This window comes from Enhygromyxa salina, from assembly GCF_002994635.1.
GTDB classification, from domain to species: Bacteria; Myxococcota_A; Polyangia; order Nannocystales; family Nannocystaceae; genus Plesiocystis; species Plesiocystis salina_B.
The window spans coordinates 1-56745 of sequence record NZ_PVNL01000092.1; the positions used below are offsets into that span (position 1 = coordinate 1).

48 protein-coding genes are annotated in these 56745 nt (G+C 68.1%); 27 read left to right on the forward strand and 21 right to left on the reverse strand.

What is annotated here, in order from left to right:
* From ENSA7_RS22430 to ENSA7_RS22445, 4 genes are all read left to right on the forward strand, one after another.
* Positions 1 to 1091: FG-GAP repeat domain-containing protein (locus ENSA7_RS22430; RefSeq protein WP_146158006.1), on the forward strand; the 1091-nt coding region annotated here is incomplete at its 5' end.
* A gap of 32 nt (positions 1092 to 1123) precedes the next feature.
* Positions 1124 to 1708 (forward strand): hypothetical protein, encoded by a 585-nt coding sequence (locus ENSA7_RS22435; protein ID WP_106091372.1) that lies wholly within the window; start codon positions 1124 to 1126, stop codon positions 1706 to 1708.
* A gap of 55 nt (positions 1709 to 1763) precedes the next feature.
* Positions 1764 to 2984 (forward strand): TRM11 family SAM-dependent methyltransferase, encoded by a 1221-nt coding sequence (locus ENSA7_RS22440; RefSeq protein WP_106091373.1) that lies wholly within the window; start codon positions 1764 to 1766, stop codon positions 2982 to 2984.
* Positions 2985 to 3205: 221 nt separating this feature from the next.
* Positions 3206 to 5998, forward strand: coding sequence for a serine/threonine-protein kinase (locus ENSA7_RS22445; RefSeq protein WP_106091374.1), 2793 nt, complete (start codon positions 3206 to 3208; stop codon positions 5996 to 5998).
* Between the two features lie 157 nt (positions 5999 to 6155).
* On the opposite strand, the gene ENSA7_RS22450 is transcribed toward ENSA7_RS22445, so the two are convergent.
* Entirely contained in the window at positions 6156 to 6347 is a 192-nt protein-coding gene (locus tag ENSA7_RS22450; RefSeq protein ID WP_106091375.1) for a hypothetical protein, read from the reverse strand.
* A 50-nt stretch (positions 6348 to 6397) separates the two neighbouring features.
* Here ENSA7_RS22450 and ENSA7_RS22455 point away from each other — a divergent pair, with 50 nt between their 5' ends.
* From ENSA7_RS22455 to ENSA7_RS22470, 3 genes are all read left to right on the forward strand, one after another.
* Entirely contained in the window at positions 6398 to 6745 is a 348-nt protein-coding gene (locus tag ENSA7_RS22455; RefSeq protein ID WP_244923880.1) for a protein kinase domain-containing protein, read from the forward strand.
* A 187-nt stretch (positions 6746 to 6932) separates the two neighbouring features.
* On the forward strand, positions 6933 to 7277 hold the full coding sequence (locus ENSA7_RS22460) for a DnaJ domain-containing protein (RefSeq protein ID WP_106091377.1): 345 nt from the start codon (positions 6933 to 6935) through the stop codon (positions 7275 to 7277).
* Between the two features lie 1788 nt (positions 7278 to 9065).
* Positions 9066 to 10250 carry a Tc toxin subunit A-related protein gene (locus ENSA7_RS22470; protein WP_106091379.1) on the forward strand — a complete coding sequence of 395 codons (1185 nt, stop codon included), beginning with the start codon at positions 9066 to 9068 and terminating at the stop codon, positions 10248 to 10250.
* Here the strand turns inward: ENSA7_RS22470 and ENSA7_RS42445 are convergent.
* The 3 genes from ENSA7_RS42445 to ENSA7_RS22485 all read right to left on the reverse strand — a co-directional run bounded on the left by ENSA7_RS42445 (position 10178) and on the right by ENSA7_RS22485 (position 13490).
* Positions 10178 to 10396: a hypothetical protein gene (locus ENSA7_RS42445; RefSeq protein ID WP_146158007.1), complete on the reverse strand. Its 219-nt coding sequence runs from the start codon at positions 10394 to 10396 to the stop codon at positions 10178 to 10180. The genes ENSA7_RS22470 and ENSA7_RS42445 overlap by 73 nt on opposite strands.
* Before the next feature lie 291 nt (positions 10397 to 10687).
* Entirely contained in the window at positions 10688 to 11692 is a 1005-nt protein-coding gene (gene istA / locus ENSA7_RS22480) for an IS21 family transposase (protein WP_106091381.1), read from the reverse strand.
* 256 nt (positions 11693 to 11948) lie between these two features.
* Positions 11949 to 13490 carry a Y-family DNA polymerase gene (locus ENSA7_RS22485; RefSeq protein WP_106091382.1) on the reverse strand — a complete coding sequence of 514 codons (1542 nt, stop codon included), beginning with the start codon at positions 13488 to 13490 and terminating at the stop codon, positions 11949 to 11951.
* A gap of 229 nt (positions 13491 to 13719) precedes the next feature.
* Here ENSA7_RS22485 and ENSA7_RS22490 point away from each other — a divergent pair, with 229 nt between their 5' ends.
* The 3 genes from ENSA7_RS22490 (at position 13720) to ENSA7_RS22500 (ending at position 17737) form a co-directional block, all read left to right on the forward strand.
* Entirely contained in the window at positions 13720 to 16032 is a 2313-nt protein-coding gene (locus ENSA7_RS22490) for an FG-GAP repeat domain-containing protein (RefSeq protein ID WP_106091383.1), read from the forward strand.
* Between the two features lie 161 nt (positions 16033 to 16193).
* Positions 16194 to 17069, forward strand: a complete 876-nt coding sequence (locus ENSA7_RS22495) for a Cys-rich lipoprotein (RefSeq protein ID WP_504823001.1) — start codon at positions 16194 to 16196, stop codon at positions 17067 to 17069.
* Between the two features lie 32 nt (positions 17070 to 17101).
* Positions 17102 to 17737, forward strand: coding sequence for a glutathione S-transferase family protein (locus ENSA7_RS22500; RefSeq protein WP_106091384.1), 636 nt, complete (start codon positions 17102 to 17104; stop codon positions 17735 to 17737).
* A 51-nt stretch (positions 17738 to 17788) separates the two neighbouring features.
* Here the strand turns inward: ENSA7_RS22500 and ENSA7_RS22505 are convergent, their stop codons facing one another.
* From ENSA7_RS22505 to ENSA7_RS22530, 6 genes are all read right to left on the reverse strand, one after another.
* Positions 17789 to 18688 (reverse strand): hypothetical protein, encoded by a 900-nt coding sequence (locus tag ENSA7_RS22505; RefSeq protein ID WP_146158008.1) that lies wholly within the window; start codon positions 18686 to 18688, stop codon positions 17789 to 17791.
* Positions 18689 to 19235: 547 nt separating this feature from the next.
* Positions 19236 to 19970 (reverse strand): hypothetical protein, encoded by a 735-nt coding sequence (locus ENSA7_RS22510; RefSeq protein ID WP_106091386.1) that lies wholly within the window; start codon positions 19968 to 19970, stop codon positions 19236 to 19238.
* Positions 19967 to 21112 carry a hypothetical protein gene (locus ENSA7_RS22515; RefSeq protein ID WP_146158009.1) on the reverse strand — a complete coding sequence of 382 codons (1146 nt, stop codon included), beginning with the start codon at positions 21110 to 21112 and terminating at the stop codon, positions 19967 to 19969. Before ENSA7_RS22515 ends, ENSA7_RS22510 begins: the two co-directional genes overlap by 4 nt.
* A 112-nt stretch (positions 21113 to 21224) precedes the next feature.
* Positions 21225 to 22376, reverse strand: coding sequence for a hypothetical protein (locus tag ENSA7_RS22520; RefSeq protein WP_146158010.1), 1152 nt, complete (start codon positions 22374 to 22376; stop codon positions 21225 to 21227).
* A gap of 119 nt (positions 22377 to 22495) precedes the next feature.
* Entirely contained in the window at positions 22496 to 23089 is a 594-nt protein-coding gene (locus tag ENSA7_RS22525; RefSeq protein ID WP_106091389.1) for a hypothetical protein, read from the reverse strand.
* A gap of 69 nt (positions 23090 to 23158) precedes the next feature.
* Positions 23159 to 24376: a trans-sulfuration enzyme family protein gene (locus tag ENSA7_RS22530; protein ID WP_146158011.1), complete on the reverse strand. Its 1218-nt coding sequence runs from the start codon at positions 24374 to 24376 to the stop codon at positions 23159 to 23161.
* A 215-nt stretch (positions 24377 to 24591) separates the two neighbouring features.
* Here ENSA7_RS22530 and mdh point away from each other — a divergent pair, with 215 nt between their 5' ends.
* The 8 genes from mdh to ENSA7_RS22570 all read left to right on the forward strand — a co-directional run bounded on the left by mdh (position 24592) and on the right by ENSA7_RS22570 (position 32675).
* Positions 24592 to 25539, forward strand: coding sequence for a malate dehydrogenase (gene mdh / locus ENSA7_RS22535; RefSeq protein WP_106091391.1), 948 nt, complete (start codon positions 24592 to 24594; stop codon positions 25537 to 25539).
* A 148-nt stretch (positions 25540 to 25687) separates the two neighbouring features.
* Complete coding sequence (gene sucC / locus ENSA7_RS22540) at positions 25688 to 26884, forward strand: ADP-forming succinate--CoA ligase subunit beta (protein ID WP_106091392.1); 1197 nt, start codon at positions 25688 to 25690, stop codon at positions 26882 to 26884.
* Positions 26881 to 27756, forward strand: coding sequence for a succinate--CoA ligase subunit alpha (gene sucD / locus ENSA7_RS22545; protein WP_106091393.1), 876 nt, complete (start codon positions 26881 to 26883; stop codon positions 27754 to 27756). The genes sucC and sucD overlap by 4 nt, the downstream gene beginning before the upstream one ends.
* A 208-nt stretch (positions 27757 to 27964) precedes the next feature.
* On the forward strand, positions 27965 to 28471 hold the full coding sequence (locus ENSA7_RS22550) for a PepSY domain-containing protein (protein WP_106091394.1): 507 nt from the start codon (positions 27965 to 27967) through the stop codon (positions 28469 to 28471).
* A gap of 186 nt (positions 28472 to 28657) precedes the next feature.
* Positions 28658 to 29488, forward strand: coding sequence for a succinate dehydrogenase subunit SdhC (gene sdhC / locus ENSA7_RS22555; RefSeq protein ID WP_106091395.1), 831 nt, complete (start codon positions 28658 to 28660; stop codon positions 29486 to 29488).
* A 4-nt stretch (positions 29489 to 29492) separates the two neighbouring features.
* Positions 29493 to 31358, forward strand: coding sequence for a fumarate reductase/succinate dehydrogenase flavoprotein subunit (locus tag ENSA7_RS22560; protein ID WP_106091396.1), 1866 nt, complete (start codon positions 29493 to 29495; stop codon positions 31356 to 31358).
* Positions 31359 to 31360: 2 nt separating this feature from the next.
* Positions 31361 to 32173 carry a succinate dehydrogenase/fumarate reductase iron-sulfur subunit gene (locus ENSA7_RS22565; protein WP_106091397.1) on the forward strand — a complete coding sequence of 271 codons (813 nt, stop codon included), beginning with the start codon at positions 31361 to 31363 and terminating at the stop codon, positions 32171 to 32173.
* A complete protein-coding gene (locus ENSA7_RS22570; protein ID WP_106091398.1) occupies positions 32166 to 32675 on the forward strand; it encodes a hypothetical protein in 510 nt (169 codons plus the stop codon). The genes ENSA7_RS22565 and ENSA7_RS22570 overlap by 8 nt, the downstream gene beginning before the upstream one ends.
* 26 nt (positions 32676 to 32701) lie before the next feature.
* On the opposite strand, the gene ENSA7_RS22575 is transcribed toward ENSA7_RS22570, so the two are convergent.
* Entirely contained in the window at positions 32702 to 34090 is a 1389-nt protein-coding gene (locus ENSA7_RS22575) for a saccharopine dehydrogenase NADP-binding domain-containing protein (protein ID WP_146158012.1), read from the reverse strand.
* Between ENSA7_RS22575 and ENSA7_RS22580 the strand changes: the two genes are divergently transcribed.
* The 4 genes from ENSA7_RS22580 (at position 34044) to ENSA7_RS22600 (ending at position 38420) form a co-directional block, all read left to right on the forward strand.
* Positions 34044 to 34982 carry a spermine/spermidine synthase domain-containing protein gene (locus ENSA7_RS22580; RefSeq protein WP_106091400.1) on the forward strand — a complete coding sequence of 313 codons (939 nt, stop codon included), beginning with the start codon at positions 34044 to 34046 and terminating at the stop codon, positions 34980 to 34982. The genes ENSA7_RS22575 and ENSA7_RS22580 overlap by 47 nt on opposite strands.
* Positions 34983 to 34986: 4 nt before the next feature.
* Positions 34987 to 36069 carry a hypothetical protein gene (locus ENSA7_RS22585; protein ID WP_106091401.1) on the forward strand — a complete coding sequence of 361 codons (1083 nt, stop codon included), beginning with the start codon at positions 34987 to 34989 and terminating at the stop codon, positions 36067 to 36069.
* The gene (locus tag ENSA7_RS22590) at positions 36066 to 37241 is read left to right on the forward strand and encodes an MBL fold metallo-hydrolase (protein ID WP_181234007.1); all 1176 of its coding nucleotides are present in this window, start codon (positions 36066 to 36068) and stop codon (positions 37239 to 37241) included. The genes ENSA7_RS22585 and ENSA7_RS22590 overlap by 4 nt, the downstream gene beginning before the upstream one ends.
* 255 nt (positions 37242 to 37496) lie before the next feature.
* A complete protein-coding gene (locus tag ENSA7_RS22600; RefSeq protein ID WP_181234008.1) occupies positions 37497 to 38420 on the forward strand; it encodes a hypothetical protein in 924 nt (307 codons plus the stop codon).
* Between the two features lie 16 nt (positions 38421 to 38436).
* Here the strand turns inward: ENSA7_RS22600 and ENSA7_RS22605 are convergent, their stop codons facing one another.
* The 4 genes from ENSA7_RS22605 to ENSA7_RS22620 all read right to left on the reverse strand — a co-directional run bounded on the left by ENSA7_RS22605 (position 38437) and on the right by ENSA7_RS22620 (position 43727).
* Complete coding sequence (locus tag ENSA7_RS22605) at positions 38437 to 39750, reverse strand: hypothetical protein (protein WP_106091404.1); 1314 nt, start codon at positions 39748 to 39750, stop codon at positions 38437 to 38439.
* 47 nt (positions 39751 to 39797) lie between these two features.
* A complete protein-coding gene (locus ENSA7_RS22610; protein ID WP_106091405.1) occupies positions 39798 to 41159 on the reverse strand; it encodes a hypothetical protein in 1362 nt (453 codons plus the stop codon).
* A gap of 5 nt (positions 41160 to 41164) precedes the next feature.
* Positions 41165 to 42736: an alginate O-acetyltransferase AlgX-related protein gene (locus tag ENSA7_RS22615; RefSeq protein ID WP_181234009.1), complete on the reverse strand. Its 1572-nt coding sequence runs from the start codon at positions 42734 to 42736 to the stop codon at positions 41165 to 41167.
* Positions 42737 to 42884: 148 nt separating this feature from the next.
* Entirely contained in the window at positions 42885 to 43727 is an 843-nt protein-coding gene (locus ENSA7_RS22620) for a sterol desaturase family protein (protein WP_106091407.1), read from the reverse strand.
* A gap of 79 nt (positions 43728 to 43806) precedes the next feature.
* Between ENSA7_RS22620 and ENSA7_RS22625 the strand changes: the two genes are divergently transcribed.
* Both ENSA7_RS22625 and ENSA7_RS22630 read left to right on the forward strand, forming a co-directional pair.
* A complete protein-coding gene (locus ENSA7_RS22625; RefSeq protein WP_106091408.1) occupies positions 43807 to 45483 on the forward strand; it encodes an acyl-CoA synthetase in 1677 nt (558 codons plus the stop codon).
* A gap of 110 nt (positions 45484 to 45593) precedes the next feature.
* Complete coding sequence (locus tag ENSA7_RS22630) at positions 45594 to 46922, forward strand: hypothetical protein (protein ID WP_106091409.1); 1329 nt, start codon at positions 45594 to 45596, stop codon at positions 46920 to 46922.
* Here ENSA7_RS22630 and ENSA7_RS22635 read toward each other — a convergent pair.
* The 3 genes from ENSA7_RS22635 to ENSA7_RS22650 form a co-directional block, all read right to left on the reverse strand.
* Entirely contained in the window at positions 46909 to 47763 is an 855-nt protein-coding gene (locus tag ENSA7_RS22635) for a HEAT repeat domain-containing protein (RefSeq protein WP_106091410.1), read from the reverse strand. The two genes, ENSA7_RS22630 and ENSA7_RS22635, sit on opposite strands and share 14 nt — an antisense overlap.
* A 27-nt stretch (positions 47764 to 47790) precedes the next feature.
* Positions 47791 to 49491 carry a protein-arginine deiminase family protein gene (locus ENSA7_RS22640; RefSeq protein WP_181234010.1) on the reverse strand — a complete coding sequence of 567 codons (1701 nt, stop codon included), beginning with the start codon at positions 49489 to 49491 and terminating at the stop codon, positions 47791 to 47793.
* A gap of 134 nt (positions 49492 to 49625) precedes the next feature.
* On the reverse strand, positions 49626 to 50960 hold the full coding sequence (locus tag ENSA7_RS22650; protein ID WP_146158017.1) for a hypothetical protein: 1335 nt from the start codon (positions 50958 to 50960) through the stop codon (positions 49626 to 49628).
* 53 nt (positions 50961 to 51013) lie between these two features.
* Here ENSA7_RS22650 and ENSA7_RS22655 point away from each other — a divergent pair, with 53 nt between their 5' ends.
* A complete protein-coding gene (locus ENSA7_RS22655; protein ID WP_181234011.1) occupies positions 51014 to 51715 on the forward strand; it encodes a class I SAM-dependent methyltransferase in 702 nt (233 codons plus the stop codon).
* Here ENSA7_RS22655 and ENSA7_RS22660 read toward each other — a convergent pair.
* On the reverse strand, positions 51687 to 53315 hold the full coding sequence (locus tag ENSA7_RS22660; RefSeq protein ID WP_106091415.1) for a long-chain fatty acid--CoA ligase: 1629 nt from the start codon (positions 53313 to 53315) through the stop codon (positions 51687 to 51689). The two genes, ENSA7_RS22655 and ENSA7_RS22660, sit on opposite strands and share 29 nt — an antisense overlap.
* A 34-nt stretch (positions 53316 to 53349) precedes the next feature.
* Positions 53350 to 54267: a ribulose phosphate epimerase gene (locus ENSA7_RS22665; protein WP_146158018.1), complete on the reverse strand. Its 918-nt coding sequence runs from the start codon at positions 54265 to 54267 to the stop codon at positions 53350 to 53352.
* A gap of 183 nt (positions 54268 to 54450) precedes the next feature.
* Here ENSA7_RS22665 and ENSA7_RS22670 point away from each other — a divergent pair, with 183 nt between their 5' ends.
* Entirely contained in the window at positions 54451 to 54942 is a 492-nt protein-coding gene (locus ENSA7_RS22670) for a hypothetical protein (protein WP_106091417.1), read from the forward strand.
* Positions 54943 to 54995: 53 nt separating this feature from the next.
* Positions 54996 to 55538 (forward strand): DUF4136 domain-containing protein, encoded by a 543-nt coding sequence (locus ENSA7_RS22675; RefSeq protein ID WP_106091418.1) that lies wholly within the window; start codon positions 54996 to 54998, stop codon positions 55536 to 55538.
* A gap of 97 nt (positions 55539 to 55635) precedes the next feature.
* On the opposite strand, the gene ENSA7_RS22680 is transcribed toward ENSA7_RS22675, so the two are convergent.
* Entirely contained in the window at positions 55636 to 56673 is a 1038-nt protein-coding gene (locus ENSA7_RS22680) for a DsbA family protein (protein WP_106091419.1), read from the reverse strand.
* Positions 56674 to 56745 lie beyond the last annotated feature (72 nt).

Sequence of the window (56745 nt, forward strand, 5' to 3'; positions counted from 1 at the left end):
GTGATGGAGACGGTGATGGCGACGCCGACCCATGCGACGCGCCGCGAGCTGGCGACGTGTGCTTCAACAGCGGTGGCTTCCTGCAGCTGGGCGCGCCGCCAACGACGGTGCTGATCGACTACATCGACGCCGATCTCGAGCTCGACCTGGTGGTGTCGAGCGTCTCGGCGTCGGGCGTGCGCGTGGTCCTGGGGCTCGGCGGCGGCGAGTTCGTCGGCGATCCCGTGATCAGCGGCGTGGGCCTGGGGGTTCGCGGCGTCGCGGCGGGCGACATCGACATGGACGGCTTCAGCGATCTCGCGTTCGCCAACGTGTTCACGCCAGCGGGCACCGGCGTCAGCTACGGCGACGGAACCGGCAGCTTTGGACCGACCCCCTTCGCAACCACCGGCGCGACCCCGCGCTCGGTCGCGGTCGGGCTGATCGACGCCGACGAGTGGCCCGACGTCGCCGTCGTCGACGAGTCTGGCGACGCCGTCTACGTGCTGCTCAACGACGGCCTGGGGGCGGTGCCCGTGAGCTCGAGCGTGACCGTTGGCGCCGAGCCCTACGACCTCGCCCTCGCCGATCTCGACGCTGACGGCGCCGTGGATCTGGTCACGGCCAACCGCACGGACTCGACCGTGAGCGTGGCCTGGGGGGACGGCGCGGGCGGGTTTGCGCCGGTCCAGGCCGAGGCCGTGGGCGCCGGCCCGCGCGGCCTCGCGGTCGCGGATCTCGACGGTGATCGGCTGCCGGATCTGCTCACCGCCGATCACGACAGCGACACGATTTCGACGCTGCGCAATCTTGGCGACCGCGGCTTCGCGCCCGCGCAGGCGTGGGCGGTGGGGCCGAGCCCCTACGCGGTGCTCGCCGTCGACGTGAGCGGCGACGGCCGGCCTGACCTGATCAGCGCGGACTCGGGCGCCGACACGATCACCATCTACCCCTCGATCGACGGCGGGTTCGGCTCACCGACGCAATTCTTCGTCGGCGACTCGCCCTTTGATCTCGCGGCTGCAGACCTCGACGGCGACGATCGCAGCGATCTGGCGGTGGCCGTGTTTGGCGCAGGGACGCTGGCGGTGATGTTGACCGGCGCAGGTTGAGCCGCGGTCGGCTCTCGCGGTACATTCCGCGCATGCGAGCCCGGTCGATCGCTGGATCCGTACTGCTGTGTTGCCTCACTTGGCCGTTCCTGACCGCCTGCGACGAGGGCAAGCAGGCCAAGCGCGATGACCTCGAGGCCGCGGGCGCGGCGATGCTCGGCGCGGGCAACGACGACAAGAACAAAGAGGCCGACGCCAAGGCCGCCGAGGCGCGGCGCAAGGCGTTCCAGGAGAAGGCCGAGAAAGAGGCCGCCGAGAAGGCCAAGCTCGACGCGATCGCGGCCCGGCTGGTCAAGGCCGGCGAGAAGCCCTCGAAGAACCTCGAGGCCGCCTGCGACTCGCTGATCGTGATCTACGAGGAGTGGATCAAGGTCGTCTACTTCGACGACGACGGCGCGCAGCTCGACTTCTTCGATCACAAGAAGCAAAACCTCGGCGTACAGATGGCCAAGTGCGCCAAGCTGCAGAGCGTCCCCGCGACCGACTGCATGGTCGAGGTCATCGAGGGCGTGATGCCCGAGGACTTCTCGGAGGAAGACGCCAAGCTGCTGCAGGCCCACCCGGACTACATGTTCGACAAGTGCATCGCCCAGTTCGCGCCCGAGAAGCTCGAGTAGCGCTCGTCGTCGCCGGGGTTGCGCGGGCGAGGTCGGTCGCGCACAGTCGCGCCGCATGACGGGTGATCGACAGGCGCTGTCCAACGTCGGGGGTCCGGTCGAGGCCCGCGGCGACATGGCGTTCCGGTTTCCCCTGGTCGAGGCACTGCGGGCCCAGGACGGCGACGAGCGCTCGCAGCTGATCCACGGATTCCACGCCTATCCGGCCCGCATGCACCCCGCGGTCGCGCGGGTGCTGTTGCGGGAGTTCAGCGTCGGGCCGGGGTCCGAGGTGCTCGACCCGTTCTGCGGCAGCGGGACGGTCGCGGTCGAAGCCCTGATCAGCGGCTGGGGGGCGCTGGGTAGCGATCTCGATCCGCTGGCGCTGCGGCTCGCCCGGGTCAAGACGGAGCGGCGCGGGCCCAAGACGCGGACCCGATTCTTGGACCGGCTCGCCGCGATCGGGGCCGCGTCAGCGGCGAGGGTCCGCGACCGCGACGACGTCCAGGCCAAGATCTCGGCGGACGAGCGGCGCTGGTATGACGTCCACGTGCTCAAGGAGCTCGCGGGTCTGCTCGAAGAGATCCGCAAGGTCGACGACGAGCGCGACCGCCTCGCGCTGGAGATGGTGTTCTCCGCGATCGTCGTGAAGTTCTCGCGGCAGCGATCCGAGACCGCGGCCCGAACCGCTGACAAGCGCCTGCGCAAGGGCCTGGTCACCGAGTTCTTCGTCCGCAAGGGTGAGGAGCTGGCCGCCGCGTGGGCCGAGCTGTCCGCCGCGATCCCTCGTCCGCACCACCTCCCGCGGTTCCTGCTGTCGGACGCTCGCTCGCTGCCGCATACCCTGGCCGGCGAGTACCGCTGCGACCTGGTCCTGACCTCGCCCCCGTACGGCGGGACCTACGACTACTTGCACCACCACGCGCGCCGCCACGCGTGGCTGGGGATCAACCCCAAGAAGCTGCGAGAGAAAGAGATCGGCGCGCGCCGCTACCTCTCGCGCGGCAAGGACAGCGGCGACTCACGCACACGTTGGGACGACGAAATGAATGCGGTGCTGGGATCGATCGCGGAGCTATTGCGACCCGACGCCGTGGCCGTGCTGTTGGTGGGCGACGCCGAGCTCGGCGGCCAGCGGGTCGCCGCGGACCAGCAACTCGAGCGACTCGCGCCCGGGTCGGAGCTCGAGTTCGTGGCGGCTGCGTCGCAACCGCGACCCGATTGGCGCGGGGGCCCGCCTCGCCGCGAGCACCTGGTGGCGCTGCGACGGGCGGGGGTCGCTGGTTCGCGCGGCTGATCCCCGCGGCTGCTCCCCGACTCGGCGACTGATCTCCCGCGCCGTTCCTCGAGCGGTCCAGCCGCAGGGTCCTCGAAGCAGGGCAGCCCTTCGCAGGTTCGATGCGGACGGCTCGTGCGGCGCGGTGCGTTTTGCCCCAAACATGATCACCCGCAAATGCGCGCTGCGGTCGCCAATTCGGTCGCGCGATGTGATAGCTCAGAGGAAGTCCCGGAGGCCCGTTGGACAGCGAAGAACTCAGGTGGACCGAGCCGAACGAGAAAGAGCCCGACAGTGGCACGCTCGTTGGCGGCCAAATTTCACCGGGCGAGGCTGACTTCGAACCCGGGGCCAAGCTCGGTCGCTACGTGGTCCTGGCCCACATGGGCGCCGGTGGGATGGGAGTCGTCTATGGCGCCTACGATCCGCACCTCGATCGGCGCATCGCGCTCAAGCTGATGCACCAGCGCGGCGACGATCCGGCCCAGGCCGAGCGAGCGTCGCAGCGGATGTTGGCCGAGGCCAAGGCCATGGCCCAGCTCAACCACCCCAACGTCATCAGCGTGCACGACGTCGGCACGATCGATGGCCGCGTGTTCATTGCGATGGAGTTCGTCGAGGGCGTGCCGCTGTCCAAGTGGATGCGCGAGCCAGGGCGGACGTGGCAGGAGCTGCTGGGGGCCTTCACCAAGGCGGGCCGGGGCCTCGAGGCCGCCCACGCTGCCGGCTTGGTCCACCGCGACTTCAAGCCCGACAACGTGCTGGTTGGCGCGGACGGTCGCGTGCGGGTGCTGGACTTCGGGCTCGCCCGGCGGATCGACGGGAGCCGTGATCCGAGCGAGCGGCGCGAGCGCGAGGCGGGCACGCCTGCGTACATGTCCCCCGAGCAGCACCTGGGCAAGCCCCTGGATCACCGCGCCGATCAGTTCTCGTTTTGTGTGGCGCTCTACGAAGCGCTGTACGGCGAGATGCCGTTCGCCGCCAAGACCCGGCTGGAGCTGGCACTCGCTGTCACTGATGGTCGGGTCGGGCCGGCGCCCAAGCGCGCCTCGGTGCCCAACTGGCTGCGCTGGGCGCTGCTGCGCGGGCTCGATCCCGATCCCGACGGACGCTGGGAAAACATGGCGCAGCTGCTCGCCGAGCTCGGTCGGGATCCCAGCCACAGGCTCCGCACGATCGTGCAGTGGTCGGTGGCGTCGGTGGCTCTGGTCGCGCTCATGGTCACCGGGGTGATGATCGCCAACGGCCAGCGGATCGAGCCCGCCGACCCCGCCTCACGCTGCACCAGCGGCGCCGACGAGATCGCCAAGGTCTGGAACGACGAGCGGGTCGACGCCGTGCGGGCGGCGTTCGCCAAGGTCGACGCGCCGTGGGCCCGCGAGCTCGGACCCGAGGTCGAGGCCAAGCTCGGCGCGTGGGCCCACGACTGGGCGGCGATGCATCGCGAGTCGTGCGAGGCGACCGACAACGGCTCGCAGTCGGCGTGGATGCTCGACCGCCGGGTCCTGTGCCTGAACCGCAAGCGGGCCGAGTTCGACGAGCTGGTCGAGGTCATCAGCACCAAGGCCGAGACCCTGGCCCGGGCCCGCGAGGCCGTGATCGAGCTGCCGCCGCTGAGCAGCTGCGAGGCGGCCGCGATCGAGCTGGATGGGGCGGGCCTCGAGGCAGGACTCGAGGGCGCAGCGCCCAGCGCCAACGTCGAGCAGCAGGTCGTCCTGCAGCTGCTCGATCGGGATCTGTATCGCGCGCACAGCCTCGAGATGACCGGCGGGTTCGAGGAGGCGCTGCGTCTGGCTATGGGTTGCGTCGAAAAGGCGCGTGAGCTCGAAGATCAGACCCGCTTGGCCACCGCGCTGCTGACCCAGGCCCAGATCGTGATGGCGACGGGTGGCCACGACGCAGTGACGCCGCTGCTCGAAGAGGCCGAATTCGCAGCCGAGCGGGCTGGGGCCGATCGTCTGCGCGGCAGCATCCTGATCGCGCTGGCCCGGGTCGACGCCAAGGCGCGCGACGGTCGAGCCGCGAGCCGTCACGTGCGAGAGGCCCGGGCCGTGCTCGACCGGGTGCAGGCCAGCGCGACCGAGTACGCCGAGCTCGACGGTGTCGCGGCGCTGGCCTCGGTCGCCCACGGTCAGCCCGAGCAAGCCGAGCAGCAGGTTCGCGCCGCGATCGCCAGCATCTCCGGGATCACCGACGCCGGCTCGCTGCCGCCGATCGAGCTCGCCCAGCTCCACGCCACGCTCGGCGCGATCTTGCGGGACCTCGGCCGCTACTCGGAGGCCCGGTCCGCGCTCGAGCAGGCCCAGCAGCTGTGGATCGGGCGCTACGGCGAGCAGCACCCCAAGGTCGCGGCGGTCCGCGTCGAGCTGGCGACCCTCGACGATCGTCAGGGGCGCCACGCCGACGCGGTCGCCGGCTACGAGGCGGCGCTGGCCGTGCTCGAGCAGGTGTTCGGCAGCAATTCACTCGACGTCGGTTACGCGAGCGCGGCATTGGCCGTGAGCCTCGGTGAGCTCGGGCGCTACGACGAGTCGCTGCGCCAACACCAGCGCGCGCGGGCGATCTTTCGCGCCCACGGTGACCCAGCGATGGTCAGCCTGGCCAAGACGCTCGACGCCGAGGGGGTGGTTCAGCTGCGCCGCGAGCAGTTCGAAGAGGCCCTCAAGCTGCACCAGCAGGCCCTCAAGATCCTCGAGCGCGCGCGCGGGGGTCGAGGCTTCGATCTCGCTGACCTCGCGCCGACGCAGGTCCACCTCGCCGAGGCCCTGCTCGCGCTCGAGCGGCCCGAGGACGCCCGGCCGCAGCTCGACGGCGCGCTCGAGTTGATGCTCTCGCTGCAGGCGACTCCCAGCATCGAGCGGGAGCGCGAGCAGCTCGCTGCGGTCCGGCTGCTGGCCGCCAGGGCGTGGGCGAGCGGGACCGCGGCCAACCTCGAGCGCGCGCGCGAGCTGGCCGACGCCGCGCGAGCGGACTTCGTCGCGCTGCAGCGCGCCGACTCGGTCGCCGAGATCGACACCTGGCTGGGCTCGTTATGATGACCCCACATAGACCTTCGAGCCCGTCGACGTCCGCGTCGCGGCGGGGAGGTTGGTGTGCAGCCAGGGCAGACCGCGCTCGATCAGCGCGAAGCTGCAACGGTTGCAGCGACAAGGGGTCTCCGGCGTGCGCAAGCGGGCGAGGTCCTGAACGAACTCATTCGTCCTCTAGACTCTCGAGCAGGACCACCAGCACGCGCTCCACCAATTGCAACTCCGCGTGGGAGCGCCCGACGATCAAGCCGTGAATACGAGCAACCTCCTCGGGGACGCCGTCGAGCTCTAAAGCGTTGAACATCGCCGCGACCGAGAGCTCCAGACCCGTACAGTCCTTGCGGAGCGTCCGCAATGACGCTCGATCAGCAGGACCTCCCGCGGGCGTGGGAGCCGAGGTTGGAGATGATCGTCCAGTTCGGTCGGGGGCTCGCGGCGATCCACGCCGCCGGGATCCTGCACCGCGACCTCAACCCCAACAACATCATCTTTGGTAGCGATGGCCGACCGCGTATCGCCGATCTCGGGCCCGCACCTCCCCGAACTCGCAGTAGAAGGGCTCACCCGTGGCACCCGAACCACCCCGAGCAGGCGAACAGCTGCGACCCTCACAGCACACGGTGTCGTCGTAGATCGGCGCACCGTCGCGGTGGGGCTCGCAGAGGATCGGCTTGCCCGTGTCCGTGTAGACGAGGTCACACAGATCAGGGGCCCCCCGCTGGTGGCAGTGAGCGTCGCGAAGAACGTGAGTAGTACCTGTAGCTTGATGGACATGATGCTTTCCTTCCGCCAGCTGTTGACTGGCAACGAAAGCGTCGCACCGCCGACGCGCGCGGCTCGACCGCTGGGTTTTCTGCCGTCCGGCCGGTCGGCACGATGAGCAATGCTGCCCCGCGCAACGCCGTTGCAACCCAAACGGCTCGCTGTCCTGCGCGGGTCGATGACTCGTCTGGCGCCGCGGGTTGCGAGCGCGTCGCTGCCGCGAGACGATGGCGGCGACAGCATGAGTGACCTCGACTACTACGCGATCCTCGGAGTAGGCCCGGAGGCGGAGCGCGACGAGATCGAGGACGCCTACCAGCGAGAACTGCGGCGGGCCGAACCAGGCCGAGTTCGGGTGCTCGAGAAGGCCCGCGCGGTGCTGGTCGATCCCGCCGCCCGGGCGGAATACGACGCTCGCACTGTCGGGTCGGCGTTGATCGAAGAGACCGTGACCGCGATCTTGGAAGCCCATCTCTACCCCGGGCGGAAGCGCGCCGCTCCCTTCGGGCGCAGCGAAAGTTGATCGTCGCAACCTCGAGTTAGCGCCGCGGGAGTCGGGGCAGCGCTCGCACACCCTGACTCGCGGGCGGCAAGCGTTTCATTCTGGGCCCACGCGGGGTACGAAGCCGCGTGCGTGTCCGTCGACGGTGATTCCGTCACGGTTTCTTCGTTGTGATTTCTCATGGTCGATCTTCGCGAAGGGTGATCATTTTGCTCGCCCCAGCGATAGACCCTGATAGCGTTGGCTTCCGTAACGTCGTCTCCCGTCGGTGAACCGGCCGACCGGCCGCCTCACCAAAAGCCACATTAGCGGCCCGAATCACAATCATGTCCAATTACACCGTTTCCGGCCGGGTGGCCGACGACGACGGTGCGCCCGTCGTCAATGCCACCATTACGATTCACGAGGTCACCAGTCTCACTGGCGATTCGCCGCAAAAGGGCCCGTCGGCCAGCACCGATACCAACGGCATCTACACAATCTCGTGGGCCGAGACGGCCGCGCCCACACGGCTTTGGGACGTATTCGTTCGCGCCCAATTCGGGGCGGATATTGTCGAGTCCGGGCTGATCAGTGACCTCGAGGCGACCACGATCGTGGATCTCGTGCTCAACACGGACATGTACCAGGCCCGCACCGAGTGGGGCCAGCTCGAGTCCAAGGTCGCGCCGCTGCTGGGCAACACCGAAGCCAAGGATGTCCCGGTGGATCGGCTCGAGTGGCTCGCGCGGCGGGCCGACGTGCCCTCCACACACCTCGCGGCCTATGTGCAGCCGCACCGGCTCGCGGACGATCGCATGATCAAGCCGCAGAGCTTCTATGCGTTCTTGCGCGCGGGCCTGCCGGCTGATCTGCTCGGTCTGCTCCGGGCTGGCGAGCGCGCGTGGACGAGCGCCATGCGTGGCGCGTGGGCCGAGCGGCGGCTTCCTCTGCCCGCCGATGGCTCCGCAACGGCACAGGAGGCTGAGCTTGCTGAAACGCTCGCGGCGATGCGTGAGCTCGTGATCGACGCTGAGCTCGTTCGGCTGGTCGCAGGCGTCAGTCAGCGGGCGCTGCTCGACACCGCAGGCTTGTCGGAGTCACACCAGCGAACCTTTGCGCAGCTCTGGCTCACACACGACGGCCCGATCGACGAATTTTGGACGGTCGCCGCGACATCGAGCCTCGCCTCTGAGGTTCCGCAGCTGAAGTTCACGGTCCAAGCCGGGACCTTGGTCGGCGCCCACCTGCCGACCCTCGCCGCACTTCAGGCGGAGCGCAACGACGCCACGATCACCGAGCTCGCCGACACGGCTGCGTGGAGCATCGCTCAGTGGGACGCGATGCTCGTCAACCGCCGCGTCACACCGCCCGATGACATCCCGGGCGCGGACGCGGAGACGGTCCGGCAGACCTACGCGCGCACCTTGTTCAACGTGCTGGAGAGCGCGTATCCGTCCGCGTCACTTCGCGCCGCGCTCACGCGTGACCAACCACCGCAGGCCGAGTGGGTCGCCACCTTCTTCAGCAACAATCCTGCGTTCGACATCGTCGACAGCACGATCGGCCACTACCTCCACGGCGCGACGTCACCATGGGCCGGCATCGCCCCCGCGGATCAGCCCCAGGCCCGCGCCAACCTCGAGCGGGTTCAGCGGGTCTACCGATTGAGCCCGCCGATCGGCCGCTACGCGACCGCCAAGGCGCTGCTCGAGCAGGGGATCACCTCGGCCACGCAGATCGTCGCCAGCACCCGCAGCGAGTTCGCGTCACGGTTTGGCGCGTTGCTCCCGAGCGACGACCACGGCCGCGGGGCTGGATCTACGGTCCGTGCTGGGGCACCTCGACTCGGGCCTGCCGCCCTATCGCTTTCGCTCCGTCCACGCGCGTGCGTCCGCGTTCGCTGGCTCCCTGCGGGCGCTTGGAGCCAGCTTGTTGTCGGCGATCGAGAAGCGCGACGCCGAGCAGCTCAGCCGGATCCGCTCGAGTCAGGAGCTCGAGATGCTCGCGCGGATCCGCGAGGTGCGGGTCAAGCAGCGCGACGAGGCCGCCAGCGCGATCGTGTCGCTCGGGGCGGCGCAGGCGGCAGCCGTCCAACGCAACACCCACTATTTCCAGCTGTTCCAAACCAACCTGACCGCGGAGGAGCAACAGCAATTCGACGCTGGAGCGAAGGCGCACGAGCAGCGGTCTGCCGCACAGGGCCTACAGCTCGCCGCCTCGATCTCGAGCGCGCTCCCACAGATCAATGTGTTCCCGCCCAGCGTCTCATTTGGTGGTCTGCAGCTCGCCAACGTCATGAACATGATCTCGTCCGGGTTCAGCTACGCGGCCGCCGAGCAAGACTACAAAGCCGGTCGGGCTGGCCTCAACAGCAGCTTCTACCGGCGGGCACAGGACTGGGATCTACAATGCAGGCAGGCCGAGTTCGAGGCGGAGCGGCTCGCGCAGGACATTGTGGCGGCGACGATCCGGCTCGAGATCGCCGAGCGCGAGCTCGACAACCACGCAAAACAAGTCGAGCACGCCCAGGCGGTCGACGCGTACATGCGCACGAAATTCAGTAATCGTGAGCTCTACGATTGGATGAGCAGTCAGCTGGCGACGCTGTACTTCCAGACCAATCAGCTCGCGTTCGACCTGGCCAAGCGGGCCGAGCGGGCGTACCGGCATGAGCTTGCGATCGATCCGGCCGAGCCGCCGATCATCAAATTCGGGTACTGGGATAGCCTGCACAAGGGTCTGCTCGCCGGCGAGCGGCTCGGGCATGACCTCGAGCGGCTCGATCTTGCGTACATGGATCGGGACGTCCGCGAGCTCGAGCTGCGCAAGAGCGTGTCGCTGGCGGAGGTCGACGCGGAGCAGCTGCGATCGCTCCGCGAGACGGGGCGCTGCGACTTTGGGATCCCGGAGGTGCTGTTTGACCTCGACCACCCTGGGCACTACATGCGACGGATCCGAGCCGTGAGGCTGACGATCCCCGCCGTCAGCTTCATGTCGATCATTTTTTGGTAGGTCTGTTCGTCGAGCATGGTCTTGTTCTTGGGGTTCGGGTTGGGGTTCGGGTTGGGGTTCGGGTTGAAGTTGAAGTCGAAGTTGAGGCTCGAGGTTGTCGTCGTCGGGATCTGTCGGCACGTCGGAGCCGGTCGCGTAGTAGTCACCGCCGCGTACGTTGTCGTGGGAGATCGGCTCGGGAGTTTGGACAGGGTCCTCGTCCTCGAGGGCGACGCGGTCGAGTCCGTTGCGCAGGATCGCCAGGACGCTGCGTCGCGTCGGCGCGTTGATCTTCAGCGCCCGCGCGCACGCGGCCTCGACCCTCTCGGTCGAGTAGGTCTTGACGTCGCGGATCAGCGCCAGGCACGAGCGGTAGCCCTGCTCGGGGTGCGGCTTGTCGGCGATGATCCGCTCGACGACCTTGCCCGTGTTGACGCCGAGCTCGGAGGCCCAGGCGATCACTCGCTGAGGTGGCCACGCGCCGTACTCACGATGCGACTTGGGACGATGGGCCTCATCGGTGACAAGGTGCCCTTGCGGCCATAGGAGCGCTTGTGGCTGGCGATGCGTCGACCGTCGAGCAGCAGCTCCACGCTGTTGACGGTCGCGCGGACCCAGACCTTTGTGCCGATCAAGTGGTGCGGCGCGCTGTAGTAGCGGTGATCGAATTCGACGTGGTGGTCGATGTGGACCTTGGCCGTCTTCCAGTTCGATGGCTCGAAGCGACGCGGGGGCAGCGGTCGTAGGGCCGGCTTGTCGAGCTCTTCGTAGGCGCTGCGTCGGCAGCCCTCGAGCTTCTGAAACGGCTTGTCGTTCAGAGCCTCGAGCAGCTTGTCGATCGCGACGTTGAGGTCGTCGAGGGAGAAAAAGGTGATGTTGCGAAGCCGCGCCAGGATCCAGCTCTGGGCGATCTTCACCCCGGTCTCGACCTTGGCCTTGTCCTTCGGCTTGCGGGCTCGGGTGGGGATCACCGCCGTCGAGTAGTGCTCGGCAAACTCGGCGAAGCCCGGGTTGATCTCGGGGTCGATTCGGTCGGGCCCACTGACCGCGCTGCGCAGCCGATCGGGGACGGTGATCGCGGGAACGCCGTCGAAGTACTCGAACGCGCGGGCCGTCGAGGCGATGAACACGTCGCGCTGTTGGGTCAGCGTCGCCTCGGCGTAGGTGTAGTTGCTCGCGCCGAGCACGGCGACGTAGAGCTCGACCTCAATCACCTCGCCGGTCTCGCGGTCGGCGATCGTCGGCTTCATGCCGGAGTAGTCGACGAAGACCTTCTCGCCAGCGCGATGTTCTTGGTGCATCGACGCGTCGACTTGCCCGCGGAATTTTCCATGACGCTCGCAGAACTGAGCGTACTGATAGGGGCGCCGCTTCTGGGGGTCGTGCACCGAGGCCTCGCGGTACTCGAGTTCGTGCTCGAGACGGAGGACTTCTCGGATTCGTCGCATGGGGTGACGTCGCATCCGCCGACGATGCCGTCGGCGCTGTGCCAGTCACGCGATCGGTGCCCAAGTGGCCCGGAATCTCTGCCCAGGTGCTCCGGAATCCTTGCCCAGGTGGGCCAGAATCTCTGCCCAGGTGGGGGCGTTTGTTTGCATCCGCATGTGTGGCCTCCCTTTGAGGGGGCTCCAAAGCGCCTCTTTGCGTGGCCTTGGGGTGCTCGGGGGGCGGACATACCTAGTTATCGAGTCGTGCGATCGGGCTATTTGCGTTCCGCATTCATTCCAACCACCCATGCAAGAACCAGCGTCGCCGGGGGCGATCGTAGAACACCCAGAGCACGGCGCCGCTGCGGGTCTGTGCAAAGTAGTAGTCGCGCTCGACCTCGCGCACCCACCAACCCCCACTCGCGCGATAGGGTCCATGCAAACGACTGACGGGGCCGAGCTCGGGGTCGATGACCCAGCCGTCAGCTTCGTGACGGGGCCGGGGTGGCAAGCGCTTGGGGCGGTGCAGCAGTCGACGGATCCGTGGTGGAAGCTCGCCCTCGACCTGCATGTTGCGCGGCTCGGGGAAGCGCACGTGGGCGGTGGGGACAAAGCTCAGGCGGGCCTCGGGCAAGTGAGCGGCGCGCAGCTGCGGGTGGGTGATGGCCTCGGGGCCCAGCGCCGCACACAGGCGGGCGATCGCTCGATCGGCGGCTTCGAGATCGCGCCGGGCTTGCGTACGAAATAGCGCGATCTGGCCGGGATCGGTGCGCTGACCCTCGAGCTCGAGGGTGAACTCTTCGACAGCCGCGGGCAGCTCGAGCGCGTCGATCCGCAGGCGCAGCAGCTCGAGCACCTGCATGGTGTCGAGGGTGGGGGCCGCGGGCTCGAGTCGCTGCTCGAGCCCGCCCGCGTGATCGAGGCGCAGGCGCAGGTGCAGACCCGACATCGCCGAGCCGCGATCGGCGAGCTGCGCGAGCAGCCGCTCGAGCACTGGCTTGATGCGAAACAGCAGGCGGGTGACGTCGCCCTCGGGAGGATCGAGCTCGACGCGCTCGATGACTGGATCGACGAGCGCGCGGGCCTGCATCGGCGCCCAGTGACCATCGCTGCCGCGCTCGTGCAGGCGCTCGGCCTCGACGCCAAACCGCACGCGCAGCTCGGGCCCCGGCAGCGCCATGAACTCGCCGAGCGTGCGGACGCCGAGACCCGCGAGGGCGTCGCGCAGCCGGGCCGAGATCCCCAGGCGATCGAGGGGCGCGGCCGCGGCCATTCGGGCTTCGCGACGAGGATCCGTGATGACCCAGGCGCTGGCGCGCGCGGCCTGGCTGCGGGCAATAGCGAGGCAGCGAAACCGGTGAAACCCCACGATGACCGTGGCCGTGAACCCAGCCGCGCTCACGGCCTGGTGCATGGCCATGGCCCACGCGCCGAGCTCACCCCACAGCGGGATCATGCCCGAGGGATCGATCCAGAAGCTGCCAGGCTGCTGAAGATCACCAGGCTCGACGCGCGGCGAAAAATTGAGCAGCACGCCGAACAGATCGGACACCGCGTGCTCGATCCGTTCGGCCGAGATGACCGACGCGCGCAGCTGCGGCGCGAGGCTGCGCGCGGCCGCGAAGCGCATGCCTGGCAGCACCCGCAGGCGTCGCGCGTGCTCGTTGACCCACATCAACTTGGCCTGCGGGCGGTCGGCCTCGACGACCGCGACCGGGTGCTCGCGCCAGCTGGGTTGATCGAGCAACAGCAGCTGCAAGGGCAGGGCAGGGAGCTCGACACAGGCCACGCGCTCGTGCTCGTCTGCGCCCGCGGCCCGGCCCTGAGAGGACATTGGATCGGTATACTGAACGTGTCAGCAGTGTTCAAGGGGGTAGCGCTGGACAGCGTGGGCGCCCGCGTGGGGCCGCCCGCCCGGCGGACGGCAGCCCGCCGCGCTTGCCCGAAAGGACAGTCTTCAGCTCGGGTCAGGATCCTGCCTGGCTGTGGGCGCTCTGCGAACCGGGCGCTGTCTCCCAGCGAAGCAGTTGAGACCGACGGGCGCCCGTGCTTGTGTGACACCCATGCGCTCGACTTGCTTGCTTCAACTCGCCTGGCCGTGTCTCGCCCTGTCGCTGATCGCCTGCGGCAACAACAACGACGGTCGGACCTCGACCGACACCGAGGTCGGCGTGACCCAGGGCACCGGGTCCGAGACCGCCGACTCGGCCAACACGGACGAGACCGCCGACTCGGCGGACGCCAGCGAGACCCTCGGCGACCCCGACCTCCCGCCCGAGTGCGACCCGGTCTGCGACGACAATCAACAGTGCATCGACGGGATGTGCTGTGACGAGGCCGCGATCTGTGCGGGGGTCTGCTGCAGCGGCGATCAGGTCTGCTCGTTCGCCGAGTGCGTGGTCCCAGGTGACGAGTGCGTCGACGCCAGCGAGTGCCCCGAGGACTACTATTGCGAGTACAGCCTCGGTGATCCGGCCGGCGGCATGGACATGTGCCAGGGCACGAGCATCGCCACCGGGAAGTGCTTGCCGAGCCCGCCCGACTGCCCGCCCGGCGAGCGGCCAGATCCCGACGAAGAGCTGACTTGCCTGCCGGTCTGCGAGTTCTTCCCCGAGACCAACTTCGCGCCCGAGCTCAAATTCCACGTGCCAGACCTGCACGTCATGATGTCGCCGATCGTCACCCAGCTCGACGACGACACCTGCGACGGCGTGGTCGACGAGCGCGACATCCCCGAGATCGTGTTCTCCAGCTTCTTCGCGGGCGACTACAACAACAACGGCACGCTCCACGCGGTCTCGATCGTCGACGGCGCCGTGGTCGAGAAGTGGGCGGTCAACCCCCAGGGTCCGCAGCTGCACCCGGGGGTCGAGATCGCGGCTGGCGACATCGGCGGGATGCCGGGCTCGGAGCTGTTCGCGTGCGCGGTCGGGGGTCAGGTCCGCGCGTTCAACCCCGACGGCACCGAGCTGTGGACGTCAGCCTACGCGGGCGGCTGCCTGATGCCCTCGCTCGCCGATCTCGACCACGACGGGCAGGTCGAGATCGTGGTCCGCGGCGGGGTGCTCGACGCGGCGACCGGGGCGACCAAGGCCACGTTTGGGATCACCCAGAACACGGTCCAGGCGATCGACATCGACGGCGACGGCAACCTCGAGATCGCCGGGCCGCAGGCGGTGTACGAGGCCGACGGCACGCTGCTGGCCATGACCGGCCTGACCGGCAACTGGACGGCGGCGGCGGATCTCGACCTCGACTTCAACCCCGAGATCATCGTCGCGCAATTCGCCACGCACACCGTGCACATCTATCACTGGGATCAGCAGACCCAGCAGATCGTGATTGATCGGCAGAACCTCGACATCAACGGGCCGCTGTCGCCCGCGCTGTGTCCCCCCAACAGCGCCGGCAACACGGCCGGCGGCGGACCGCCGACCGTCGCCGACTTCAACGGCGACGGCACCCCCGACGTCGCGATCGCGGGCGGGGTCGGCTACGCGGTGCTCGACGGCACCAAGGTCATGGATCCCATGGTCGCCGACCTCGACGCGTTCTTGTGGATCTCGCAGACCCACGACTGCTCGTCGGCGCAGACTGGCAGCTCGGTGTTCGACTTCGACGGCGACGGCTCGGCCGAGGTCGTCTACAGCGACGAGTGGTACCTGCGGATCTATCGGGGCACCAACGGCGACGTGCTCTGGCAGACCTGCAACACGACCGGGACCTTGCGCGAGCTCCCGGTCGTGGCTGACGTCGACAACGACGGCCACGCCGACATCGTGGTCGTCTCCAACGACTACTCCTCGATCACCTGCGAGGACACCAAGCAGACCGGCGTGCGGGTGTTCGGCGACGAGCTCGGCAAGTGGGTGCGGACCCGCAGGATCTGGAATCAGCACCACTACCACGTGACCAACGTCAACGAGGACGGCAGCATCCCAGCCCAGGAGATGCCCAACTGGCTGACCGAGGGCCTCAACAACTTCCGCCAGAACGTGCAGCCGCTAGGTGAATTTTCTGCGCCCGACCTCGTCGTGGATCTTCAGTCGCTGTGCCAGGGCGGCTACGAGGTGTTCGCTCGGGTCCGCAACATCGGCCAGGCGTCGGTCCCGGCGGGCGTGCTGGTCGGCTTCTACGACGGTGACCCCAGCCTCGGCGGCAACCTGCTGGCGCAGGGGATGACGACCAAGACCCTGTATCCGGCCGAAGCCGAGAACGTGCCGCTCGACAGCAACTTGGTGCCACAGGCGATCCAGGACGGCGATCAGGACCTGTGGGTGGTCGTCGACGACGGCATGCCAGAGCACCCCTGGCATCAGTGCCGGACCGACAACGACGTTCACCACGAAGAAGTGGCCTGTGACATCATCGGCTGAGCTGGGTCTGTTTTCAATCGTGGCACCCTGAGCTGGCACTCGGACCCCCGTTGGCACTCGGGGGTTTCGTCTGCGGCTCGTGAGGTTGGCGAGAGCGGTGTCCGCCCCGCGCGTGCGCAGATGGGGGACACGGGGGGAGCTGCGGCGTAGACTCGCGCTCGATGCGGACGAAACCAGCTCTCGTAGTCATGTCTTTCTCGCTGTTGTTGGCCTGCAACAAGAGCGTCACCGATGACTCGGCCGACACCGAAGTCGAAGCGGAGACCACCGGTGATGGTGACGGCGACGCGCCGCCTGGAGACGGTGACACCGGTGATGGCGACCCAGGTGATGGCGACGGCGGAGAGGACTTTCTACCGTCGGACAACGACCTCCCGTCGATCAACGACTGCGATCCGTTCGCGCAGGACTGCCCCGAGGGCGAGAAGTGTGTGGCCTACGCGAGCAGCGGCGGGACCTGGGACGCCAACAAGTGTGTGTCCGTGACCGGCACGGGCACCTCCGGTGATCAGTGCGTGTACCAAGGTGCGGCGTCGGGCGCCGACGACTGCGACGAGGCCAACGTGTGTTGGAACGCGCTCGACGTCGACGGCATGTTGGTCGGCACCTGCTTCCCATTCTGCACGGGCGGCGTCGACGACCCAGTCTGCGATGAGGCAAACACCAGCTGCCGGGTCGTCAACGACGGCGCGATCGCGGTCTGCCTGCCGAACTGCGACCCGCTCCTGCAAGAGTGCGCCGAGGGGCTCGGCTGCTACTGGAGCGGCGGCAGCCAGACCTTCCAGTGCATCATCACCGCTGGCGGGATCCCAACGGGTGAGCCGTGCGGGTTCAACAACGACTGCAACCCCGGGCACTTCTGCGCCGACGCGGCCGCGCTCGAGACCTGCAACGGCTCCGCGTGCTGTGCCGTGTTCTGTGACCTCACCGAGGAACCCAGCACCTGCGCCGCTCCGCTCGAGTGCGTGAGCTTCTTCGAGGAAGGCCAGGCGCCGCCGCTGTACGAAGATCTTGGCCTGTGCATCCTGCCTGGGTGATCACGACTCCAGCCACGACCGAGAGAATCGACATGACCAAGCCAAAGATCACAGGTTTCCCCCAGAGCACCTTCGTGTGGACCGCCCGCGCGGCGTTCAACATCAAGGGCGTCGACCACGACTTCGAGCCGATCGGGCCGCCGCAGAGCAAGACCCCCGAGTACCTGGCCCGCCACCCGTGGGGCAAGGTCCCCGTGCTCGACCACGGTGACGTCGCGCTCTATGAGACCACCGCGATCTGCAGCTACGTCGACACCGCGTTCGAGGGGACCTCGCTGCAGCCGAGCGAGCCGGCTGAGCTCGCGCGCATGCATCAGGTGGTGAGCATCGCCAACTGCTACCTGTATCCGCCTGCGGTGCTCCGCTACGCGCTGCAGTTCATCTTCCCGTCGGGCCCAGACGGCACGCCCAACCGGGCGGTCATCGACAAGGCGCTGCCCGAGATCGGCAAGACCCTCGGCGTGCTCGAGGCCGAGCTCGGCGACGGCGAGTGGTTCGCGGGCGGTCAGCTGACGATCGCGGATCTGTTCGTCGGCCCGCTGGTGGCGGTGGTCGGGATGTTCCCCGAGGGCAAGCAGCTGCTCGCGGATCAGCCCAAGCTCGGCCGGTTGCTGGGTCGGCTCATGGATCAGCCGGGGTTCCGCGACGCCGCGCCCAAGCCGGGGTAGGGCGGGCGAGGATCGGGGCTGGGCGATCTCGAGTTCGCTAGGGCGGGTCGCTCAGTCCCCGTGGTCGATCGCCGTCGGGCTCGTGGCGGGCGTGTCATAGTCGAGCTTCGCCGCGAGTGAAAATTCGCTGTCGTCCACGTGCAGGTCGAAGATCTCGACCTCGCCGTGGTCGCCAAGCTGGCCGTAAATCGCGGCGCTGTTGGTCACGTAGTAGGTCTCGACCGTGGGCGAGCCCGCGCCGATCTGCAAGCTCCCCGCCACGATCAGGTCGAGCCGCTGCTCGCTGAGGTAGAATTCACCCGTCGACGTGTTCCACACACCGAGCGTCGGTCGCCGGAGCTGCACGTGGATGTCGCGAATGTAGATGTCGTCGAGCAGTTGATGCGAGTACAGCTCCCAGACAGTCGATGTATTGCCAATGCTCAAATTGGCGAGATACATGGGGCACTCGAGATCGCCACAATCGGGGGCGGAGTACTCGAACTGGCCGTCTTCGAGGGCGCCGACCTCCGAGCTGGGCGCGAACGCCGGGTTCTCGAGGGTGATAGCGAGCGACGAGCGGCTGGCGACGGAGGTCGTGGTCAGATGATCGGCGCCGCCCATGCCTGGGCCCCACGCGGTGGTGCTGTCGTCGTCGTAGAGGTTCACGCCGATCGGTATGGCGAGCTCGTTGGCGCAGGTCTCGAAGTCGTCGCACGCCAACGCGAGGGGCTGACCGCTGCTCGGCCAGGTCGGGGAACTGCCTGGTGGGATGACCTTGGTCTCTTCGGGGGATGACGCGAACCTGGACTTGGGGACGACACAGTCGAGGTGCTCGGGATCGTCGATGAGCATGAGCGGATCAGGGACGACTTTGTCTTGGTGGTTTCGGATCTGCCACTCTGCGCCCGGTGACTGCAAGCAGTTGCCCCGGCCGTCACTCGACAGGTTCTGGCAGTGTTCGACGCACATGCTACGAAGCGTCTCAATGTCCTCGGGGTCGTTGGTCCAGCCGTCGAGATCAATGCCTCCCGTCTCGCCCGTCCCGGCCCAATGTTCTGAGCCGAGGCAGAGGCTGAACCTATTGACTTGGCCGTGCAGGTCGTTCTCGTAGTACAGTCCGGCAGAGGCGCCGTTGCACCACACGTAGAAACCATCCGATGGGGGAGGGTTGCACCCCGTCGCTGACATTGTCAGCGCTGCTAGCGCGAGGGTTGTGGCAGTGATGGGCGAAATCTTCATGGGATGCTCCGAGTCGCGTGAGCGTGACACCGCGCGGCGTCATGTATGTCGAAGACCAGGTCATGAAGCTCCGCGTCGCACCGGCGCCGTCGGCGAATTCACTTTGTTGCGCGCCGCCGCCCGCCGCAGGTCATGATGGCCAAAGACGTGATGGCACAAATGACAGAGTCAGAATCATGAAACTACCCTAGCGCGTTTTCGCTCGGGTCAAACGGAAACTTCGGCCCCTCTCATGGTCCCAAATCGCAGGACTTGCAGCGGCGCCGCGAACGGAGACTCAGAACCGACCGACTACCGAGATCCCGAAACCCTGCGTTGGACCGCCGCCGATTCCGATCTCGGCACGCTTGGCCGCGCCCTGGACCAGCAGCCCGGTCCCAGCGAAGGTCAGACCGCGCCCGAACCACAGGCTGGTCTGATCGAAGCCGTGGACGCACATCGGATCCTGGCACGTGCCCGCCACCATAAACGCCGCCCGCATGACCCTCGACACCACGAGCACGCCGAGGCCGGCGCCAAACAGGGACCACGCCAGCCGTCGCCTGGTCGCGTGCGACCACGTCGACCCGGGCATTCCCGCTGAGGCCACGCCGACCATCGTCAGGGTGAACCCGCCGATCAACAGCGGCGCCGCGGCCAGTCGGCCCATGACGTAGGTGCTCGAGGTGCCAGTGGAGATCAACGTATAGCGATTGAGCCCATCCGGCGCCCCCGCCGAGGCGGCGAAGCCAGCCGCGCACCACGAGCCGACCGTGCAGCGGGTAGAGATAATGGCCCCGCTGAGCTCGAAGGCGAAGCCGAGCCCGAGCAAGACTCCGCCCGCCGCGAGCTGTCGCGTCGCTCGTTTTGAGGTCGGAGGCCCGGCAGACTTCGCCGCCGGGAGTGGCGGCGCGGTCGGGGTCGGCAGCGCGGTCGGGGTCGGCGGCGCGGCCAGCAGACGCGCGGGCGTGAGCGCGAGCGCGGCGACGCAGATCGACGCGAGCGCGGCCGCGGGTATGGTTGAACGCCTCATGGCTGCGTCGGCCGATCCGCGTCGTCGCGCACGCGCTCGAAGGCCACGCGAGGGAGCACGACGGCGCCGTCGGGGTCGATGAAGCTGACCAGATGCCCCACGTAGCGCCCCCGCAGGTGCCAGGGCCACCTCGAGGTGCCCGAGGGCCCACCGGCCCCTACGCTCGCAACGTAGGGCAACCGGTCTGCGAACTCGAGCTCACCAGCGCACCCTTCCAAGAAGATGGTCTGGCCGAATGGTTCCACGCCGGGCGGGAGCGTCAGGGTCACGTAGAATGGTGTCCAGGTGTCCGAGAACTCGAGCGCGAACATCCAGCTCCCCCTGTGGGGACCCATGTTCACGATGTCACGATCGTCACAGTGAGCGTCGCTGTGCTCGAGCACCAGCGGCGGGCCCGTCCAGGTGAAGGTCGGCAGCCCTTCGAACTCGCACACGGGGTCGTCGATCGCCGCCTCGGGCAAGCTCTCGGCGAGCGCGGCCGACTCCGCCAGCGAGATGTCGAACACGCGCCGCGTCGCCCGCTCGACGTCGTCCGCCGTGGTCGCGCCGTCGAGCTCGAGGATGAAGTCGGCCATCTGGGCCGGTCCATACGTGGTCTCCAGCGCGACCCACCAGGTGAACGCGAGGCCGTAGTCCAACTTTGTGGCGTCGTTCACCTCGAGCGCCGCTCGTAGCTCCGCGGTACTGAGAAACTCTGGCCATGTCAGGAATGGGACGTTGATCTCGATCACCGAGGAGCCCCAGCGCGAGGCGAACGCTTCGTTGATGAAGGCCGGATAGCGCAGTGCGGGGCGGCCATGCCCACCCCGCGTCGCATGGGCGAGCTCATGGGTGTCGACCGGGTGTTTCGAGAACACGTGCGGCCGAACCAGGACGCGGCTCTCACAGCCGGACGCCCCGAGCCACGAGCACGCGCTCAGGGCGAGCTCCTCGTCCCAAAAATACTCGACGCCAGGCCCGAGGTCGTCGGGCGACCAGCCGTAGTAGCCGCCGACCGCCTCGAGGAACCGGTCCACGGTCGGGACCGTCCCCCCGCACAAGCGCGCCTCGCTGTCATCCCAATGATAGATCACGTGCTCGCCAACCTCGGTCGGCAGCTCCGTGCAATGGCTGCAGACCAGCATGATTGCTGCCGCCGACATGGACTCGATGCGCGCCACCACCTCGGCGAGAAACCTACGAGCACACCCAGCCGCCGACAAGCTGTGATCCCGCCCGCGAGCGCGCTGTTTGTGTATACGCAAAACTGACGCCTCATTCCGGTGACATCGGCCGATCCGCGTCGTCGAGAACGCGCTCGAAGACCACGCGCGGGAGCACGACGGCGCCGTCGGGCTCGATCTCAGCGGCCAGGCGCCCCACTTGGCGCCCCCGCAGGCGCCAGGGCCACGTCAGCGTGCCAGAGTCACCGCCGTCGTCCACTCCCGCGGCGTAGTACGGCACCTTGTTCTCGAACTCGAGTACGCCATCGCAGGGGACCAAGAAGATGGCCTTGGATATCGGGTCCACCCCGTCGGGGACACTCAGGCTCACGTAGAAGGGGGACAGGGTGTCCGGGAACTCGAGCGCGAACATCCAGCTCGCGTAGTCCCCATGCAGGTTTACGATGTCACCATCGTCACAGTCAGCGTCGGCCCGCTCGAGCACGAGCGGCAGGCCGGTCCAGGTATAGGTTGGGAGGGCGTCGAGCTCGCACACGGGATCGTCGATCGACGCCTCGGGCAAGCTCTCGGCCAGCGCGGCCGACTCGGCCAGGGAGATACCGAACACGCGCCGCGTCGCCCGCTCGACGTCGTCCGCCGTGGTCGCGCCGTCGAGCTCGAGGATGAAGTCGGCCATCTTGGCCGGTCCATACGTGGACTCCAGCGCGACCCACCAGGTGAACGCGAGGCCGTAGTCCAACTTTGTGGCGTCGTTCACCTCGAGCGCCGCTCGTAGCTCCGCGGTGCTGAGAAACTCTGGCCATGTCAGGAATGGGACGTTGATCTCGATCACCGAGGAGCCCCAGCGCGAGGCGAACGCTTCGTTGATGAAGGCCGGATAGCGCAGTGCGGGGCGGCCATGCCCACCCCGCGTCGCATGGGCGAGCTCATGGGTGTCGACCGGGTGTTTCGAGAACACGTGCGGCCGAACCAGGACGCGGCTCTCACAGCCGGACGCCCCGAGCCACGAGCACGCGCTCAGGGCGAGCTCCTCGTCCCAAAAATACTCGACCCCAGGCCCGAGATCGTCGGGCGACCAGCCGTAGTAGCCGCCGACCGCCTCGAGGAACCGGTCCACGGTCGGGACCGTCCCCCCGCACAAGCGCGCCTCGCTGTCATCCCAGTGGTAGATCACGTGCTCGCCAACCTCGGTCGGCAGCTCCGTGCAATGGCTGCACACCAGCACGATTGCCGCCGCTGCCATCATTTCAATGCGCGCCACCTTGGCGAGAAACCTACGAGCACACTCAGCCGCGGACAAGCCACGAGCGCGCTGTTTGTGCCGTACGCAAAATCAGCGTAGCCCCGTCCCCATTGCCCAGATCAACCCCAGCTCAGGCTATACGTGCACGCCTGCGCGCCGTGTCGACGGCATTCATTGCCGACATGCGTAGCGATCGCCCGCGGCTCGAACCGCCGGGCCATCGTTGCGACGATGCCAAAGTCAAACTCGCACGGATAGGGGGTCTCGCAGGTCGAGAGGATGTGATTTGGACCCAAACGATCGTAGCCGTAGTGCCCAATCCCCTCGACGAAAGTCTGCGTCGCGGCGTCGTACATGACCTTGCCACCGCGGCGGTGGTTGAGGTGGTAGGCCACGTCGATCGACTGGACGGCGGTGTGGACGTCCACGGCCGACGCAGGAAACACCGCGTTGTTGGGGATCTCCGCGCCGATGTTGAACAGGATCGCGGTCCCGAACCGCTCGTCGACCTCGAGCAGCGCGTCGAGCCAGGACTGCTGCGAATACCAGGCGTCGACGTCGACCTTGCGGGCGTCGGGCGGCCCCGGGGGGATCAGACCGTGCCGCAGCAGCATGCGCTCGACGATCGGTCCCAGCGGACCGAACCCACCGACGGCCGCGAGCATGGCGGCCCCGAGGATCTCGATGCCGGGCTCGAACGCTCGGTACAGCATGCGGCGCAGGATAGCGCCTTCGCTGGTGAGTTATTAGGTGACCAGGTTTGTGGCGTGCCGGAGCGCACCTCAGCGGGCTGAATCGTCGACTTGCAGCGAAGCGTCTGCGAGCGCGCGTGCGAGGTCCGCCCACAGATCTTCGGGGTCCTCAATGCCGACACTCGAGCGCAGCAGCGTGTCGGAGATGCCTCGGCTGCGGCGCAGCTGCGGATCCAAGCTCGCGTGACTGGTGCGGGCCGGCAGGCAGATCAGCGTCTCGATGCCACCGAGGCTGGTCGCGTGCGTACACAGGCGCAAGCGCGCGAGCAGGCGGTCTGCCGCAGCTAGATCAGGGTCGACGAGCTCGAACGCCAGCACCGCGCCCGCGCTGCTCAGCGGCGCCGCGCGCATGGCATCGGGCGCGAGGCTCGGGTGATGCACGCGCGCGACCGCCGGGTGCTCAGCGAGCCGCGCAGCGAGCAAGCTCGCGCTGCGAACCTGTCGATCCCAGCGCAGCGGCAGCGTGCGGAGCCCGCGAGCCAGCAACCACGCGGCCTGTGGATCGATGCAGCAGCCGGTGTGACACATGGTCGCAAAGCAACGATCGATGGTCGCGTCGTCGCTGACGATCGCGCCCGCGATCACGTCGCTGTGGCCGTTGAGGTACTTGGTCGCCGAGTGCACGACGACGGTCGCCCCGAGCTCGAGCGGATGCTGAGCCATGCCGCCCGCGAAGGTCGCGTCGACGCCGAGCGGGACCCCAGCGGCCCGACACGCCGCGGCGAGCTCGCGGACCCGAGCGACCTGCAGCAATGGGTTGCCGATCGACTCGCACCAGACCAGGTCGAACGGCTGCTCGCGCAGCAGCGCCTCGAGCTGGGCCGGGTCGCACGCGTCGAATCGCGAAGTGTGGATCCCGCGGGCGGCGAGGTCGGTGGCGATCACCGAGTCGGTGCCGCCATACACGACGTCGGCGCAGGCCAACCGGCCGCCGACCGGGATCAGCGTGGTCAAGGTCGTGGTGATCGCCGCCATCCCCGACGACGTCAGCAGCGCGGCCTCGCCATGCTCGAGGCGGGCGATCAGCTTGGCGGCTTCGCGGGTGGTCGCGGTGCCGAACCGGCCGTACACGTCGGCGCCGCGCAGGCCCTGCCCGGTCACGAGGGCGTCGGCGCCGGGCCCATCGAGGGTGTGGATCGTGCTGCGGGCGATCGGCGGCGCGATCGCTCGGCCTGGGGTCGCCGGGTCCGGCTCCCGATCCTCGGCGTAGTCCGGGTGCAGCAACAAGGTCGAGGGCGACGGCATCATGGATCGGTTGTCGACCAATCCATCGGTCCAAACAAGCACCAGCGCGCGACGCTCGGCCGTCTCGCGAGGCGAGCGTGGAGCCGGGCCGAGCAGGGCGCTGAACGCTGAGCGTCCCTCAGGGCCCGAAAACCGGGGTCTTGATCCAGCTATGGACGCGCCCGCGAGCGAGTCGGTATACCCGCCCCGCGCGCTCGTCGAGCCCGCATCGAACACCCATGTCACGCCGCAACAAGATCACCGTCATCGGAGCTGGAAACGTCGGAGCGACGACTGCCCACTGGGCCGCGTCGCGTCACCTCGGGGACGTGGTCCTCGTCGACATCAAAGAGGGCCTGCCGCAGGGCAAGGCGCTCGATCTCGCCGAGTCCGGCCCGCCCATGGGCTTCGACCTGAAGCTGGTCGGCACCCAAGACTACGCCGACACCGCCGGCTCGGACGTCGTGGTGATCACCGCTGGGGTCCCGCGCCGCAAGGACCCGGTCACGGGCGAGTACACCAGCCGCGACGATCTGATCGAGATCAACCGCAAGATCGTCGGCGGCGTGACCCGGGCCGTGGCCGAGCATTCGCCCGACGCCATCCTGATCTGCGTGGCCAACCCGCTCGACGCGATGTGCCATGTGACCTTCGCCGAGTCGAAGTTCCCCAAGCAGCGCGTGATCGGCATGGCCGGCGTGCTCGACACGGCCCGCTACAAGACCTTCATTGCGATGGAGCTCGGCGTCAGCGTCGAGGACATCCACGGGATGGTGCTCGGCGGTCACGGCGACACCATGGTCCCGCTGCCGCGCCACACCTCGATCGGCGGGATCCCGCTGACCGAGCTCATGTCCAAGCCCAAGATCGACGCGATCATCGAGCGGACCCGCAAGGGCGGCGGCGAGATCGTCGGCCTGCTCGGCTACTCGGGCTACTACGCGCCCGCGGCCGCAGCCTGCGTGATGGTCGAGTCGATCGTCCGTGACCGCAAGCGCGTGCTGCCGGTCGCGTGCCTGTGCGAGGGCGAGTACGGCTACGAAGGGCTGTACCTGGGCGTGCCCGCCGTGATCGGCAGCGGCGGCGTCGAGAAGATCATCGAGATGCAGCTCAACGACGAGGAGAAGGCGATGCTCGACGTCTCGGCCAACGCCGTCCGCGACGTCGTCAAGCTGCTCCCGTACTGAACATGACCCCCACAGACATCCTGCACGCTGCCATGCACGACCGCTGGCGGGTATGTGTGGCCCCCTAAAAGGGGGCCCTGAGCTCGGCGATTTCGCAGGTCCGCTCGCGGGTTTGCGCCCACGTTTCCCTTCTACCCAAGGACAATAGATGAAGATTCATGAGTACCAGGCCAAGGATCTGCTGCGAGACGCGGGCGTGCCCGTGCCGCTGTCGCAGGTCGCGTTCACGGCCGACGAGGCCCGCGCCGCCGCGCAAAAGCTGATCGCAGAGACCGGCAGTGAGGTCGTCGTCGTCAAGTCGCAGATCCACGCGGGTGGTCGCGGCAAGGGGCGGTTCAAGGAGCACCCCGATCTCGGCGGCGTGAAGGTGGTCAAGGGCGCCGACGCGGCCCAGGCGATCGCCGCCCAGATGATCGGCAGCACGCTGGTCACGATCCAGACCGGGCCCGAGGGCAAGGTCGTCAACCGCCTGCTGATCGAGCAGGGCATGGACATCGCCAACGAGCTGTACCTCGCCGCGACCCTCGACCGCGACAGCGGCCGGATCACGGTGATGGGCTCGAGCGAAGGCGGGATGGACATCGAAGAGGTCGCCGCCACCCACCCGGAGAAGATCCTCAAGATCCAGATCGATCCGGCGTTCGGTCTGCTCGGCTACCAGGCCCGCGCGCTGGCCAAGGGGCTCGGCGTGTCCGGCAAGACCGGGCGCAAGCTGACCGCGTTCCTCGACCAGTTCTACAAGGCCTACGTCGCGCTCGACTGCGCCCTGCTCGAGATCAACCCGCTGCTGATCACCGGCGGCGGCGACGTGATCGCGCTCGACGCCAAGGCCACGTTCGACGACAACGCGATGTATCGCCACCCCAACGTCGAGGCGCTGCGCGACCCCGACGAAGAGGACCCGGCCGAGCTCGAGGCCAAGAGCTGGGATCTCAGCTACGTGTCGCTCGACGGCACGATCGGCTGCATGGTCAACGGCGCGGGCCTCGCGATGGCGACCATGGACATCATCAAGTACTTCGGCGCCGAGCCGGCCAACTTCCTGGATGTCGGCGGCGGCGCGACCGAGAAGCGGGTCACCGCCGCGTTCAAGATCATCACCAAGGATCCGCAGCTCAAGGGCATCCTGGTCAACATCTTTGGCGGGATCATGAAGTGCGACACGATCGCGCGCGGGGTGATCGGCGCGGTCAAGGAGGTCGGCCTCGAGGTCCCTCTGGTCGTGCGCCTCGAAGGCACCAACGTCGAGCTCGGCAAGCAGCTGCTCGACGAGAGCGGACTCAAAATTACCTCGGCCGGCTCGCTGCGCGAGGCCGCCCAGAAGATCGTGGAGATGACCAAATGAGCGTGCTCGTCGACAAGAACACCAAGCTGCTCGTGCAGGGCATCACTGGCAAGACCGGTGAGTTCCACGCCAACCTCTCGATCGAGTACGGCACCTCCGTGGTCGCGGGCGTGGTCCCGGGCAAGGGCGGCTCGACCGCCTGTGACGGCCGGGTCCCCGTGTTCGACAGCGTCGCCGAGGCCGTCGAGGCGACCGGCGCCAACGCGTCGGTCGTGTTCGTGCCCCCGCCGTTCGCCGCCGACGCGATCATCGAGTCGGTCGCCGCCGAGGTCCCGCTGGTCATTGCGATCACCGAGGGCATCCCGGTCAACGACATGATCATCGTCAAGCGGTTCTTGGAGGGCCGATCCTCCCGCTTGATCGGGCCCAACTGCCCCGGCGTGATCACCCCCGATCAATGTCGGATCGGCATCATGCCCGGCTACATCCACAAGCCCGGCAAGATCGGCGTGGTCTCGCGCTCGGGCACGCTCACCTACGAGGCCGTGCACCAGCTGACCACGCTCGGGCTCGGGCAGACCACCGCGATCGGGATCGGCGGCGATCCTGTCAACGGCACCAACTTCGTCGACTGCCTGATGCTGTTCAACGAGGATCCGGACTGTCACGGCATCGTGATGATCGGTGAGATCGGTGGCGCCGCCGAGGAAGCTGGCGCGGCGTTCATCAAGGACAACATCAAGAAGCCGGTCGTCGGCTTCATCGCGGGGGTCTCGGCGCCGCCAGGCAAGCGCATGGGTCACGCCGGGGCGATCATCTCGGGCGGCAAGGGCACGGCCGAGGCCAAGCTCGAGGCGCTGCGCGACGCGGGCGTGAAGATCGCCGAGACGCCGTCGGACATCGGCTCGGCGATGGCCTCGCTGATCGGCTGAGCCCGAGCGGCTCGCTGGCGGCCACGACCTGGCCCGCGCTGATGGAGGGCGTCCGATCGAAGATCGATCGGGCGCCCAAGTTTGTTTTCAGCTCGGGCGAGGCTCCTCGCCCGACTCCTCAATTTAGATCGCTGCCCTAGGTGAACCAGTCTACGAATGGCGCTTGCAAGCGGGCGAGGAGCCTCGCCCGAGCTGAAAACACTTGGCCATGCTTTTTGCTCGTAAATCACTATTTAAGCTGCACAACGGCGTGGGTCTGGGGATCTTCGTCGTGGTGTTGGTCTCGGCGCTGACCGGGGCGGTGCTCAGCTTCCGGGCGCAGCTGGCCGAGCCGCCACCGCGCGCGCCGATCCTCGCGGACCACGTGCCGCTCGAGACGATCATTGCGAAGGCCGAGGCGACCGGCGACGGCTCCCCGGCGACCGACATCCAGCTCGCGCTCGAGCCCGAGGCGGCCTACCTGGTCTGGCTCGACGACGACGCCGAGACCGAGGTCTACCTCGACGGCCACGGCGAGGTGCTGCAGACCCGCGAGGGCCGAGGCCGGCTCACCCGGATCTTGTTTCGGATCCACACGGGCGAGCTGTTCGGGGTGGTCGGCCAGGGGTTGATGGTGGCGGCGGCCTTGGGCCTGTGCCTGCTGGCGTGGTCGGGCGTGGGGATGTGGCGGTCGCGTCGACGAGCCAAGCAGGCCGGTCGAGGTCGAGCGTCATAGCCGGCCGCGGGCCACTAGAGGGACCGTAGCGGCACGCTAAACGCGCGGCACGCTAGATGCATGGCAGGGTAGTGCGCGAAAGCGGCGCAAGTCCGCCGCGGCAAAAGCGCATGCGTGACTTGCGGGCGCGCGGATCGCTCTGCTAACAAATGATCAGGGTTTCCCGGGAAACCAGGAGGGTCGTCGATGCCAACGCATTTGCCGGTACTGAGCGGATATCCCACAGGACGCGCGGCCAGCTTGCGCAAGGACGCGTGGTGGCAAGCCCCCATCGCGACGGTGGTGGTGCTGAGCGCGTTCATCATCTACGCGACCTGGGCCGCCTTCCAAGGTGAGTACTACTGGGCGGATCCCTACCTGAGCCCGTTCTACTCACCCGCGGTGTTCATCGACAGCTCCGCGGCTGGCGCGGCGCCGATCGGCGGGTTTCACGGGTGGTTTGGCGAGTGGCCCAGCTGGTGGCCCGCGTTCTTGCCCGCGTCGCCCGCGTTCTTCATCCTCGCGTTCCCCGGCATGTTCCGGGGCACCTGTTACTACTACCGCAAGGCCTACTACCGCAGCTTTGCTGGCTCGCCTCCGGGGTGCGCGGTCAACCCGATCCCGACCAGCAAGTACCTGGGTGAGACCCGGCTGCTGGTCTTCCAGAACCTGCACCGCTACGCGCTGTACCTCGCGATCCCGTTCATCTTCTTCCTGTCCTACGACGCGATCGCGGCGTTCAGCAAGGACGGTCAATTCGGGATCGGCGTCGGCACGATCGTGCTCACGATCAACGCGGTGCTGCTGGCTTGCTACACGTTTGGCTGCCACTCGTTTCGCCACCTCGTGGCTGGCCACGACGACTGCATGTCGTGCGGCCAGGACACGGTCAAGTACAGCGCGTTCAAGCAGATCTCGTGGCTCAACGAGCGCCACCAGCTGTTCGCGTGGATGAGCTTGTTCTGGGTCGGCTTCGCCGACGTCTATGTCCGCCTGGTCTCCATGGGCGTGATCACCGATCTCAACACCTGGTCATGAGTCGATGGAAGTCTCCGAAATTCAAACCATCCATCACGACGTCGTCGTCATTGGCGCTGGCGGGGCTGGTCTGCGGGCGGCGATCGAGTGCAGCGCGCTGGGCCTCAACACAGGGGTGCTGTCCAAGAGCTTGCTCGGCAAGGCTCACACGGTCATGGCCGAGGGCGGCATGGCGGCGGCCATGGGCAATGTCGACCCGCGCGACAACTGGAAGATCCACTTTCGCGACACCATGCGCGGCGGGAAATTCCTCAACCAATGGCGCATGGCCGAGCTCCACGCCAAGCTCGCGCCAGCTCGCGTGCGCGAGCTCGAGGACTGGGGGGCGGTGTTCGATCGGACCCAAGAGGGCCTGATCAACCAGCGCAACTTTGGCGGTCATCGCTACCCGCGGCTGGCCCACGTCGGCGATCGGACCGGGCTCGAGCTGATCCGGACCTTGCAGGATCACGGCGTCCACCAGGGCATCGACTTTCACATGGAGTGCGCGGCCCTGCAGCTGCTGGTCGACGACGGCCGGATCGCTGGGGTCGCCTGCTACTGGCGCGAGACCGGGCGCTTCTTGTTGCTGCGCGCCCCGGCCGTGATCATGGCGACCGGCGGCGGCGGCCGAGCGTGGCGGGTGACCAGCAACTCGTGGGAGTACACGGGCGACGGGACCGCGCTGGCCTACGAGATCGGCGCGGAGCTGATGGACATCGAGTTCACCCAGTTCCACCCGACCGGCATGGTCTGGCCGCCCTCGGTCCGCGGCACGCTGGTCACCGAGGGCGTGCGCGGTGAGGGGGGGATCCTCATGAACAATGCAGGCGAGCGCTTCATGTTCAACTACATCCCCGAGCGCTTCAAATCGGAGACCGCCGAGACGATCGAAGAGGCCGACTCGTGGCTCGAGGGCAAGCCTGGCGCCCGGCGGCCACCCGAGCTGCTGACCCGCGACGTGGTCGCCCGGGCGATCCGTGACGAGGTCGCGGCCGGTCGTGGCTCACCCCACGGCGGGGCGTTCCTCGACATCGCGAGCCGCCGCCCGGCCGACTACATCAAGCGCAAGCTGCCCTCGATGTACCACCAGTTCAAGGAGCTGGCCGAGGTCGACATCACCGCCGATCCGATGGAGGTCGGCCCCACGCTGCACTATTTCATGGGTGGCATTCGGGTCGACGTGGACTCGCAGCAGACCAAGGTCCCGGGCCTGTTCGCGTGTGGGGAGTGTGCGGCCGGGCTCCACGGCGCCAACCGGCTCGGCGGCAATTCGCTCTCGGATCTGATCGTGTTTGGGGCCCTCGCCGGGCAGGGCGCCAAGGCCTACGTCGACCAGCTCGGCAAGCCGGGCAACCCCGTGCCCAGGGCCGACGACGAGCAGATCAAGGCCGCGTTTCGCCGGGCCACCGCGCCGCTCAACCGCGAGGGCGGCGAGAACCCCTATGTCATCCACGACGAGCTGCAGGACCTCATGGGCAAGCACGTCGGCATCATTCGCGAGGGGCCCGAGCTGATCGAGGGCATCGAGAAGCTGCAGGCGCTCAAGGCTCGCGTCGCCAACGTCAAGGCCCACGGCGCCAGCCAGTACAACCCTGGCTGGCACGAGGCCCTGTCGCTCGAGTCGCTCATGGTCACGTCCGAGGCCGTCGCTCGGGCGGCGCTCATGCGCGAGGAGAGCCGCGGCGCGCATACTCGGCTGGACTTCGCCGGCGAGCGCCCCGAGTGGGGCAGGGTCAATATCATCGTGTACAGGGGTGAGGATGGCGAGATGAAGGTCGAGAAGGTCGAGCGCTCGGACCCTCCCAAGCACCTAGCGGAGATCGGCCACGCCGACATCGACGCGCTCGAGGCCGGCAAGATTGGCGCCGACGCACCGGAGGGGGTCTGACCATGGCCACCCGCAAGCGCAACTTCAAGGTCTGGCGCGGCGACGCGTCGGGCGGCGAGTTCAAGGACTACGAGTCCGACGTCGGCGAGGGCATGGTCGTGCTCGACGTGCTCCACGCGATCCAGGCCAAAGAGGCCGGGGACCTGGCGATCCGCTGGAACTGCAAGGCCGGCAAGTGCGGCTCGTGCAGCATGGAGATCAACGGCAAGCCGCGGCTCGCGTGCATGAACCGGATGAACAGCTATGACCCCGACGAGACCATCGTCGTCCAGCCGCTCAAGGCCTTCCCGATCATCAAGGATCTGGTCTGCGACGTCTCGTGGAACTACGAGCAGAACCGGCGGATCAAGCCGTTCACCCCGCGCCCGCGCGAGGCTGACGGCGAGCACCGGATGTACCAGCAAGACGCGGATCGGGTCCAGGAGTTCCGCAAGTGCATCGAGTGCTTCTTGTGCCAGGACGTGTGTCACGTCCTGCGTGATCGTGCGGGCAAGGCCGCGTTCGCGGGTCCGCGCTTCATGATCCGCGTGGCCGGCCTCGAGATGAACCCGCTCGATGCCGCCGACCGGATCCCCGAGACCCGCGACGAGTACGGCTCGGGCATGTGCAACATCACCCGTTGCTGCACCGAGGTCTGCCCGGAGCACATCAACATCACCGATAACGGGATCATCCCGCTCAAGGAGCGCGTCGTCGATCGTTACTACGATCCGCTCAAGATCGTCGGTCGCAAGCTGCTTGGTCGCAAGCTGCGGACCAAGTCGGAGCCCTATAAACCACCACCCACCCCGAAACGACAGGTGCAAGATGAGTGAGGCCGAGATCTTCGAGCTCAAGCCAATCCATGTCGACAGCGTCCCACACTCGCTGGCGAAGGCCCGCAAGTATCGGGACCTCAACGATCCGCGCCAGGCCGAGAGCATCTGCCACGACATTCTGGCCGTCGATCCCGACAATCGGGATGCGCGGCTCGAGCTGATCTTGGCGATGAGCGATCAGTTTTCAGGTACACGCAAGTCGCCGCGCACGGTCGACATCATGCAGCACATCGACAAGCTCGATGACGCGTACTCGCGGCTGTACTACCGGGGCCTGATCACCGAGCGCGAGGCGCTGGGGTTCTTGGAGCGCGGGCACGCAGCCGCGTTCGCGTATGAGGGCCTGCGCGAGGCCATGGATCTGTATGAGGCCGCCGAGAAGCTCCGGCCCGTTGGCAACGATGACGCGATCCTGCGCTGGAACGCGTGCGTGCGGGTGATCCGACGCGAGAAGCTGCGGCCCCCGGCCGAGTACGCGCACGAGCTACCGCTCGAGTAGCGCGGTCCCATTGCTCACACCCGCGCTCACACCAGGTCGACACGTCGGGCGCCGACCGAGCGGGCCGGCGCGTGGCGATCCCAGATCACGTGCGGGCTGCCCAACAGCTGCTCGGCCAGCCCCAGCGTCGGCGAGCTGTCGAGATCCTCGGGCAAGTAGATGCCCGGGCTGGCCCGGCGCAGCTGATGCCAGCCCGCGAGCACCCCGGCGCTGACCTGCATCAAGGTGGCGTTGGTCGAGTACGCCAGCGCGTCGGCGACCGCGGTCTGCCAGCCGATCCACAGCTCGCCCAGGGTGTGGCTGCACAGCAGCACGCCGACCCGGTTGAACCCGCCGAGATCCCCGAGGTGATCGGGCGGGTACAGCCGTCGGGTCTGCCACTGAGCTGGCTTGCGATCGGGCGCGGCCGCGAGCGCGGCCTCGGACGCGGGGGGCAGGCGGTAGCAGTACGCCAGGTCCACGCTCGGGTACATGGCCCCGAGGCTGACCAGCTCCTCATGCGGGACGAGGTGGCCGCGGATCAGCTCGTCGCCGCAGCGGGCCTCATACAGCGCCCGGTGAGGTGCGTGCGACAAGACCTCGAGCTCACCGCTGGCGGTGATCATTGCTTCGGGCTCGAGCAGCTCCTCGAGGCAGCCGCCCGGGCTCCACGTGCAGGGGAACCGCTCGCTGGCCGGCTCGAGCTCGCGGCTGGTCGTGGTCGTGTCGATCTCCGTGAACAGCAGCGTGTGCAGATCCAGCGCGTCGAGGCTGGCCGGTCGACCGCTGCGCGCGGCCAGCTCGGTCAGCCCGCGGGCGACCAACAAATTGATCAGGCCAGGGTTCATGCCCATGCACAGCAGGTGCACGCCAGCCTCGATGTCCGGCGGATCAAACAGGGCCTGGGCCCGCAGCATGCACCGGGCGCTGTTGGGGTCGACGCGCAGGGCGGCGAGCCAGTCGTCGTAGGCGGTGGTCAGGTAGCTCGCGCCGGCTTCAGCGCAGGCGCTCATGCAGTCGCGGGTGCCCACGCTCGCGAGCTCGATGACCTCGTCCGGGCGGTGTTCGCGGAGCAGCCGCGCGAGGTCCTGCTTGTGCTCGAGGTTCTGGGCCGGGAGCCAGCGCGCGCACCCGGGCATCGGCATCGGATCGCGGGCGGGCGCGCTGTCGAGCAACAACAGCTCGGAGGTGGCGGGCAACAGCGCGCGACCTAGCGGATGACCGGCCAGAAGCGCTAGGGTGGCGCGTCCGACCCCGCCGGCGGCGCCGAGCATCAGCACCTTGCGGCGAGTCGGCGCAGATACGCGATCTTTGGCCAAGACCCGGCCAGTATGACCCACGACGCGCGCATCCGTCGAGTCCCGCGCCGCCCCCTCGAGTTCACCGAACGTGTCAGACAAGTCGATCATCGAGCCATTTAGCCAGGGCGTCAGCATCAGCTACGCGATCGATCGCGTGATCGCGCAAGGGCAGACCAAGTATCAGCACTACCTGATCGCCGACACCCCGGGGTACGGGCGCGCGCTGTTCCTGGATCGCTTGATCCAGTCGTCCGAGTCCGACGAGCCGCTCTACCACGAGCCGTTGATCCACCCGGCCGCGGTGCTGTCGGGCGGACCCAAGCGGGTGCTGGTCGCGGGCACGGGCGAGGGCGCGACCTTGCGCGAGCTCGTCAAGCATCCCAGCGTCGAGTACATCCTCGCGGTCGACCTCGACGCCGAGGTCGTGCAGGCGTGCAGGCAGCACCTGCCCAGCTGGCACGACGGCGCCTTCGATGATCCGCGCGTCGAGCTGATCTACGAGGACGTCGAGGCCACGCTCGCGCGCTCGAAGGACGGCGAGTGGGACATGATCGTGCTGGACATCACCGACCCGGTCGAGGACGGCCCCTCGCTCGACCTGTTCACGATCCGGTTCTACGCCGAGGTCGCGCGGGTGCTCGCCGACGATGGGATCATGACCATGCAGTGCGGCGAGCTCGATCCGGTCGACATGCGGGTGTGTCGATCGGTGCGGACCAGCCTGTCGGCGGTGTTTCCGTGGGTGCAGATCCTGCAGACCTACGTGCCCTCGTTTCACTCGCTGTGGGGGATTGGGATCTGCGCCAAGCGGGCGTTCGATCTCGACCCGCCGGATCTCGACCAGCGGATCGCGGCGGTCCCCGGCCTGCGCGTCTACGACATCCACTCGCACGCCTCGATCGTCCACATGCCAAAATTGCTGCGCGAGCGGCTCGAGGAGCCGGGCAAGCTGGTGACCGGGCGCGGCGAGGATCGGCTGATCAGCTACGACGTCAAGGGCACGGGCCTCCCGGATCACGAGACCTGATCGCATGGGCGGAGCAGCTGAACCGGCGCCGTGGAGTCGGACCAATCTGTTGATCGCGGCCGCGGCGGCGCGGCTCGGCGTCGAGGCCACGCCGCTCGCCAGCCAACACAGCGACTTCTTCATGCGCCTGCGCTGGCCGGGCGCGCCCGAGGGGCCGCGGGCGGTGATCATCTCCAAGACCCGCTCGCCGTACTTGACCGAGGTCGCGCAGACGCTGACCAACAACAAATTCATCTCGCGGGAGCTGCTCGCCGCGCGGGGGCTACCGGTGATCCGAGGTGAGCTGTTCGACGAGGCCAGTGAGGTGGTGGCGGACGGGCGCGCGGGCGCGATCTTGGCCGAGCGCGGCCGCGTGGTCGTCAAGCCCAATTGGGGCAACCGCGGGATCGGGATCGTGACCGATGTCGTCGAGTTCGCGCAGCTGGCCGCGGCGATCGAGTTCGCGCGCGATCATGACCGGGACGAGGAGGCCGTGGTCGAGCCGTTCGTGTCGGGCATCAACCTGCGCGTCGCGGTGATCGGGGGCCGGGCCGTCGCGGCCGCCGAGATCAGCCGACCGCAGCTGCGCGGGGACGGCCAGCGCACGGCCACGCAGCTGCTCGAGGCGCTGAACCTCGACGCCCGGCGGGGCACCTGGTCACGGCCAAGCCTGGTGCCGCTCGATCACATCGAGGCCGAATTGGTGGCGGAGCGGCTCGCGGTCGCCGGTTATCATCTCGATGATGTCTTGCCCGAGAATCTCTGCGTGGAGCTGTGCTTCGAGGAGCTCGACGTGATCGATCGCAGCGACGAGCTGCGCCCGAGCTGGGCCGCGATCGCGGTCGAGGCCGCGACGGCGCTGGGCGTCGACGTGGCTGGCGTCGATCTGCGTGGGCCCGCCCACGTGCTCCTGCGCAGCGCCCCGGCCACCAGCGGCGACCAGGCGACCCACGCCAGCGCAGGCGTGCTCGAGGTCAACGCGCTCCCGGCCCTGCACCTGCACGCGCTGCCGACCGTCGGCTCGCCGCGCCCGGTGTTCGACGCGTTCGTGGCCTACTGCCTGCAGATGCCTGGCGCGCCCCCGGTGTGTGCGAGGGTGCTGGTATGAGCGAGATCCAGCGGCTGGTCCGACGCCGCCGGCTCAAGCGGATCGCCCTGGGGGCGCTCGCGGTCACGCTGGTGTCCGCGACGGTCGTGGTCGTGCAGGCGTGGGTGCCGTTTGGCCATCGCGCGACCGGAGACCGCCTCGAGCGGATGCGGGCGTCGCCGCAGTGGGACGGGGGCGGGTTCGAGAACCCGCAGCCGCTGTGGAACGACGGCCTGGGGATGATCACCGAGGCGTGGACCGGCAGCGATCAGTCGAGCCCGGATCAGCCGCTGGAATTCGACGGTGGCGACCTCTCGCGCTTCGAGCAGCCGCCCGCGACCGGCCTGCGCGTGACCTGGCTCGGTCACTCGACGCTGCTGATCGAGATCGACGGCCACACCGTGCTCACGGATCCGGTGTGGGGCGAGCGGACGTCGCCGCTTCGCTGGGCTGGACCCACGCGGTTTTTTCCGCCGCCGATCCCGTTGGCCGAGCTGCCGCCGGTCGACGCGGTGTTGATCTCGCACGACCACTACGATCACCTCGACTACGCCACGATCGACGCGATCAAGCAGTGGGACACCCGCTTCGTGGTCCCGCTCGGGGTCGGGGCGCACCTCGAGTACTGGGGCGTGCCGGTCGAGCGGATCATCGAGCTCGACTGGTGGGAGCGCACGCGCGTCGGCGCCCTCGAGATCGCCTGTGCGCCGGCCCGGCACGCCTCGGGTCGGCAGCTGTTCGATCAGAACAACACGCTGTGGGCTGGCTACGCGCTGCTCGGCGGTGACCACCGGGTGTTCTTCTCGGGCGACACCGGGCTGTTCCCCGGCATGACCGAGATCGGCGAGCAGCTCGGGCCCTTCGACCTCACGATGATCGAGGCCGGCGCCTACGGGCAGGCCTGGCCGGACTGGCACATCGGGCCCGAGCAGGCCGTGCGCGCCCACCAGATGCTGCGCGGTGAGGTCATGCTGCCGATCCACTGGGGCCTGTTCGATCTCGCCTATCACGGCTGGACCGAGCCGATCGAGCGCACGCTGATCGCGGCCGCAGCCGCGGGGGTCGTCGTGGCGGCGCCGCAGCCGGGGCAGAGCTTCGAGCCCGAGGCGCTCGGGCCGATCGAGCGCTGGTGGCCGGCCGTGCTGTGGCGGACGGCCAAGGAGTATCCGATCGTGTCGACCGGCGTCGACTGACGGCGCGGTCAGGCGGCTGGTCGGGTCTCCCCCATATCGGGGGAATGGGTGCTCGTGCGGCACCCCCATATCGACGGCGCGCCGACCCCGATGGCGCCTCGCGGCGCTCGCAGAACGCCGTAGAACGGCTGAATTCAACGGCGTGTGCCGATTTTGGTCTCGTGGGCAAATCCGCGCAGCTCGCCTCGCCCGCGCGCGGAGCCTACGGTGAAGCACCGCTTTCGTTCACCTTCAATCAATAGAGACCGAATCGACATGAAAATCACATTCCTACATTGCGCCCCGCTGACACTCGCGCTCGCAACAATCGGGTTTACGGCCTGTGGCGGCGATGAGCCGCCGGGAACCGACTCGTTGGACACCACTGGCGACACCGGAGACGGAGACGGCGACCCCGGGGACGGAGACGGCGACGGGGACGGGGACACGGGTGACGGCGACGGTGACCCCGGCGACGGCGACGGCGATCCGCCCACCGACACGGACATGGACGGCGTCTTCGACGCGGACGACAACTGCCCGGACATCGCCAACCCCAACCAGCTCGATTTCGACGCCAACGGGATCGGCAACGTCTGCGACGTGCAGGTGTTCACGAGCGTGAGCGGGACGATCGACACGACCGCGAACGCGGACGCTGGTGCGTTCGCAGGCAGCTGCTCGATCCCGCTGGAGCTGATCGTCACGATGGGCGAGGTGCGTATTCAGCTCGACGATGACGCGGCCGTCGCGGCCTTCGAGATCGTCTCGCTCGACTTCGAGGACATCCCGGACAAGGAGTGCCAGCTGAACTTTGGGACCGCGTATGTCTCGCTCGAGGACTTTGGCGTCGACAACAACGGCGAGCCATTCCCAGTGTCCATGCCTCACTCGACGGCGGACCACGACGCTGGCGCGGTCGTCGGATCCAGCGACATGCCGCACCCGACGCTGGCGACCGGGATCATCTTGGCGACCACCGATCCCAACGAAGAGCCGATGCCGAGCGATCTCAACCTCGATGGCACCCTGGCCGTGTTCACCGCGAACATCGATGGCGCGGGAGCTTCGGGGACGCTGGCCTGGGCGGACGCCGAGCACGTCGTGGCGATGGACACCTTCATGATCACCGACCCGATCAACCTGAACATAGAGTTTGAACTTGTCGGCCTCGTGGGGCCGCTCATCCTCGCGCCCTGACCGTACCTGGCGGACCTCAAGGGAGCTCGCCGTCGAAGATCAACACGGTGGCGTCGGCGAGCAGGACCGCCAGCTCGTCGTCGCCGTCGCCGTCGTGATCGCCCACGCTCAGCGCGACGGCCGGGCTGCGGCCGGTGTCGAGCTTGGCGTAGCACTGCTCGATGCTCTCGAGCGCGGTGAGGTGCAGCCATAGACCCGTGCTGGCGATGATCGCGATGTCGTTGACGCCGTCGCCATCGAAGTCGCCGCGGCGCATCAGCGAGACCTCGCCGGCGAATCCGAACGTGGTGATCGGTGCGTCGGAGACGGACGGATCCCAGGCCTGAAACAGCGCCCAGGGTCCCTCGTGGGAGTCCACGCTGCTGGCGCTCAGCGTCATGGCGGCGATCGGTGCAACCAGTGCGTGCGGTTGTCGACCGTCGACCGAGCCCGTCCACGAGCTCAGACCGTCGAGGTCGAAGAACTCCAGGGAACGATCTGTATGGGTCACCGCGAACCCGAGCGGCCCGGCGACCGCCGAGCTGACCTGAGGGCTGTCACTCAAGAGTAACGGCACGACGGCGCCCTCGACCAGAGCGCCCCCGGCTCCCCACATCAGGACCTCGTCTGGCGGCTGCTCGTCGAAGTCGCCCGCGAGCAGCCCCGCCGCGACTCCGATCGGACTTGGCATCGTGACTGGCGGCAGCAGGCCGGCGTTGCCGTCGGAGTGATGCAGCGACTGGGTGCCGGCGAAGCTCAACATCACGTCCTCGCCCGGATCCACGTCGAACTGACCGCCAACCATGGCGTCAACGCTGTCCGATCCGTCTCCGCGCACGCTGGAGGTCGGCGCGTCCACGCCGTTCTCGAACACGTGCAGCTCGGTCGAGGTCGCGACGACCAGCTCATCGACGCCGTCGCCGTCGACGTCGGCGAAGGTCAAGCCCAGCGCCTGCCCGGGGATCGGCAGCGGAGCTGGCAGGGGTAGATCGGTGTTGCAGGAGCTCGCAACTCCGACGGTGTGGCAAATGTTGAAGGTGCACTGCTCGAGCAGGCCGCACTCGGAGTCGTTGAAGCAGTCATACTCGTACATGTCGTACGGGCCCCACCCATCCTGGTGGCCTCCGGTGTAGTGGCAAATTTGGTCGATGCACTGGTAGTAGGCCGGGCAGTCGCTGTGGGTGTTGCACTCGGCGTCGGAGCTCGTGTCTGACGGCGTGTTGGTGGTAACCGTCGCGGCGTCGGCGTTGCCGTCGTTGGCACTGCCGACCCGGCCCCCACAGCCCGCGACAACCAGCGTGACGCCAGCGAACAAATTCCAGTGGCGAGGATCGAAGCCAAGCTCGCGCATCGTCACAGCATGCCACAGGTGACCGCCCGGTTCTGCGGGGCCGTGGCCTACGGGAGCTCGCCGTCGAAGATCAACACGGTGGCGTCAGCGAGCAGGACCGCCAGCTCGTCGTCGCCGTCGCCGTCGTGATCGCCCACGCTCAGCGCGACGGCCGGGCTGCGGCCGGTGTCGAGCGTTGCGTAGAGCTCTCCGACGCCCTCGAGCGCGGCGAAGTGCAGCCACAGGCCGTCGTCGGCGATGATGGCGATGTCGCTGGTGCCGTCGCCATCAAAGTCGCCGCGGCGCATGACCGAGACCTCGCCGGCGAAGCCAAACGCTTGTTCTGGCGCGATCGGACGCATTGGATCCCACAGCTGAAACAGCGACCAGGTGCCGTCGTTGGACTCGATGCGGCTGGCGCTGAGCTCGAGCTGCCCGATTGAGGCGAACAGGGCGTGGGGCAGGGCGCCGGCGACCGAGCCGATCCACCCGCTCGCGCCGAACAGCTCGAAGAACTCGATCGTCCGGTCCGAGTAGGTCACCGTGAAGCCAGACAGCCCGGCGACCGCGGAGCTGACCTCGGCGCTGTCGGTCAGCGTGAACGCACCGATACCACCCTCGACGCGGGCGCCGCTCGAGCCCCACATCAGGACCTCGTCGGGTGGCTGCTGGTCGAAGTCACTTGCGAGCATCCCCGCCGCGATCCCGATCTGGCTGGGCGTCACGCTTGGTGCCAGGAAGCTCGAGGTGCCGTCGGAGCTGTGCAACGACTGTACGCCCTCGTAGTGGAGCAGCACGTCCTCGCCGACGTTCATGTCGAGCTGTCCGCCGACCATGGCGTCGATGCTGCTCGAGTCCTCGACGCGCGGGCTCGTCGTTGGCATGTCCACGTCGTTCTCGAACACGTGCAGCTCGGACATGGTTGCGACGACCAGCTCATCGACGCCGTCGCCGTCGACGTCCGCGAAGCTCAGGCTCAACGCTTGCCCCGGGATCGGCAGCGGGGCCGGCTGCGTTATATTTGTGACGTAGGTGGCAGCGACTTCGGTGGACTGACAATAGTTGAAGTAGCACAGCTCGAGCTCATCACACTCGGAGTTGTCGAAGCACTCGTACTCGTACAGGTCGAATGATCCGTCGTGGTGCCGGACGTAGTCGCAGACCTGGTCGTAGCAGTAGTAGCCGGTCGGACAGTCGCTGTCGGTGATGCACTCGGGGTCTTCGCCCGTGTCCGTGATCGTGTCCGTGATCGTGTTCGAGCTGGTCTCGGGCTGCGTGTTGGTGGTGACCGTGACACCGTCGTCGCCACCCACCACTCGGTCCCCGCACCCGGCCAGCACCAGCGTCGCGCCTGCGAACAAGTTCCACGGTCGGGGGTCGAATTCGTCACGCACCTCGCCAGCATGCCACAGGTGGGCGGTGTCTAGCATCGAGGTTACTTGGACTTGGACTCGGGCTCCGGCAAGCTCGCGAGCTCATACCCGAGCGCGTCCGCGAACGCCTGGTGGCCCTTGGGCGTCATGTGGATGTCCCCGTCCAAGAACGCGCCGGGCTCGGCAGCCCGCAGCGCCCGAGTCACGTCCAGCGCGGGGATCCCCAGCTTGGTCGCGCTCGCCACAGCGTCGTCGAGCAGGACCAGGGTTGGGCTGAGGTCCGGCCCGTCGTCGACCCCATACTTGGCCCACTCCGCCGACGAGACCTGCACGTCGAACGGCAGCATCACGATCAGCAGCTCGGCGCCGTGCAGCTCACACAGGTCGCGCAGCTCGACGAAGTGGTCCTCGAACACGGACCGCGGCAGCTCGGGTGGCTCGGGCAGCTCGACCTTCGCGGCCTGGCCCAGCTCCTCGCGCAGCACCGCGGCCCGGGCTTGCAGCTCCTGTCGCTCGGTCGCCGCCTGCTCGCGCTCGCGCTTGCGGGCGAGCGCGGCCCGGTAGGCCTCGGCGGTGACCGTGATGTTGCGGGCCGCCTCGCTGTAGCGCGACCGCACGATCCCGCCCGGGCGGGCGCGGAGGATGTCCTCATCCGCGTCGATCTGGCGCTCGTCCTGACGCCGCTGCTGCCGTTCTTGGTTGAGGGGGCTCGAGCGCTCGAGCCGGGCCTCGATCGCCGCGAGCTCCTCGGTCAGCCGTTGCTCGTGGGTCAGCGACTCGTTGCGCAGCTGCAGGGCGGTGGCCGTGGCCGCGGCGAGCTCGGCGTGGGTGCGCTCGCTCTCGACCAGCAGGTCGCTCCAGTCGCCCTCGGACGGGAGCCCGCGATCGACCCGGGCAAACCACGCTTCGTCGTGCGAGTGCCACCAGCGGCGCGCCGCGTAGACCGTGTGGGACCGCGACATCAGCCAGTGGCGGCCCGGGAACTGGGTGATCTCATCGGGCGCTGGCGCGGTCTCGATCTGGACCGCCCAGCCGTCCCAGATCGCGTGCCGCTCGCGGTTGGGCCGATCGAGCTCGAACGGATCATTGAGGAAATTGAGCACGTACACGACGCGGGGACCCTCGGCGTCGCGCTGCTCGAGCAGCTCGCGGGTCAGCGCCAGGTACTCGCGCGGTCCGTAGGTCGGGACCCCGGCGTTGAGCACCGTGAGGTCCCGCTTCGCCGCCAGCACGGCCGAGAAGGTCTGGGCGTCGTTGACCCCCAGCCCAAACACCTGCGAGTCGCCGATCACCAGCACCTCGCCCGGGCTCGGGGCCGGCCACTCCGGCCCGCGGTAGCCCTGCGAGTTGACTGTGATCTCGGTCAGGGGGTTGTCGCCCAGCTTGAAGTTCATCGACGCGCCGGGCTCGAGGCGGACGCCGAGCTCGGGGTCCGCCACGTAAAAATTGACGTGGGGGAACGCGTGGTGATCGCGGAGCGAGAACCCGAGCTCGGTCAGCGCGAGACCGATGCTCAGCCCCAGCGCCAGCTGCCCGGCGATCATCAGCCGCCGTCGCCACGTGGGACCTCGCGGCGCGGAGGGCTTGGGGTCGGGGGTGTCCGTGTCTGGTTGCGACCGAGGTGTGAACGGCATGGTTGGTCGATGATCCCGGCAGGCGGCGTGGCGGGTCGCGGCTGCGCGCGAGCGAGCGGGCCAATAGACGCTCGCTCGCTCGATCAGGTCTGGCGCCAACCACGATACGCACGATCGGGCCTGCTGTGGGTCCGCCCGGCGTCGGAGCTCACGGGCGGCCGCCCTCGTCCGCGGGGCTGGGCAGCGCGCCGGGCCTGGCCCGGCGGCGAAACGGCCACACCAGCTCTTGCACCCAGGTCGCGGGCTCGACCTGCTCGAGCCCAAACGCGCGCGGGCGCTCGGTGCTGATCTTCGCGGTCCCGAACAGGACATCCCACACCAGCAAGAAATTGCCGTAGTTGCCGTGATAGTGGGTGACGCCGTCGGCCGCGTGCTTGCCATGGTGCGCGGCGTGGGTGCAGGGCGTGGAGATGGTCCGCGCGACCACCCACATCAGCGGCGCGAGCCAGCGGATCTTCAGGAGCTTGGTGTCCCAGCCAACGCTCGAGTGCGCGCTGATGATCACGGCCATCTTCGCGACGTAATACACGTAGTAGACCGGCGCGAACCCGAGGTACAAAAGCGCGCCCGACAGCCACAGGCCCGGCATCATCGCGTAGTAGAGCAGGTTGTTGCGGTACACGACCCGGATCGACAGGTACGCGGCCGAGTGGTGGGCGCGGTGCAGCAAGTTGAGCGTGGGCCAGGTGTGCGAGGCCCGATGCCACCAGTACTGGGTGAGGTCATCGGCGATCAGCAAGGTCGCGAACATGGCCCACGCCGGCCAGCCGGCCAGCGCGTTGGCGCTGCCCGGCGCGACCGCTTCGGTCGCCGCCGCCGAAGCCGTCATGATCAGCGGCAGGACCAGGACCGGCAGGCCCAGGCCCGCGCCCAGGTCGAGCACCAGGTCCTTGGCCGTCGTCTGCTCGCGGAACAAGAATCGCCCGGCCGCGAGCTCGACCAGCGCACCGCCGACGAACATCGCCGTGATCACCACGCGGTAGTCGATCATGAAGGCAGGGGGCCGGGTCCCATGAACGTTTTTAGCCGATCGACGGGGAGCTGTCAGATGTGCTTGGATAGCGCCCACCGTGAGCCCGCTCAGCATCTACGATCGTGATCTCGACAAGACCGACGCGAACCACCAGCCGCTGACGCCGCTCAATTTTCTGGCGCGCTCGGCCGCGGCGTTCCCCGAGCACCCGGCGATCATTCACCAGGGTCCGCGCGCCGACCAGGACTGGAGCTACGCCGAATTCTACACAGACGCGCGCCGGCTCGGCTCGGCGCTGGCCAGGCGTGGGATCGGCCGCGGGCACACCGTCGCGGCGATGCTGCTCAACACGCCGCCGATGCTGATCGCTCACTTTGGGGTTCCGATGGCTGGCGCGGTGATCAACTGTCTCAATGTCCGCCTCGACGCGCGGATCATCGCGTTCTCGCTCGACCACGGCGAGGCCAGGGCGATCATCGTCGAGCGTGAGCTCGCGGGCGTGCTCCGCGAGGCGCTGGAATTGATGCAAGGTCCACGACCGCTGATCATCGATTACGTCGATCCCACCGTCGACTACGAAGCCGAAGAGGCAGGCTTTGGCGAGCTGGACTTCGACGCGCTGCTGGCCGAGGGCGACCCCGAGTTCGAGTGGCTGCGACCCGACGACGAGTGGGACGCGATCTCGCTCAACTACACCTCGGGCACGACCGGCGATCCCAAGGGCGTCGTGTTTCACCACCGTGGCGCGTACCTGCTGGCGACCGGCAACGTGGTCACGACCGGCATGACCAAGCACCCGGTGTATCTGTGGACGCTGCCCATGTTCCACTGCAACGGTTGGTGTTTTCCCTGGTCGCTGGCGATCGTGGCGGGCACCCACGTGTGCCTGCGCCAGGTTCGTGATCACGCGATCTGGGACGCGGTCGCGGCCCACGGGGTCACCCACATGTGCGGCGCGCCGATCGTGATGTCCGTGATCATCGGCGCCGCCGAGCAGACCAAGCGACCGCTCGAGCGCGTGGTCGAGTTCTTCACCGCCGGGGCACCACCGCCCGAGGCCGTGCTCGCGAGCATGGCCGCGGGCGGCTTCAACGTGACCCACCTCTACGGTCTCACCGAGAGCTACGGGCCGGCGGTCGTCAACGACTGGCGGGCGGAGTGGGACGCGCTCGAGCCGGGGCTGCAAGCGGCGATGAAGGCCCGCCAGGGGGTCCGGTATCAGGCGCTCGAGCAGATGACCGTCATGGATCCCGAGACCATGCGCGAGCTCCCAGCCGACGGGACGTCGATGGGCGAGGTCATGATGCGCGGCAACGTGATCATGAAGGGCTACCTCAAGAACCCGGCGGCGACCCAGCGGGCGTTCGCGGGCGGGTGGTTTCACACGGGCGATCTCGGGGTCATGCACCCCAACGGGTATCTGCAGCTCAAGGATCGCTCGAAAGACATCATCATCTCGGGCGGAGAGAACATCTCCTCGATCGAGGTCGAGGACGCGCTGTACAAGCATCCGGCGGTCGCGGCCGCGGCGGTGGTCGCGATGCCCCACGCCAAGTGGGGCGAGACCCCGTGTGCGTTCGTGGAATTGCGGCCCGGGCAGGACGTGAGCGCGGCGCAGATCCTGACCTGGTGTCGGGCCGAGCTGGCTCACTACAAGTGTCCGCGCCGGGTCGAGTTTGGTGAGCTGCCCAAGACCTCGACCGGGAAGATCCAGAAGTACCTGCTGCGGGCGCGCGCCCGCGGGTTTTCTAGCGAAGTCGAGGACAGCTGCTGATATGATCGGGCATGGCTGGTGGATCTATTTTCAGCGCGGGCCAGGCTCCTCGCCCGCTCGCAGGCGCCGTTCGTAACCAGGTTCACCTTGGGCAGCGATCGGATCACGGCGTGTTGCTCTCACAGATCTTCGCCGTGCTCGGGGTCGCGTCGGTGACGACCGGCTCGCTCGGGTGCGCGAGCCGGAGCGTGGGGGAAGGGGACACTTTGAGTGACGCGGATGGCTCGAGCTCCGAGAGTGGGCCCAGCACCAGCGAGAGCGAGTCGAGCGGCGACGCCTCAAACACCAGCGACGACGGGAGCAAGTGGGACATCGCCCCGTTCCCCGATGATCCCGATGGCCGGGTGATCGACTGCGACCCACCGCTGACGCTGATCAGTGATCCAAAATTTGTCCAGCCGCCCGAGTGCATGGTCGAGTTCCAGCAGAGCGCATCCATTTGCTTCTACCCGCCGGACGGCACCTCCTGCGAGACCCACCCCTACGACAATGATTGCCTGCTCGACGCCTACGGCTGCGGGTTCATCGACGTCGGTAACGAGGTCGTGTGTGGGCCGTTCACGCTCGATGATGGCGCGTGTTGCTACGTCGTCGTGGGGGACTGCGCGGTCGGGCGGCCGTTCATGGTCGATGGCGTGGCCAGGCTCGCGGCGGTCGAGCGTGGGCGTGGATGGGCCCTGGCAGCGCAGCGGATCCCGAGCCTGATCCCGAGCCTGACCCCGAGCCTGATCTCGAGCCTGATCTCGAGCATGGTAGGTCTGGACGCCGCCGACCGGGCCGCGCTCGCGCAGCTGTGGTCGCGCGCCGGTCAGGCCGAGCACGCGTCGGTCGCCTCGTTTGCTCGCTTCTCACTGCAGCTCGCCGCGCTCGGGGCCCCGGCGCGGCTGCTCGCGGCCAGCGGTCAGGCGGCGAGCGACGAGCTGCGCCATGCGTTGATCTGCTTCGAGCTGGCCAGCGCCTACGCGGGCGCAGCTCTCCAGCCAGGCGCGCTCGACGTGCGCGCGAGCCTGCCCGCGCTCGATCCAGTGGCGATCGCGGTGAGCGTCGCCAGCGAGGGCTGCGTGGCCGAGACGGTGTCTGCGGCGCTGCTGACCCACGCGCGGGATCGCTGCCAGGTCCCGGCCGTGCGCGAGCAACTCACGCGGATGATCGCCGAGGAGCGCCGCCATGTGGTCCTGGCCTGGGAGGCGCTGGCGTGGATGCTCGATCGCGGCGACGCGCGCATGCGGGCGGCCGTCGCCAACGTCTTCGCCCGGCCCGAGCGACACGTCGGGATCGGAGCGACCAGCTCGCTGCCGCATGATCCGTCGAGGGTCGCGGCGCATGGCTACCTCGCGGCCAACGAGCGCCGCGAGCTTGCGAGCGCGGCGCTGACCGAGCTGGTCCGACCCTGCGCCGCCGTGCTGTGCTCGAGCCCCGCGGGTCTCAGCGCTGCCTGATCGTGGTCGCCAGCCGCTTGACCCGCTGATCGCTGTCTTCGGCGAGGGTCGCGAGCGGGGCCAGGGAGCCGGCGAACCCAGGATCGATCCGATCGATCGCGCGGAGCGCCTGCAGCCTGACCTCGGGGTTCGCGTTGGCCAGCAGATCGACGAGCTCGTGCTTGGCCGCGTCGACCCGCAGCACCCCGAGCGTGCGCGCCGTGTCAGCGCAGACCTTGGTGTCTCGATCTTGCAGCAGCGCGACGAGGCTGTCGGCGAGCTGGGCACCATCTTTGCGATCCGCGAGGGTGCGGGCTGCCGCGGCGCGGACCGCTGGCTCGGCGTCGTGGAGCGCGGCCTCGAGCCCGAGGTGGGCGTCGGCGGACGGCGCCTGGCGGCCGAGCGTGCCGACCAACATCTCGCGGACGCGGGCGTCGGACTCGGTGGTGAGCAGCTCCGAGACCGGGGCGGCGTACTGGCCCCGGGTGCGGCCGATCGCCTCGGCGAGGGCAGCCCGAACCTCGGGGGCGTCGTCGCCACTGCGCAGCCGCTCGATCAGGATCGGCGCGGCCTCGGGTGTGTTGATGACCGGATCGGTGATCCGCAGCCAGCCGGCCCGGGTTTTTTGTGGCTGCAACGCCATGATCTGGTCGTGCAGTGAGCCCTGGCCCGAGGCGCTCGCCGGGTTGGCGGGCGAGCCGACGGCGTCGTCGGCGGGCAGCGGGACGGGATCGATCGACGACGCGCGAGGCTCGACGGAGTCCGGCTCACCGCCGGGGTCGCAGGCCGTCAGCGCGGTCACCGACGCGAGGCCGCAGATGGCCACGAGGACAAGATTGAACGTGAGAGCGTGCTTCGACATGTGCTTGATCTCTTTGGGTAGTCGTGACTAGTCGAGCAGGTGGGTGGCGACTTCCCACCAGTTGGCGATCGGCGTGCGCAGCACGTTGGTGCCGCAGTGAACCTCGCCAAGCGCGACGTGGTAGGTGTTCCAGTCGTCGACGAAGATCGACTCGATCCCGTCGGGCATCGACGCGGCGAACGACGAGACGAGCGGGTCACTGGCCTGATCGTCGTTGTTGGCGCGCAAGAAGGGATCAGGGATGAACAGCTTGGTCGGCTCGCCCTCGACGTTGGCGACGATCAGGTTGGCCATGCCGGGGATCAGCGCGACCACGGCCCCGCCGCAGCCGTTGACTGGCTCGAAGATGCTCGGGACGCTGATGATGTCGCTGTCGTCGAGCGCGAACTCTTGCTTGAACTGGTTCCAGATCGGGTTGAGGTAGTCGTCGCGGACGTCGTCGTTGAGCGCGCGCAGGTTCGCGTCATCGACGATGTCCCCGACCGTGGCGAACCCGTGGTCCGCCGCGTAGCGGGGCAGCGCCGTGCTCGGATCCATGCTCTCGAGCAGCGCGTAGCCAGCGTCGATGTCGCCGAGCAGCACCTTGAAGCCCTTCGCCGAGCTCGGGTCGGGCACGAACGAGGCGAACTCGTCGACGTGACCGACACACAGCCAGGTGGTGTCGATCTCGACCGGCGCCTGCACGGTCTGGGCGTGCAGGAAGTCCGCGAGCACGTCGTTGATGCCCCACTGCGGGGTCTTACCAAAGTAGATCCGGCCAAACGGATACTCGATGCCGTCGACCGTGATCGGCGGCGTGGCCTCTAGGTTGCCGAACGAGTCGAAGCTGGTCTCGGTCCCAGGCACCCCCCAGGTCTGCTTGAAGATGTTGGGCTGGACGATCTGGTTGGGGAACGAGTTGAGCCCGCGGTCGCGGATCGAGTCGATGATGATGTTGATCCGGTTGGTGGGCGTGACCTGGGTCGCGAACTCGATCTCGTCCTGGATCCACACGTCGTAGCCGACGGTGTTGCCGGCGACTGGCGAGAACTTGTCGCCCAGCGCCGTCGCGTAGCTGTTGATCATGGCGCTGTTGGTGCCGACGTCGACCACCCACAGGTGCTCGGCCGGCTGCAGGTGATGGTTCATGATCAGCGGGGCCGAGCGGACCACGACCTCGTCGGTTGCGACGATCTCGCCGTCGGCGTCGAGGTGGTTGATCGTGAGCGTGTACCCGTGGTTGAAGCCGTCGAACTCGACGCTGAAGTGCTCGTCCTCGCTGCCGGGCGTGAACACGTAGGTGGTGCGGACTTCGCTGACGTCGTGGCCGAGCACCGGGCTGTTGCCGTGCCAGAACCGCACGAACTCCGGCTGCTCGCCCGCCAGCACCAGCTCGACTTGATCCCCCTCGGCGAAGCCGGTGAAGGAGTCTGCGGGCATGACCCAGTCGACCACGTCGTCGTCGGTGTCGACGGGGACCTCGAGCCAGTCACGCTTGCCGCTGATGTCGTCGTCGTCCGAATTGCTGGCGCCCAGCACGTCGTCGAACTCCCAGGGGCCGAGCTCGCCGCCGGTCTCTTCGGTCCCCGTGTCGCCCGGATCGGTCTCGCCCGCCTCGCCCAGGTCGTCTTTTTCGTCGCCTTTGCAGCCGGTGAGCGACAGGGGAACGATGACGCCGGCGAGCGAGAGCGCCGCGACGCACCTCGCTAGCGAAGCCCGCCTCAATCGCGCGCCAGTGGGGAGAGTCATGGGCCAGGTCGCTACACGCATCACCCGGATGGTAGCGATTCACCGCGGGACGACAAAGCATTAACGGGGTGACCGCCGCGGATCGCTCGTGTGGTCGCGCGCGCATGTGGGTGCGCGTCTGGAACCCCGTGTGGTCATGACGAGCCGTCGAGCTCCGCGGGACACAGCTGCGGCGCGGCCCCCAGCGCGTACCTTCGAGCTGGCGCGGACGACTGGTTTGTCGCTGCACGCAGCTCGACCTCACCGGTCTTGGGTAGCCACTCGATCTCGAGCCCAGTCGAGCTGAGGTCCGCGGCCTCACCACCGATCGTTGCAATGCTGGCCGTCGAGGCCCGATTGAGCCCGATCAGCCAGCGCGGGCTCCCACTTTGCAACATCAAGACGCCGAGTCGATCGACCGACCAGCTGAGCTCGACCTCAGCGCCAGGATCGATCGCGCGACCCTGGACGGACCACTCGATCACCAGCTCGGGGAGGCCACCTGGGGCCAGCTGCTCGGTCCGCAGCTGCAGCTTGGCCAGCGCTTCGTCGGCGTAGCTGGCCCCAGGGTGATCGACCCAGGTCAGCTCGCCGCTGTACCAGACGCCGTCGAGCACCGCGTTGAGCACGAAGATCTCCCTGGCCCCGCCGAGGCCAGGCTCGAGATACGAGAACACCGAGATCTCGACTCCGCCGTCGAGCTCGAGGTCGTCGACCGTGGCGGCGCCGGACTCACGCGCGCGCGGGCCAGCGACCGCGCGCGTGGTCTCGTACGCGCAGGCCGAAGCGGCTCGCCCGGGCTCGCGCGTGCGCAAGTACGCGGGGCACAGCTGCGCGGGCGCGGGCCCGTGGCGGGTCCACCCGCACGCGGTGTGGCTGATGACCTCCGTTCCGCCCGTCAGCGCGACCAGTCGGGCGGCGACGGACTCGTCGGGGCGGATCGCCAAGCTGTCGGTGTAGCGCTCGCTGGCGACCGGCACGTCGGCGCGGGCCTCCGCGACCCGGCCCAGCTCGTAGAGCACCGCGGCGCGGGTGTCGGGATCCCGGGCGTGGTGCAGCGCCCGATCGAGCACGTGCTCGGCCTCTGCGAGCTGATGCGCGTCGAAGTGAGCCCAACCGAGGGCGCGCAAGATCGTGGCGTCGGTCGGACTGATCGCGGCGGCCGCCTGTAATTGCCCGATGCCCGTCGCGAGATCGATCGCTTCAATTGCGGCGCGGCCGGCGTTGAGGTGGGTCTCCACAGCTGCGTGCGCGCGCGCGAGTTGATCGTCGCTCAGCGGCTCGAAGCTGTTGGGTGCCAGGGCCTCGGCGACCGGGGAGGGCGCGGGGGCGGAGCTGTCCAGTGCCTGACTCTCCGACACCGCTGCCGCACGATCGGCCGGCGCCGCTTGCTCGCGCTCGGGCACGGTCGACCCACCACACCCAGCTCCTGACGCCGCGCAGGTGGTGAGCGAGACCACGACGGCAGCCCGGACAGTCGACGCGCGCACGCGCCATGGTGGCATGGCTTGACAGCCACCGCACCAGCCAAGACAAGCGAGCCATGGACCCCCGCGTTCCGCCGCTCATGCCAGTCGTCCCCGTGCGCGAGGGCTATGACCAATGGGCCCCACATTACGACGAATACGACAACGCGGTCATCGCCCTCGAGCAGCCGATCTCGACCCGCTTGATCGGCGAGGTCGCGGGTGCCCGGGTGCTCGACGTCGGCTGCGGAACGGGACGCCACGCGCTGCGCATGGTCGAGCAGGGCGCCGAGGTGACCGGCGTCGACTTCTCGACCGGGATGCTCGATGTGCTGCGCGCCAAGCTGCGTCACCCAGAGGCCCTGACGCTGATCGAGCACGACATCAGCGGCGGGCTGCCCACGCCGGATCAGGGCTTCGACCTGGTCTTGTGCTGCCTGGTGCTCGAGCACCTGCCGCGGCTCGACCTGATGCTCGCCGAGCTCGCGCGGGTGTGCCGGCCCGGCGGTCGCGTGGTGATCGCCGACTTTCACCCGGAGATGTTTCGGCGGGGGCTGCACGCACGATTTCGTCCGGGCGCGAACGCGGAGAAGCTGCAGATCCAGGGCATCGATCACACGATCTCGGACTACGTCATGGCCACGCTCGGCGCGGGCCTGACGATCGTCGAGATCGCCGAGCACCTGATGGACGCCGACACGGCCGCTCGCTCGCCGAGCGCGAGCAAGTACATCGGCGAGCCGATGCTGCTCACCCTGGCTTGTCGTCGAACCAGCTAACTAGCTCGTCACGCAGCTGACGCTTGAGGAACTTGCCCGTGGCCCCGCGCGGGATCTCCTCGCGGACCACGTAGCCGTCGGGGAGCCACCACTTCTCGAAGCGCTCGGCCAGGTAGGCCGTGAGCGCGGCCTCGTCGAGCTGCTTGCCAGGCTTGGCCACGACCACCGCGATCGGTCGCTCGGTCCACTTGGGGTGGGGGACGGCCACGACCGCAGCCTCGGCGACGTCGGCGTGGCCCATCAGCGCGTTCTCCAGCGCGACGGAGCTTATCCACTCGCCGCCCGACTTGACGAGATCCTTGGTGCGATCCGTGATCTGCATGTAGCCGTCGGCGTCGATCGTCACCACGTCACCGGTGCGAAACCACCCGTCTTCGGTCCACTTGTCCGCTGCCTCGACGCCCCCGTGGTATCCCGCCGCGACCCACGGTCCGCGGACCTGCAGCTCGCCGATCTTCTCGCCGTCCCACGCGACCTCGCGGCCCTGGTCGTCGACGACGCGCATCTCGACGAACGGCGGCGCGATCCCTTGCTTGGCCCGGATCTTCAGCTGTTCGGCCGCGGGCAGCTGTGCGTGCTTGGGCTGCAAGCGCGCGACCGAGCCGAGCGGCGTGGTCTCGGTCATGCCCCACGCGTGGATCACCTGCATGCCCAGCTCGTCCATCGCCGCGATCATGGACTCGGGCGCAGCGGAGCCGCCCACGACCATGCGCAGGTTGGGCTGCAGCTGCCACTTTCCGGGGTCCTGCGCGACGAGCTTCATGATCCCCATCCAGATCGTCGGGACCCCCGCGCTCACGTTGACGCGCTCCTTGGCCCACAGATCCAGCAGCGCGTCGGGTTGAAGATGCGGGCCCGGGTGGACCTGCTTGGCGCCGACCATGGTCGCCGTGAACGGCAAGCCCCACGCGTTGACGTGAAACATGGGCACGACCGGACACAAGCTGTCGCGCACCGACAGATCGAGCGAGTCGGGCAGCGCCGAGGCCAAGCTGTGCAGGACCGTCGCGCGGTGGCTGTAGACGACGCCCTTGGGCCGACCGGTGGTGCCGGACGTGTAGCACATGCCGATCGGATCGTTCTCGTTGGCTGGCGGCGGCGTCCAGTCTGCCGGGGCGCCCGCGCCGATCAGGCCCTCGTATTCGTGCAGACCCTCGGGGACCAGCTGGTCGGTCCAGCGGACCACGAAGATCCGCTCGAACGGGGGCCGGCCGCCAAACTTGGCGAGCAGCGGCAGCAGCACGTCGTCGATCACCAGGTAGCGATCGCCGGCGTCGGACACGATGTGGGCCAGGTCTTCCGGGGACAATCGCAGGTTGAGCGTGTGGTACACGCCGCCCGCCATGGGTACGCCGAAGTACACCTCCATGTGGGCGTGGTGGTTCCACATCAAGGTTGCGACGCGGTCGCCTGGTTGCAGGCCGGCGGTGAGCAGGCCGTGGGCGAGCGCGCGCGAGCGGGCGTGCAGATCGGCGTAGGTGTGGCGGATCAGCGAGCGGTCCGGGGCCTGGCTGACGATCTCGACCTCACCAAACAGCTTGGCCGCGCGCGCGATCAAGTGGTTGGTCGTCAGCGGGTAGTTCATCATCGTGGCGTGCATGTGGGCTCCGGGACGGACATGATGCCACGGGCGCTCACGGTTCCGGGACGACGCAGACGCCGACGTCCTGGTATTGCTGCGGCGCCATCCCTTCCTCGAAGAACTCGCTGCACTCGGTCCCCGGCTGCGCGCACTCCGGCTCACTGAGACTGCAAAAGGCGCCGCAGCAGGCGACGCTCTCGCAGTCGGGGATCGCCTCGCCGCTCACGCAGATCAAGCCGGGACTGCAGGTGCCCATCGTGTCGCAGGGCTGACCGAGCGCGTTGTCTTGCATGGTCAGCAAGCAATTGTACTCCGCGTTGGCCCAGTAGCAGCCGTACCCGTCCGGGCACGCTTGCATGAGCGGATCGCAGGTCTCGAGGCACAGGGCGATCGAGCCCCCGTTGGCGATGACGCAGGAGGTGTCGAGCGGGCAGCTCGGAGCGTCGGACGTGCCCTGACAAAAGTCCGTGCACACGCCGGTGTTGTCCTCCATCACGTCCCAACAAAACGAGTCGACGCCGCAGTCGTCGGTCCCCTCGAGGATGCCGCCCGACACACATGGCTCGCCAGCTTGGCCGTTCCCCGTGACCGGCACGCAGTGGTTGTCGTCCCACATGCCGCCGTTGCTCGCGTACGGGACACACTTCTCGCCCTCCGGGCAGTCCTGTTGAAAGGTATCGCAGTCGGAGACCGAAGCGAGGTCGTTGTCGGCGCCAGCATAGAAGCTGAGGCTCGTGTCGAAGGTGTCGCTCGCCGAGTCGGAGGTGTCGCCAGCGGTCGAGCTGGTCGAGTCGGTGTCGCTGGAGTCGGTCGTCGTGGTGGTGCCGTCGTCGGAGCTGCCGCTGGTGGTGTCGTCGGAGCTACCGTCGGCGCGGTTGTCCTTGGCGCAGGCGTTGGCGCCCAGCATCGTCGCGGCCGCCAGCACGAACGCACCCACGCTCGAGCGCAGGGACCCCAACCCGGATGCCATCGCTGCGTCCTCCGAGCCGACGGCGCGCTGCTCGGTGGCGCAAAACGGACAGACGCGGTCGGCCTCGTGCAGGTGACGCTTACATCCAGAGCAGGGGAACATAATCTTATAAAACAACAAAACTATCGGAAATTCAAGCCGAAGACTAACTTTAATATGCTCGGGACCTGCTATGGTCGGCCAATGCGCACCCGTGCTCTCGTGTTGGCTTGTGCGTGTCTCGGCCTCGCTTGCTCGAGCACGGAGGCGACGCCTGCGGGGCTGCTCGCCGAGGTCGACCTGCGCGGCCACCTGCCCGAGGGCGCGCCGCCAGTGCCGAGCGAGCTCGACGAGCACGCGGCCAGCTTCGAGGTCTGCTTCGTCGACGATGCACCCTTCGATCCCGTTGGGCTTCAGATCGTCTGGCACAGCTACCCCGGCGAGGGTGGGGACGCGTACATCGTCGACTACGCCGTGTCGCTGACCGAGCCCTCGAAGGGGGCCGTGGTCACGGTTGTGGTGCCGGACGAGCCGGGGTCGGAGATCGGCAGCATCAACCTCACCCCGGGGGCGCCGTGGATGGAGGTGGCGTTGGTCGTGGTCCGGTGCGAGCGCGAGGTGCTCGTGTTCCCGCGCAAGTACAAGCAATCCCTGCTCGACCAGGTGCAGATCGTGGCCGACGGTACGGTTCGCTAGCGTTGGCAAGCCGGCGTGACAGGTCGACGGCGTCGGGGCTATGCTCCCGAACCATGCCTCGACTGTCTGCCCGCATCCGCACGCTCGCGCTCGCGCTGGTCCTCACGGCGCCTCTGGCCGCGTGCGCCCAGCAGCTGACCGCCGAGACCGAGCACGTCAAAGGCACCGACTTCTCGCAGTACCAGACCTATCGCTGGATCACCGATGACCTGGTGCTGATCCAGTCGGGCACGGGCAACGAGAACATCCGCAATGTCGAGAACGAGAAGCGGATCCGCGCCGCGGTCGAGCGCGAGCTCGAGGCCAAGGGGCTGAAGAAGGCGACCGGTGACGAGGCTCAGCTGGTGTTCGCGTTCACGGTCGGGACCAAGGTCCGCTACCAGATCCAAGGCGGCGTGACTGGCCTCGACCTCGTCGCGGGTGAGGCCGCTAGCGTCACCCGCGGGACCTTGAGCCTGTACGCGTTCGACCCGGCCAGCAACGTGCAGGTCTGGTCCGGGTGGACCACCAAGGACCTCGAGCCGGGCGAGGATCCAGACGCGGTGATCAACGCGGCCGTGTCGGTGGTGATGAACGAGTTTCCGCCGAAGTCGTAGACGCGTAGACGCGCCGACTGGTGTCCAGCGGCGCGTCAGGAGTGGGCGTCAAGGAGCGTCGGTGACGGACGCTCGCCCAACCGGAGAGGCGCGAGCCTCAGCTGCCGAGGGCCTTGTCGAGCTCGGCGGCGACCGCCGCGGCGTCGGTCGCGTTGCCGACCCGCGTGCCGTTGATGAACATGGTCGGCGTACCCTCCACGAACACCTCCTGGCCGAGCGCGAGCTCGTCGTCGACGGCCTGCTTGTAGGTGCCGTCATCGAGCGCAGCCTTGAAGGCCTTCATGTCCAGGCCGATCTCCTCTGCGTACTTCTCGAGGTCCTCGCGGCCGAGCGCCTTTTGATTGGCGAACAGCTTGTCGTGGAACTCCCAGAACTTGCCCTGCGCGTGGGCGGCCAGCGAAGCCTGGGCCGCGAGGTGAGCCTGCTGGTGGAAGCTGAGCGGGAACTGCCGGAACACGAAGCGCACGCGATCGCCGTGCGACTTCTTGAGCTCGGTGAAGGCGGTCGCCGCCGCGCTGCAGTACGGGCATTGAAAGTCGGAGAACTCGACGATCGTGACCTTCGCGTCCGCGGGCCCGTAGCTCGGGACCTCGCCCGCGGCGATCTTCGCGATGGCCTCGGCCGGGAGCGGCTTGTTCTTGGCCTCCATGCGCTGCAGATCGGCGAGGACCTTGTCGTACTCCCCCGTCATCTGGTCGCACTGCTCGGCCGGCATGTTCGGCGCCTGGTCCTTGACCATCTTGCAGGTCTGCGTGTCGACCCCGAGATCCTTGCACAGCCGATCGGTCAGCTCCGCGCAGGCCTTGCCAGCGTCGGCCAGCTTCTGCGTGGTGTAGGCGAAGTCGGCGAGCCCAGCCGCGCAGGCCTTGGGCGAGAGCAGGGTCGTCGCCTTGGTCACCGACGCGCAGGTCGGATTCTGGGCGCCCACTGCATCGCAGACCTGCTTGGCAAAGGTCGCGCACGAGTCGGTGGCCCCGGCGCCCTCGGCGGGTGCACCCTCGGCGGGCGCACCCTCGGCCGCGACGCCAGCTTCCTGAGCGCCTGCCTTCGTCGACCCGGCGGGCGGGGGCGCATCGCAAGCGAGGAGCGGGAGCCCAACGAGGGCGAACAGCATCGAGAAAGCGTTGACTTTCATCGGCGCACGATGGGCGAGGGCCGAACGGGTGTCAACTGAGCCGGCGCCACGTTGGCGTTGGCGTCCAGATGT

Excerpts from the sequence above, each read along its gene's own strand:
- ENSA7_RS22560 (WP_106091396.1), top strand. The coding sequence starts at position 29,493 with ATGGAAGTCTCCGAAATTCAAACCATCCATCACGACGTCGTCGTCATT.
- ENSA7_RS22655 (WP_181234011.1), top strand. The coding sequence starts at position 51,014 with ATGGACCCCCGCGTTCCGCCGCTCATGCCAGTCGTCCCCGTGCGCGAG.
- ENSA7_RS22515 (WP_146158009.1), bottom strand. The coding sequence starts at position 21,112 with ATGTCGGCGGCAGCAATCATGCTGGTCTGCAGCCATTGCACGGAGCTG.
- sdhC (WP_106091395.1), top strand. The coding sequence starts at position 28,658 with ATGCCAACGCATTTGCCGGTACTGAGCGGATATCCCACAGGACGCGCG.
- ENSA7_RS22660 (WP_106091415.1), bottom strand. The coding sequence starts at position 53,315 with ATGCACGCCACGATGATGAACTACCCGCTGACGACCAACCACTTGATC.
- ENSA7_RS22665 (WP_146158018.1), bottom strand. The coding sequence starts at position 54,267 with ATGGCATCCGGGTTGGGGTCCCTGCGCTCGAGCGTGGGTGCGTTCGTG.
- ENSA7_RS22485 (WP_106091382.1), bottom strand. The coding sequence starts at position 13,490 with ATGTCCTCTCAGGGCCGGGCCGCGGGCGCAGACGAGCACGAGCGCGTG.
- ENSA7_RS22620 (WP_106091407.1), bottom strand. The coding sequence starts at position 43,727 with ATGATCGACTACCGCGTGGTGATCACGGCGATGTTCGTCGGCGGTGCG.
- ENSA7_RS22610 (WP_106091405.1), bottom strand. The coding sequence starts at position 41,159 with ATGCTAGACACCGCCCACCTGTGGCATGCTGGCGAGGTGCGTGACGAA.
- ENSA7_RS22605 (WP_106091404.1), bottom strand. The coding sequence starts at position 39,750 with ATGCGCGAGCTTGGCTTCGATCCTCGCCACTGGAATTTGTTCGCTGGC.
- ENSA7_RS22585 (WP_106091401.1), top strand. The coding sequence starts at position 34,987 with ATGGGCGGAGCAGCTGAACCGGCGCCGTGGAGTCGGACCAATCTGTTG.
- ENSA7_RS22435 (WP_106091372.1), top strand. The coding sequence starts at position 1,124 with ATGCGAGCCCGGTCGATCGCTGGATCCGTACTGCTGTGTTGCCTCACT.
- ENSA7_RS22440 (WP_106091373.1), top strand. The coding sequence starts at position 1,764 with ATGACGGGTGATCGACAGGCGCTGTCCAACGTCGGGGGTCCGGTCGAG.
- ENSA7_RS22600 (WP_181234008.1), top strand. The coding sequence starts at position 37,497 with ATGAAAATCACATTCCTACATTGCGCCCCGCTGACACTCGCGCTCGCA.
- ENSA7_RS22640 (WP_181234010.1), bottom strand. The coding sequence starts at position 49,491 with ATGACTCTCCCCACTGGCGCGCGATTGAGGCGGGCTTCGCTAGCGAGG.
- ENSA7_RS22530 (WP_146158011.1), bottom strand. The coding sequence starts at position 24,376 with ATGATGCCGTCGCCCTCGACCTTGTTGCTGCACCCGGACTACGCCGAG.
- ENSA7_RS22525 (WP_106091389.1), bottom strand. The coding sequence starts at position 23,089 with ATGCTGTACCGAGCGTTCGAGCCCGGCATCGAGATCCTCGGGGCCGCC.
- ENSA7_RS22675 (WP_106091418.1), top strand. The coding sequence starts at position 54,996 with ATGCCTCGACTGTCTGCCCGCATCCGCACGCTCGCGCTCGCGCTGGTC.
- ENSA7_RS22510 (WP_106091386.1), bottom strand. The coding sequence starts at position 19,970 with ATGAGGCGTTCAACCATACCCGCGGCCGCGCTCGCGTCGATCTGCGTC.
- ENSA7_RS22565 (WP_106091397.1), top strand. The coding sequence starts at position 31,361 with ATGGCCACCCGCAAGCGCAACTTCAAGGTCTGGCGCGGCGACGCGTCG.
- ENSA7_RS22455 (WP_244923880.1), top strand. The coding sequence starts at position 6,398 with ATGATCGTCCAGTTCGGTCGGGGGCTCGCGGCGATCCACGCCGCCGGG.
- ENSA7_RS22680 (WP_106091419.1), bottom strand. The coding sequence starts at position 56,673 with ATGAAAGTCAACGCTTTCTCGATGCTGTTCGCCCTCGTTGGGCTCCCG.
- ENSA7_RS22615 (WP_181234009.1), bottom strand. The coding sequence starts at position 42,736 with ATGCCGTTCACACCTCGGTCGCAACCAGACACGGACACCCCCGACCCC.
- ENSA7_RS22550 (WP_106091394.1), top strand. The coding sequence starts at position 27,965 with ATGCTTTTTGCTCGTAAATCACTATTTAAGCTGCACAACGGCGTGGGT.
- ENSA7_RS22500 (WP_106091384.1), top strand. The coding sequence starts at position 17,102 with ATGACCAAGCCAAAGATCACAGGTTTCCCCCAGAGCACCTTCGTGTGG.
- ENSA7_RS22670 (WP_106091417.1), top strand. The coding sequence starts at position 54,451 with ATGCGCACCCGTGCTCTCGTGTTGGCTTGTGCGTGTCTCGGCCTCGCT.
- ENSA7_RS22570 (WP_106091398.1), top strand. The coding sequence starts at position 32,166 with ATGAGTGAGGCCGAGATCTTCGAGCTCAAGCCAATCCATGTCGACAGC.
- ENSA7_RS22575 (WP_146158012.1), bottom strand. The coding sequence starts at position 34,090 with ATGCTGACGCCCTGGCTAAATGGCTCGATGATCGACTTGTCTGACACG.
- ENSA7_RS22495 (WP_504823001.1), top strand. The coding sequence starts at position 16,194 with ATGCGGACGAAACCAGCTCTCGTAGTCATGTCTTTCTCGCTGTTGTTG.
- ENSA7_RS22635 (WP_106091410.1), bottom strand. The coding sequence starts at position 47,763 with ATGTCGAAGCACGCTCTCACGTTCAATCTTGTCCTCGTGGCCATCTGC.
- ENSA7_RS22460 (WP_106091377.1), top strand. The coding sequence starts at position 6,933 with ATGACTCGTCTGGCGCCGCGGGTTGCGAGCGCGTCGCTGCCGCGAGAC.
- mdh (WP_106091391.1), top strand. The coding sequence starts at position 24,592 with ATGTCACGCCGCAACAAGATCACCGTCATCGGAGCTGGAAACGTCGGA.
- sucD (WP_106091393.1), top strand. The coding sequence starts at position 26,881 with ATGAGCGTGCTCGTCGACAAGAACACCAAGCTGCTCGTGCAGGGCATC.
- ENSA7_RS22590 (WP_181234007.1), top strand. The coding sequence starts at position 36,066 with ATGAGCGAGATCCAGCGGCTGGTCCGACGCCGCCGGCTCAAGCGGATC.
- ENSA7_RS22520 (WP_146158010.1), bottom strand. The coding sequence starts at position 22,376 with ATGGCAGCGGCGGCAATCGTGCTGGTGTGCAGCCATTGCACGGAGCTG.
- sucC (WP_106091392.1), top strand. The coding sequence starts at position 25,688 with ATGAAGATTCATGAGTACCAGGCCAAGGATCTGCTGCGAGACGCGGGC.
- istA (WP_106091381.1), bottom strand. The coding sequence starts at position 11,692 with ATGCGACGTCACCCCATGCGACGAATCCGAGAAGTCCTCCGTCTCGAG.
- ENSA7_RS22490 (WP_106091383.1), top strand. The coding sequence starts at position 13,720 with ATGCGCTCGACTTGCTTGCTTCAACTCGCCTGGCCGTGTCTCGCCCTG.
- ENSA7_RS22505 (WP_146158008.1), bottom strand. The coding sequence starts at position 18,688 with ATGTGCGTCGAACACTGCCAGAACCTGTCGAGTGACGGCCGGGGCAAC.